The organism is Pseudonocardia autotrophica (genome assembly GCF_003945385.1).
GTDB classification, from domain to species: Bacteria; Actinomycetota; Actinomycetes; order Mycobacteriales; family Pseudonocardiaceae; genus Pseudonocardia; species Pseudonocardia autotrophica.
The window spans coordinates 3,072,654-3,130,324 of sequence record NZ_AP018920.1 but is presented as its reverse complement, the minus strand read 5'-3'; the positions used below and the strand labels follow the sequence as shown (position 1 = coordinate 3,130,324).

52 protein-coding genes (2 of these 52 cut by a window edge) are annotated in these 57,671 nt (G+C 72.5%); 21 read left to right on the top strand and 31 right to left on the bottom strand.

The features are described from left to right. Positions 1-826 carry the 5' portion of a cysteine desulfurase-like protein gene (locus Pdca_RS14815; RefSeq protein ID WP_085912143.1) on the bottom strand. The gene continues 374 nt to the left of window position 1, outside the view, so the window shows 826 of its 1,200 coding nt (coding positions 1-826); its start codon is at positions 824-826; the stop codon falls past the left edge of the window. A gap of 80 nt (positions 827-906) precedes the next feature. Here Pdca_RS14815 and Pdca_RS14810 point away from each other — a divergent pair, with 80 nt between their 5' ends. Further along, on the top strand, positions 907-2,169 hold the full coding sequence (locus Pdca_RS14810; protein ID WP_085912144.1) for a L,D-transpeptidase: 1,263 nt from the start codon (positions 907-909) through the stop codon (positions 2,167-2,169). Between the two features lie 15 nt (positions 2,170-2,184). Here the strand turns inward: Pdca_RS14810 and Pdca_RS14805 are convergent, their stop codons facing one another. The 3 genes from Pdca_RS14805 to Pdca_RS14795 all read right to left on the bottom strand — a co-directional run bounded on the left by Pdca_RS14805 (position 2,185) and on the right by Pdca_RS14795 (position 5,559). Then, a complete protein-coding gene (locus Pdca_RS14805; RefSeq protein ID WP_085912145.1) occupies positions 2,185-3,798 on the bottom strand; it encodes an acyl--CoA ligase family protein in 1,614 nt (537 codons plus the stop codon). Between the two features lie 108 nt (positions 3,799-3,906). Further along, positions 3,907-4,566, bottom strand: a complete 660-nt coding sequence (locus tag Pdca_RS14800) for a hypothetical protein (protein ID WP_085912146.1) — start codon at positions 4,564-4,566, stop codon at positions 3,907-3,909. Between the two features lie 225 nt (positions 4,567-4,791). Then, the gene (locus Pdca_RS14795; protein ID WP_232021579.1) at positions 4,792-5,559 is read right to left on the bottom strand and encodes an enoyl-CoA hydratase-related protein; all 768 of its coding nucleotides are present in this window, start codon (positions 5,557-5,559) and stop codon (positions 4,792-4,794) included. 64 nt (positions 5,560-5,623) lie between these two features. Between Pdca_RS14795 and Pdca_RS14790 the strand changes: the two genes are divergently transcribed. The 3 genes from Pdca_RS14790 to Pdca_RS14780 all read left to right on the top strand — a co-directional run bounded on the left by Pdca_RS14790 (position 5,624) and on the right by Pdca_RS14780 (position 9,004). Continuing rightward, a complete protein-coding gene (locus Pdca_RS14790; protein ID WP_232021578.1) occupies positions 5,624-6,748 on the top strand; it encodes an MBL fold metallo-hydrolase in 1,125 nt (374 codons plus the stop codon). 250 nt (positions 6,749-6,998) lie between these two features. After that, the gene (locus Pdca_RS14785; protein ID WP_085912148.1) at positions 6,999-7,340 is read left to right on the top strand and encodes a histone-like nucleoid-structuring protein Lsr2; all 342 of its coding nucleotides are present in this window, start codon (positions 6,999-7,001) and stop codon (positions 7,338-7,340) included. 128 nt (positions 7,341-7,468) lie between these two features. Next, complete coding sequence (locus Pdca_RS14780) at positions 7,469-9,004, top strand: acyl-CoA synthetase (protein ID WP_085912149.1); 1,536 nt, start codon at positions 7,469-7,471, stop codon at positions 9,002-9,004. Here the strand turns inward: Pdca_RS14780 and Pdca_RS14775 are convergent. Next, positions 8,995-10,227, bottom strand: coding sequence for an MFS transporter (locus tag Pdca_RS14775; protein WP_232021577.1), 1,233 nt, complete (start codon positions 10,225-10,227; stop codon positions 8,995-8,997). The genes Pdca_RS14780 and Pdca_RS14775 overlap by 10 nt on opposite strands. Positions 10,228-10,330: 103 nt before the next feature. Between Pdca_RS14775 and Pdca_RS14770 the strand changes: the two genes are divergently transcribed. Genes Pdca_RS14770 through Pdca_RS14750 form a run of 5 tightly spaced genes read left to right on the top strand, consistent with a single transcriptional unit; the run spans position 10,331 to position 17,619 of the window. Continuing rightward, positions 10,331-11,476, top strand: a complete 1,146-nt coding sequence (locus Pdca_RS14770; RefSeq protein WP_085912151.1) for a GTP-binding protein — start codon at positions 10,331-10,333, stop codon at positions 11,474-11,476. A gap of 20 nt (positions 11,477-11,496) precedes the next feature. Then, a complete protein-coding gene (locus Pdca_RS14765; protein ID WP_197720065.1) occupies positions 11,497-12,915 on the top strand; it encodes a pyridoxal phosphate-dependent decarboxylase family protein in 1,419 nt (472 codons plus the stop codon). 46 nt (positions 12,916-12,961) lie between these two features. After that, positions 12,962-14,806 (top strand): ABC transporter transmembrane domain-containing protein, encoded by a 1,845-nt coding sequence (locus tag Pdca_RS14760; RefSeq protein ID WP_232021576.1) that lies wholly within the window; start codon positions 12,962-12,964, stop codon positions 14,804-14,806. Next, positions 14,803-16,584: an ABC transporter ATP-binding protein gene (locus Pdca_RS14755; protein WP_085912153.1), complete on the top strand. Its 1,782-nt coding sequence runs from the start codon at positions 14,803-14,805 to the stop codon at positions 16,582-16,584. Before Pdca_RS14760 ends, Pdca_RS14755 begins: the two co-directional genes overlap by 4 nt. Positions 16,585-16,635: 51 nt before the next feature. Continuing rightward, a complete protein-coding gene (locus tag Pdca_RS14750; RefSeq protein ID WP_085912154.1) occupies positions 16,636-17,619 on the top strand; it encodes an iron-siderophore ABC transporter substrate-binding protein in 984 nt (327 codons plus the stop codon). Between the two features lie 180 nt (positions 17,620-17,799). Here Pdca_RS14750 and Pdca_RS14745 read toward each other — a convergent pair whose 3' ends face one another. Further along, positions 17,800-19,215, bottom strand: a complete 1,416-nt coding sequence (locus Pdca_RS14745; RefSeq protein ID WP_085912155.1) for a serine hydrolase domain-containing protein — start codon at positions 19,213-19,215, stop codon at positions 17,800-17,802. A gap of 242 nt (positions 19,216-19,457) precedes the next feature. Between Pdca_RS14745 and betT the strand changes: the two genes are divergently transcribed. After that, positions 19,458-21,611 (top strand): choline BCCT transporter BetT, encoded by a 2,154-nt coding sequence (betT, locus tag Pdca_RS14740; RefSeq protein ID WP_085912156.1) that lies wholly within the window; start codon positions 19,458-19,460, stop codon positions 21,609-21,611. A gap of 105 nt (positions 21,612-21,716) precedes the next feature. Here betT and Pdca_RS14735 read toward each other — a convergent pair whose 3' ends face one another. After that, positions 21,717-22,427: a GntR family transcriptional regulator gene (locus Pdca_RS14735; protein ID WP_197719988.1), complete on the bottom strand. Its 711-nt coding sequence runs from the start codon at positions 22,425-22,427 to the stop codon at positions 21,717-21,719. Positions 22,428-22,838: 411 nt separating this feature from the next. On the opposite strand from Pdca_RS14735, the gene Pdca_RS14730 reads away from it, so the two are divergent. The 7 genes from Pdca_RS14730 to Pdca_RS14700 all read left to right on the top strand — a co-directional run bounded on the left by Pdca_RS14730 (position 22,839) and on the right by Pdca_RS14700 (position 30,716). Continuing rightward, on the top strand, positions 22,839-23,825 hold the full coding sequence (locus Pdca_RS14730; RefSeq protein ID WP_085912158.1) for a tripartite tricarboxylate transporter substrate binding protein: 987 nt from the start codon (positions 22,839-22,841) through the stop codon (positions 23,823-23,825). Beyond that, on the top strand, positions 23,818-24,405 hold the full coding sequence (locus Pdca_RS14725; protein WP_085912159.1) for a tripartite tricarboxylate transporter TctB family protein: 588 nt from the start codon (positions 23,818-23,820) through the stop codon (positions 24,403-24,405). The genes Pdca_RS14730 and Pdca_RS14725 overlap by 8 nt, the downstream gene beginning before the upstream one ends. 7 nt (positions 24,406-24,412) lie before the next feature. Beyond that, on the top strand, positions 24,413-25,933 hold the full coding sequence (locus Pdca_RS14720; RefSeq protein WP_085912160.1) for a tripartite tricarboxylate transporter permease: 1,521 nt from the start codon (positions 24,413-24,415) through the stop codon (positions 25,931-25,933). Further along, positions 25,926-27,050, top strand: a complete 1,125-nt coding sequence (locus Pdca_RS14715; RefSeq protein ID WP_085912161.1) for an alcohol dehydrogenase catalytic domain-containing protein — start codon at positions 25,926-25,928, stop codon at positions 27,048-27,050. Before Pdca_RS14720 ends, Pdca_RS14715 begins: the two co-directional genes overlap by 8 nt. Positions 27,051-27,093: 43 nt before the next feature. Next, positions 27,094-28,269, top strand: coding sequence for a CaiB/BaiF CoA transferase family protein (locus Pdca_RS14710; protein ID WP_197719987.1), 1,176 nt, complete (start codon positions 27,094-27,096; stop codon positions 28,267-28,269). After that, complete coding sequence (locus Pdca_RS14705; RefSeq protein WP_085912162.1) at positions 28,266-29,042, top strand: enoyl-CoA hydratase; 777 nt, start codon at positions 28,266-28,268, stop codon at positions 29,040-29,042. Before Pdca_RS14710 ends, Pdca_RS14705 begins: the two co-directional genes overlap by 4 nt. A 315-nt stretch (positions 29,043-29,357) precedes the next feature. Then, positions 29,358-30,716: a GGDEF domain-containing protein gene (locus Pdca_RS14700; RefSeq protein WP_085912163.1), complete on the top strand. Its 1,359-nt coding sequence runs from the start codon at positions 29,358-29,360 to the stop codon at positions 30,714-30,716. 13 nt (positions 30,717-30,729) lie between these two features. Here the strand turns inward: Pdca_RS14700 and Pdca_RS14695 are convergent, their stop codons facing one another. The 4 genes from Pdca_RS14695 to Pdca_RS14680 are packed head-to-tail and all read right to left on the bottom strand — an operon-like array spanning position 30,730 to position 34,477. Next, the gene (locus Pdca_RS14695) at positions 30,730-31,362 is read right to left on the bottom strand and encodes a TetR/AcrR family transcriptional regulator (RefSeq protein ID WP_085912164.1); all 633 of its coding nucleotides are present in this window, start codon (positions 31,360-31,362) and stop codon (positions 30,730-30,732) included. Between the two features lie 8 nt (positions 31,363-31,370). Beyond that, positions 31,371-32,522, bottom strand: coding sequence for an acyl-CoA dehydrogenase family protein (locus Pdca_RS14690; RefSeq protein ID WP_085912165.1), 1,152 nt, complete (start codon positions 32,520-32,522; stop codon positions 31,371-31,373). Positions 32,523-32,532: 10 nt separating this feature from the next. Next, entirely contained in the window at positions 32,533-33,294 is a 762-nt protein-coding gene (locus Pdca_RS14685) for a 3-hydroxyacyl-CoA dehydrogenase (RefSeq protein ID WP_085912166.1), read from the bottom strand. A gap of 34 nt (positions 33,295-33,328) precedes the next feature. Beyond that, positions 33,329-34,477, bottom strand: coding sequence for a thiolase family protein (locus tag Pdca_RS14680; protein ID WP_085912167.1), 1,149 nt, complete (start codon positions 34,475-34,477; stop codon positions 33,329-33,331). Positions 34,478-34,612: 135 nt separating this feature from the next. Between Pdca_RS14680 and Pdca_RS14675 the strand changes: the two genes are divergently transcribed. Beyond that, positions 34,613-35,446, top strand: coding sequence for a (2Fe-2S)-binding protein (locus tag Pdca_RS14675; protein ID WP_085912168.1), 834 nt, complete (start codon positions 34,613-34,615; stop codon positions 35,444-35,446). Positions 35,447-35,453: 7 nt separating this feature from the next. On the opposite strand, the gene Pdca_RS14670 is transcribed toward Pdca_RS14675, so the two are convergent. The 8 genes from Pdca_RS14670 to uvrA all read right to left on the bottom strand — a co-directional run bounded on the left by Pdca_RS14670 (position 35,454) and on the right by uvrA (position 45,763). Next, positions 35,454-36,416: an ABC transporter substrate-binding protein gene (locus tag Pdca_RS14670; protein WP_085912169.1), complete on the bottom strand. Its 963-nt coding sequence runs from the start codon at positions 36,414-36,416 to the stop codon at positions 35,454-35,456. Positions 36,417-36,498: 82 nt separating this feature from the next. Next, positions 36,499-39,030: a phenylalanine--tRNA ligase subunit beta gene (gene pheT, locus Pdca_RS14665; RefSeq protein WP_085912170.1), complete on the bottom strand. Its 2,532-nt coding sequence runs from the start codon at positions 39,028-39,030 to the stop codon at positions 36,499-36,501. Between the two features lie 32 nt (positions 39,031-39,062). Beyond that, positions 39,063-40,121 (bottom strand): phenylalanine--tRNA ligase subunit alpha, encoded by a 1,059-nt coding sequence (gene pheS / locus Pdca_RS14660; RefSeq protein ID WP_085912171.1) that lies wholly within the window; start codon positions 40,119-40,121, stop codon positions 39,063-39,065. 72 nt (positions 40,122-40,193) lie between these two features. Then, positions 40,194-41,060, bottom strand: coding sequence for a TrmH family RNA methyltransferase (locus tag Pdca_RS14655; RefSeq protein WP_085912195.1), 867 nt, complete (start codon positions 41,058-41,060; stop codon positions 40,194-40,196). A gap of 4 nt (positions 41,061-41,064) precedes the next feature. Further along, positions 41,065-41,448: a 50S ribosomal protein L20 gene (rplT, locus tag Pdca_RS14650; RefSeq protein ID WP_085912172.1), complete on the bottom strand. Its 384-nt coding sequence runs from the start codon at positions 41,446-41,448 to the stop codon at positions 41,065-41,067. A 77-nt stretch (positions 41,449-41,525) separates the two neighbouring features. Continuing rightward, positions 41,526-41,720, bottom strand: coding sequence for a 50S ribosomal protein L35 (gene rpmI, locus Pdca_RS14645; protein WP_085912173.1), 195 nt, complete (start codon positions 41,718-41,720; stop codon positions 41,526-41,528). A gap of 90 nt (positions 41,721-41,810) precedes the next feature. Next, positions 41,811-42,383: a translation initiation factor IF-3 gene (gene infC, locus Pdca_RS14640; protein ID WP_085912196.1), complete on the bottom strand. Its 573-nt coding sequence runs from the start codon at positions 42,381-42,383 to the stop codon at positions 41,811-41,813. A gap of 380 nt (positions 42,384-42,763) precedes the next feature. Next, positions 42,764-45,763, bottom strand: a complete 3,000-nt coding sequence (gene uvrA, locus Pdca_RS14635) for an excinuclease ABC subunit UvrA (protein ID WP_085912197.1) — start codon at positions 45,761-45,763, stop codon at positions 42,764-42,766. A 315-nt stretch (positions 45,764-46,078) separates the two neighbouring features. Here uvrA and Pdca_RS14630 point away from each other — a divergent pair, with 315 nt between their 5' ends. The 3 genes from Pdca_RS14630 to Pdca_RS14620 all read left to right on the top strand — a co-directional run bounded on the left by Pdca_RS14630 (position 46,079) and on the right by Pdca_RS14620 (position 47,853). Beyond that, a complete protein-coding gene (locus tag Pdca_RS14630; RefSeq protein ID WP_085912174.1) occupies positions 46,079-46,753 on the top strand; it encodes an MBL fold metallo-hydrolase in 675 nt (224 codons plus the stop codon). A gap of 309 nt (positions 46,754-47,062) precedes the next feature. Next, positions 47,063-47,245: a hypothetical protein gene (locus tag Pdca_RS14625; RefSeq protein ID WP_232021573.1), complete on the top strand. Its 183-nt coding sequence runs from the start codon at positions 47,063-47,065 to the stop codon at positions 47,243-47,245. 26 nt (positions 47,246-47,271) lie between these two features. Then, positions 47,272-47,853 (top strand): hypothetical protein, encoded by a 582-nt coding sequence (locus tag Pdca_RS14620; protein ID WP_085912175.1) that lies wholly within the window; start codon positions 47,272-47,274, stop codon positions 47,851-47,853. A gap of 139 nt (positions 47,854-47,992) precedes the next feature. On the opposite strand, the gene Pdca_RS14615 is transcribed toward Pdca_RS14620, so the two are convergent. From Pdca_RS14615 to Pdca_RS14560, 12 genes are all read right to left on the bottom strand, one after another. Continuing rightward, entirely contained in the window at positions 47,993-48,271 is a 279-nt protein-coding gene (locus Pdca_RS14615) for a hypothetical protein (RefSeq protein WP_085912176.1), read from the bottom strand. A 92-nt stretch (positions 48,272-48,363) separates the two neighbouring features. Continuing rightward, the gene (locus Pdca_RS14610) at positions 48,364-49,212 is read right to left on the bottom strand and encodes a hypothetical protein (RefSeq protein ID WP_085912177.1); all 849 of its coding nucleotides are present in this window, start codon (positions 49,210-49,212) and stop codon (positions 48,364-48,366) included. A gap of 138 nt (positions 49,213-49,350) precedes the next feature. Then, on the bottom strand, positions 49,351-50,361 hold the full coding sequence (locus Pdca_RS14605) for an IS3 family transposase (RefSeq protein ID WP_125911267.1): 1,011 nt from the start codon (positions 50,359-50,361) through the stop codon (positions 49,351-49,353). Next, complete coding sequence (locus Pdca_RS36085) at positions 50,358-50,834, bottom strand: transposase (RefSeq protein WP_179956585.1); 477 nt, start codon at positions 50,832-50,834, stop codon at positions 50,358-50,360. Before Pdca_RS36085 ends, Pdca_RS14605 begins: the two co-directional genes overlap by 4 nt. Positions 50,835-50,855: 21 nt before the next feature. Further along, positions 50,856-51,458, bottom strand: a complete 603-nt coding sequence (locus Pdca_RS14595) for a PIN domain-containing protein (RefSeq protein WP_125911417.1) — start codon at positions 51,456-51,458, stop codon at positions 50,856-50,858. A 12-nt stretch (positions 51,459-51,470) separates the two neighbouring features. Beyond that, positions 51,471-51,932: a helix-turn-helix domain-containing protein gene (locus Pdca_RS14590; protein ID WP_085914426.1), complete on the bottom strand. Its 462-nt coding sequence runs from the start codon at positions 51,930-51,932 to the stop codon at positions 51,471-51,473. 110 nt (positions 51,933-52,042) lie between these two features. Then, the gene (locus Pdca_RS14585; RefSeq protein WP_085914353.1) at positions 52,043-52,375 is read right to left on the bottom strand and encodes a hypothetical protein; all 333 of its coding nucleotides are present in this window, start codon (positions 52,373-52,375) and stop codon (positions 52,043-52,045) included. Positions 52,376-52,627: 252 nt separating this feature from the next. Then, positions 52,628-53,152: a (2Fe-2S)-binding protein gene (locus Pdca_RS14580; RefSeq protein WP_085914354.1), complete on the bottom strand. Its 525-nt coding sequence runs from the start codon at positions 53,150-53,152 to the stop codon at positions 52,628-52,630. Next, the gene (locus Pdca_RS14575) at positions 53,149-53,973 is read right to left on the bottom strand and encodes an FAD binding domain-containing protein (RefSeq protein ID WP_085914355.1); all 825 of its coding nucleotides are present in this window, start codon (positions 53,971-53,973) and stop codon (positions 53,149-53,151) included. The genes Pdca_RS14580 and Pdca_RS14575 overlap by 4 nt, the downstream gene beginning before the upstream one ends. Positions 53,974-53,977: 4 nt before the next feature. Next, a complete protein-coding gene (locus Pdca_RS14570) occupies positions 53,978-54,709 on the bottom strand; it encodes an enoyl-CoA hydratase (protein WP_085914356.1) in 732 nt (243 codons plus the stop codon). Beyond that, the gene (locus tag Pdca_RS14565) at positions 54,706-57,087 is read right to left on the bottom strand and encodes a xanthine dehydrogenase family protein molybdopterin-binding subunit (protein ID WP_085914357.1); all 2,382 of its coding nucleotides are present in this window, start codon (positions 57,085-57,087) and stop codon (positions 54,706-54,708) included. Before Pdca_RS14565 ends, Pdca_RS14570 begins: the two co-directional genes overlap by 4 nt. Positions 57,088-57,123: 36 nt before the next feature. Then, positions 57,124-57,671: the 3' portion of an SDR family NAD(P)-dependent oxidoreductase gene (locus Pdca_RS14560; RefSeq protein WP_085914358.1), read on the bottom strand. It continues 217 nt past the right edge of the window; 548 of the gene's 765 nt are visible here — the last part of the coding sequence; its start codon lies off the right edge, out of view; it ends in the stop codon at positions 57,124-57,126.

The following is a 57,671-nucleotide window of genomic DNA, read 5'->3' as shown; positions in this document are numbered from 1 at the left end:
CGAGACCGGCCAGGAACTCGACGGCGGCGGTCGTGCCGGCCAGCAGCTCGTAGGGCAGTGTGCCGAGCTCGAACCGCTCCGGGACCGCGTCCGAGGACGGCAGCAGCTTCGCCGGGTGCAGCGACTCCAGCAGCGCCGGATCGGCGGCGAGCGCCCCGCAGTGCGGGCCGAGGAACTTGTAGGGCGAGCAGGCGTAGAAGTCGGCGCCGAGCGCACGCACGTCGACCGGCTCGTGCGCGGTCAGGTGCACGCCGTCGACCATCAGCAGTGCCCCGGCGGCGTGCACGGCGGCGGCGATCGCCGGAATGTCCGGACGGGTGCCGACCAGGTTCGACGCCCCGGTCACCGCGACCAGCCGGGTCCGTTCCGACAGCAGCGGTGCGACGTCGTCCAGCTCGGCGGTGTCCGGGTCGAAGTCCAGCCACCGCACGGTCACCCCCGCCGCCTCGGCGGCGATCACCCACGGCCGGATGTTCGCGTCGTGGTCCAGCCGGGTGACGACGATCTCGTCGCCCGGTTCCCAGGTCGCCGCCAGTGTCCGCGCCAGGTCGAAGGTCAGCGCGGTCATGCTGCGCCCGAACACCACACCGCGCGGATCGGCGCCGAGCAGGTCGCCGATCGCCGCCCGGGCACCGTGCACGATCGCGTCCGCCGCGCGCTCGCCGCTGGTGATCGTGCCACGGTTGGCCAGCGGGGAGGTGAGCGCACCGGCGACCGCGCCGGCCACCGCATCCGGCACCTGGGAGCCGCCGGGCCCGTCGAAGTGCGCGATCCCGGCACGCAGCGACGGGAACCGGCTGCGGATGGCGGCGACGTCGTAGCTCATGGCACCAGACTCGCATCCGGTGATCGAATGGTGATGTGTCGGTGACCCCGTGTGGGTGACCTCCGGGGGATCATGACCCCATGTCCAGGTCCTGGGAGCGGTCGCGCGGACGGCACTCGCCGCGTCGGCGGCGTTCGTTGCACCGCCGGAGCCTCGCGACGCTCACCGCGGCGCTGGTGGTACTCGTGGCGTCGGTCGCGGGTGCCACCGCGGCCGTCGCGGGCGGCGGGATCGGGGAGACGATCGCACGCAACCTCGCCGGGGCGGGCGCCGAGCCACCGCAGCCGCAGGTCCCCGCGTTCGTGACGACCGTGCCCCGGCCGGGGCCCCCGGTCGCGCCCCGCGGGCAGGTACGGGCCGCGGCGAGCGCCGGGCATCTGGAGGGCGTCGCGCTGACCGGCGACGACGGCCCCGTCACCGGCGTCCTCGCACCGGACGGCCGCAGCTGGACCGCCACCGACCCGCTGGAGTTCGGCAGCACCTACCGCTGGTCGGGCACCTGGGTGCTCGACGACGGCACCCGCCGTCCGCTCGCCGAGGACGCGTTCAGCACCGTCGACCCGGACACCGAGATCGAGGGCCGGCTCAACATCCGCGACGGCGCCGAGGTCGGCATCGGCGCCCCGGTCGCGCTGAGCTTCCCGGCGGACCTGTCCGACGAGGCGAAGCAGGCCGTCTCGAAGACCCTGTCGGTCGAGACGTCCACGCCGGTCGAGGGCGCCTGGAAGTGGATGCCCGACGACGCCGACGGCTCCCGGGTGCACTATCGGCCCAAGGAGTACTGGCCGGCCGGCACCCAGGTCCGGGTGCGGGCCGCGCTGCGCGGGCTCGACCTGGGCGACGCCGGCTGGGCGACCGCCGACGTCGACCGCTCCTTCACCATCGGCACCAGCCGGATCGTCAAGGCCGACACCCGCAGCCACCAGATCGCCGTGGTCGAGAACGGCCGCGAGGTCGCCCGCTACGACGCGTCCTACGGGCTGGAGTCCGATCCGAACCGGGTCACCCGCTCCGGCGTGCACGTGGTGATGGCGAAGTCGGAGAAGGTCCTGATGACCAACGAGGCCTACGGCTACGTCGACCAGCCGCAGTACTGGGCGGTCCGGATCTCCAACAACGGAGAGTTCATCCACGCCAATCCGGCGTCGACATACGCGCAGGGCAACCGGAACGTCAGCCACGGCTGCATCAACCTGTCCACCGCGGACGCGAAGGAGTTCTTCGCGATGGTGGCCTTCGGCGACCCGGTGGAGGTCACCGGCAGCTCCGAGCCGCTGACCCCGCGGGACGGCCTCTACTACGACTGGACCGTTCCGTGGGAGGAGTGGACCGCCGGGCCGTGAGGCCGGCCGGCCCCCTCAGGAGCCGATCCGGTGCTCCCGCCCGACCCACGCGGCGTCCCGCAGCACGAACTTCTGGATCTTGCCGGTGGAGGTCTTCGGCAGGTCGGTGAAGGTCACCCGCTTGGGCGCCTTGAACCGGGCCAGCCGGCTGCGGACGTGCTCGACGATCTCCTCCTCGGTCGCCGAGGCGCCCTCCTGCAGGGTCACGTAGGCCGCGGGCACCTCGCCCCAGCGCTCGTCCGGGATCGCGATCACCGCGACCTCCAGCACCGCCGGATGATCGGCGATGGCCTGCTCGACCTCGACGCTGGCGATGTTCTCGCCGCCCGAGATGATCACGTCCTTGGAGCGGTCGCGGAGCTCGACGTAGCCGTCCGGGTGCATCACGCCGATGTCGCCGGTGCGGAACCAGCCGTCCGGCGCGGCGTCCCGGGTGGCCTGCTCGTCGTTCAGGTAGCCAAGCATGACGTTGTTGCCGCGCAACGCGATCTGCCCGGTGGTCGTGCCGTCGGACGGTGCGTCGTCGCCGTCGTCGGTGATCACCCGGACGGCCTGGGAGATCAGGTTCCCGACGCCTTGACGGGCCTTGAGCCGGGCCTGCCGGTCGCCGTCGAGATCGTTCCACTCGGGGCGCCAGTCGCAGATCATCGCCGGGCCGAAGGTCTCGGTCAGCCCGTAGAGGTGGGTGACGTCGAAGCCGAGCTCGGCCATCCGGCGCAGGATCGCCGGGCTGGGCGGCGCGCCGCCGGTCGCGACCCGCACCGGTGTCGGCACCGGACCGGCCTCCGGTGCGTAGGCGATCATCGACAGCACCGTCGGGGCGCCGTTGAGATGTGTGACGCCCTGCTCACGGACCAGCTCCCAGATCCGGGCCGGCTCCACCTTCGGCAGGCAGACGTGGGTCGCGGCGGCCGCCGTCACCGCCCAGGGAAAGCACCAGCCGTTGCAGTGGAACATGGGCAGCGTCCACAGGTGAACCGACGACGGCGTCAGCCCGGTGTGCCCGACCATCGCCAGTGCCTGCAGGTAGGCACCCCGGTGGTGGTACATCACGCCCTTGGGATGCCCGGTCGTGCCGGACGTGTAGTTGATCGACAACAGTGACCGCTCGTCGTCCGGGGTGACGGCGGTGGGCTCGCCCCAGCTGATCAGCCGCTCGTAGTCGTCGCCGACCCGCACGACCTGCGGCGGCTCGTCGAGCCCGGCCAGTGCCTGCTCGACGAGCTCGTCGAACACCGGGTCGTACACCAGAACCGAGGCCCGCGAGTGGCGCAGGATGTAGCCGACCTCGCCCGCCGAGAGCCGGGTGTTCACCGCGACCAGCGGCGCGCCCGACCACGGCACGCCAAAGGTCGCCTCCAGCGCGACGTGCGTGTTCGGTGCCAGCACCGCCACCGGGCGTCCGCCATGGATCGCGGCGAGCCCGCCGGCCAGCGCGCGGCACCGCTCGTGCAGCTGGGCGTAGGTCAGCCGCAGGTCCCCGTCGACGACGGCGACCCGGTCACCGTGCGCGGCCGCAGCCCGGTCCAGGAACGACGTCGGGGTGAGGGGTTCGAACGACAGCCCGGTGAGATCGGCGGGGACACCGGCCGGATGGGGGCCGGCGGCACGGACGGCGCTGTCGCTCATGTCAGCACCATCCCCTCCCCGCAACCGGTGCGCAATCGGCCGGTCGACGCGTCTCCGCCGGCACGAGCGGGCCCTCGTGGCGAGTGGCCCGCCCGCACCGGGAAACGGTCAGGGCCGCTTGGTCACCGACGTGAAGTACGGCGTGCCGTCGACGACCTTGTAGGCGGTGAACACCGCCACCGGCGAGAGGTCGGCGGGATCGGTCACCGTGAAGGAGGCGCCCGGCGCGAGCCGCTGTGCGGTGCTGCCCGCCGGACCGGAGATGCGCGCATCGACCGGATGCGCCCCGACGTTCCGCACGGTCGCGGAGTTGATCCGGCCGTCCCGGTCGGTGTCGGTCACCGAGGTCTCCAGCCGCGGGTTCACCACGCAGGACGCCGCCGCGTAGGAGACCGTGGAGGTCGCGTAGTGGCCCTTTCCGTTCTCCCACTTGTAGGCGGCGATGGACACGGTTCCGGCGGGTACCGCACCCTTCCCCGTCTCGAACCGGTGGTAGAAGGCCTTCCCCGGGGCGATCTTGGAGATCTTGTGGTCACCGAACCGGGTCGTCGCCCGGACGTCGATCGGCGCGGTGTCCCGGTTCAGCACGTACACCGGGACCACCGCGGTCTCGGTGGCGGTGTTGCATTCCGACTTCGCGTTCGCCGCGGTGTTCACCGCGGGCGCCGGCTGGGCGAGGGCCGGGGCCGCGAGCGCCACCGAGCTCGCGACCACGAGGGCCGCCCCGATCACGGCACCGACGACCCGCTTGCTCCTGATGCACTTCATGACTACCTCCGAAAGGCGCACCGCGATGGTGCTTTCGGCAGGTGTATCTCCCCGCAGCGCCCGGATGTGAGGGATGCGGAGGGGCAATACCCAGTTCTTGGGATTCGGCGTCGGGGGCCGGCGGGTGTCAGGGGCGCCGGGGGTCATGGCGGTGCGGTGCTCCCGGACCAGTTCGGTCATGGCGCCGACGAACCGCGCCGCGGCGGCGAGCCGAATCGTGCCCGGTCAGCGGCCGGTCCACCGCGGCGGCCGCTTCTCCAGGAACGCGGCCACCCCCTCGACCCGGTCCGCGGACCGCTCGATCGCGGCCGTCGCCACCTCGGTCGCCGCCCAGCCACGATCGTCCGGCTCGGACACCACCCGCTCCAGCGCCCGCAGCGTCACCGAGACCGCGAGCGGCGAGTTCGCACAGACCTGACGGGCCAGCTCCAGCGCCGCGGCCTCCGCCGCGCCGGGCTCGACGAGCTCGTTGACCAGGCCCAGGGAGTACGCGCGCTGCGCGTCGATCGGGCGTCCGGTGATCAGCAGCTGCTTGGCGACGTTCAGCGGCAGCGGGCGCGGCGTCCGGAACAGCGCGCCGCAGTTCGCGACCAGCCCGCGGGCGACCTCGGGCAGCGCGAACCGCGCACCGGTGCCCGCCACGACCATGTCGCAGGCCAGCACGATCTCGAATCCGCCGCCGTAGGCGACGCCCTCGACCGCGGCGATCAGCGGCCGCCGCCGGTCCCGCCGGACGACGCCGTAGTTCCCGCCGCGCGGCGTCGGCCCGCCCGATCCCGCGGCCAGGTCGGTCCCGGCGCTGAACGCCGTCGCGTCCCCGGCGAGCACCCCGCACCAGAGGTCCGGGTCGTCGTCGAGCTCGTTGAGCGCGTCGTCGAGTGCCGTCGTCATCGCCGCGTCCACCGCGTTGCGCTTACCCGTCCGCATCATCCGGATCAGCAGCACGTGCCCGTGCCGCTCCGTCTGCACCCGCGGTTCCGTCACGTCCGTCACGCCCGCAGCGTAGGCATGCGCCGGCTCCGGGCGTTCCCTCCGCGGTGTTCGTACTGTGGTGATCGTGTCCCGCTTCTCCCGCGCCGCAGGCGTCACCGCACTCACCGCGCCACTGCTGGGCCTGACCGGCCTGGCCCTGCACGTGCGCCGGAACATGGGAGCGTCCCGCGCGCAGCTGCGCCGCGTCACCGGCCGCTCCCCGAACGCCGTCGACGGGATCTTCGCCAACACCGAGCCCGGCCTGCCGCGGGCGAAGGCCTCGGCCCGGATGCTGCTCAACATGCTGCGGAGCCGCACCACCGAGGGCGTCCCGGCGGGGCCGGTCCCGCTGGCACCGCTGGATCAGGTCGCCGAGCCGTCCGGGCTCGCGGTGACCTGGCTGGGGCATGCCTGCGTGCTGCTCGAGATCGACGGGATGCGGGTGCTCGTCGATCCGGTGTGGTCGGAGTACGCCACCCCGGTCCCCCGCTTCGGCCCGCGCCGGCTGCACCCGCCGGTCGCCCCGCTGTCCGCGCTCGGCGAGATCGACATGGTGCTGCTCACCCACGACCACTACGACCACCTGGACCGGCCGACGGTGCTCCGGCTCGCCCGCGACACCCGCGCGGTGTTCGTCGGGCCACTCGGTGTCGGGGCGCACCTGCGCGCCTGGGGCATCGCCGGGCACCGGGTCGTCGAGCGGGACTGGGACGACGTGGTGCAGGTGGCCGGGCTGACCCTCACCTGCCTGGAGACCCGGCACTTCTCCGGGCGCGGGATCCGCCGCAACACCACCCTGTGGGCCGCCTGGAAGGTCGCGGGGCCACGGCACTGCGTCTATCTCGGCGGCGACACCGGGCCGAGCCGGGTACATGCCCGGACCGGGGCCGAGCACGGCCCGTTCGATCTCACCGTGCTGCCGATCGGCGCCTACGCCGATCTCTGGCCGGACGTGCACGCCGATCCGGAGCAGGCCGTTGCCGCACATCGCGATCTGCGCGGACAGGTGCTGTTGCCGATCCACTGGGCGACCTTCAACCTCGGCTTCCACCCGTGGGACGAGCCGGCCGAACGGGCCCGCAAGGCCGCAGCCGCACAGGACGTCCTGCTGGCGCTGCCGCAGCCCGGCCGGCGGATCGACCTGGACGTGGCGCCCGGCACACTTCGCGACACCGTCCCGACCGAACCGTGGTGGCCGACACCACGCTGATCGGACACGCCGGACGCCTCCACCTTTCCGCCGATTCCGCCTCCCCCGGACGTCGTATCCACAGTTCGCCCGGTAACAACTCCGGCGCTTTTCCGCGAGGGGTTCGACACGGCACATCGGCATCCCCTACTGTTCTACTCGGAAAACGCTTCACCGCGGTTCCGGGGGTCCCGGGCGGGATACCGACTCGAACCAGCGGTGGCGATTCATCCGCTCGGATGCCCGAGATTCCCCCGGAAGGAATGACGACGTGGCGCAGCAGACGACGATCACGCTGATCGATGACCTCGACGGCTCAGAGGCCGACGAGCAGGTGGAGTTCGCCGTCGACGGCCGCGCCTTCGAGATCGACCTGTCCGCCGCGAATGCCGAGCGACTGCGCGAATCGCTTGCACCCTTCGTCGCCGCCGCCCGCCGCGCGGGCGGTCGCCGGGGGTCGGCACCGGCGGCGGCCTCGTCGAACGGATCCAGCGCATCCGAACGGGCCGCAAACCGGGCCGTCCGTGAATGGGCGATCGCCCAGGGGATGAAGATCTCGGAGCGCGGGCGTATCCCGTCGTCGGTTCTGCAGGCTTATCAGAACGCGCACTGATCGGGCCCGCCGGCCCGGTGGCGCGCTGCGCCACCGAATCGGCGCGTGCCGCCCCGGGGACGGCCGGATGGCAGGATCGGCGCCGGAGAGTCCGTGCGACACCGCACGACCGACGACGAGAGGCCCTGATGTTCCCTGGCACGCACGCCGCGACCACTCCCGACAAGCCGGCTGTGATCATGGGTGGCTCGGGCGAGACGCTGACCTTCCGTGAGCTGGAAGAGGGTTCGGCACGCCTGGCGAACTACTTCCGGGCCGCCGGGCTGCGCGAGGGCGACGTCGTCGCGCTGGTCTCCGACAACACCCCGCGCGTCTACGAGGTCTACTGGGCCGCACAGCGGTCCGGGCTCTACGTGACCGCGGTGAACCATCACCTGTCCGCGCCCGAGACCGCATACATCGTCCGGGACTGCGGGGCGAAGGCGCTGGTCGTCTCGGCCGGGGTGGCCGGGCTGGCCGCCGCGGTCGAGGAGCACGTGGAGGTGCCGGTCCGGCTCGCGTTCGGCGGCGAGATCCCGGGTGCGGCCGGTTACGCCGACTACGACTCCGAGCTGGCCGGTGTGTCGGCGGAGCCGCCGGCCGAGCAGCCGCGCGGCGCCGACATGCTGTATTCCTCCGGCACCACCGGGCGGCCGAAGGGCATCAAGCCCGCGCTGCCCGGGCGCCGGGTCGACGAGCCCGGCGACACCTATCAGGCGCTGTTCGGGCCGATGTACGGGTTCGACACCGACACCGTCTACCTGTCCCCCGCGCCGCTGTATCACGCGGCGCCGCTGCGGTTCTCGGCCACCGTGCAGGCGCTGGGCGGGACCGTCGTGGTGATGGAACGCTTCGATCCCGAGCAGGCGCTCAGGCTGATCGAGCGGCATTCGGTGACCCACTCGCAGTGGGTCCCGACGATGTTCGTGCGGATGCTGAAGCTGTCCGAGAAGGTCCGGTCGGCGCACGATCTGTCCTCGCTGCGGGTGGCCATCCACGCCGCCGCGCCGTGCCCGGTCGAGGTCAAGCAGGCGATGATCGACTGGTGGGGCCCGGTGCTGCACGAGTACTACGCCGCGACCGAGGCGATCGGCATCACGTTCATCGACTCGGCGCAGTGGCTCGATCGGCCGGGGTCGGTCGGCCGGGCCGGTCTGGGCACGATCCGGGTCTGTGACGACGAGGGCACCGAGCTCGGGGCGGGCGAGGTCGGCACGGTCTACTTCGAGCGGGAGACCCGGCCGTTCGAGTACCACAACGACCCGGGCCGGACGCTCGCCGCGCAGCATCCCGACCGCGAGAACTGGACCACGACCGGCGACCTGGGCTTCCTCGACGACGACGGGTTCCTGTTCCTCACCGACCGCAAGGCGTTCACGATCATCTCGGGTGGGGTGAACATCTACCCGCAGGAGGTCGAGGACGCCCTCGCCCTGCACCCGAAGGTGCTCGACGTCGCGGTGATCGGCGTGCCGGACGAGGAGATGGGCGAGCAGGTCAAGGCCGTCGTGCAGGCGATGGACGGGATCGCGACCGGCCCGGAGCTGGAGCGTGAGCTGATCGAGTTCGTGCGCGGGCGGATCGCCCACTACAAGGCACCGGCGTCGGTGGACTTCACCGACTTCCTGCCGCGCACGCCCACCGGCAAGCTGGTCAAGCGGGAGCTGCGCGACCGCTACGTCTGAGTCCCGGGCGGCCGGCGCCGCGCGTAACGGGCGCGGGCCAGCGCCGCCCCGATCCCCAGCGGCACCGACACCACCAGCGCGGCGAGGAACAGCGCGGGGAACCGGCCGGTGTCGGCGAGCGGGGCGCCCAGCGCGGTGCCTGCCGAGCTGCCCAGGAACAGGGCGGTGGCGAACAGCGCGACGGCGGTCGCCCGCGCCTGCGGGACGACATCGGTCGCCCACGTCTGCAGGGTGGAGTGCAGGAACGCCCAGCTGCCACCGAGCAGCAGCCCGGCGAGGGCGATCGTCACCGGGTGCACGACGACGATCGGACCGATCCAGGCCGCCGCCAGGAACACACCGCCGATCCCGGCCAGCCCCGGGGCGGGGACCCGGCCGACCAGCCGGCGCACCACCCGGGAGAAGACCAGCGCACCCACTCCGTAGCCACCGGCCGCGATCCCGGCGAGCGCGGCCGTGCTGCCGCCCGCCTGCAGTGCGGGCGCCAGGTAGGTGAGCACGCCCAGCACGACGGCTCCCTCGACGAACGCGAGCGCCAGCACCACCCGTGCCCATCCGGTGCCGAGCACCGTGCCCACCGGCCGCAGGATCGACCACCAGCGCCGGGGCCCGTCGGGTGCCGTGGCGCCGGCGGCCGGTTCGGCCGGGACCGGCTCGGGCAGCGCACGGAGCGCGACCAGCAGGATGCCGGCGGCCGCCGCGGTCGTCGCGAACACCGCACGCCAGCCGGCCAGGTCGGCGAGCAGGCCGGCGCCTGCGGTGGCCAGCGCCGTCCCGACCGCGGTCGCGGCGAGCAGGTCGGACAGCGGGCGCTGCCGGACGGCGGCCGGCCAGGAGTCGCCGACGTAGACCAGGGTGGCCGGGATCAGCGCTGCGGTGCACGCACCGGTGAGGGTCCGGGCCCCGATCAGCACGGGCAGCGTCGGCGCGAGCACCGAGGCGAGCCCGCCGAGCACCGCGCCGATCAGTGCGATCCGCATCACCCGGACCCGCCCGATCCGGTCGGACAGCACTCCCCACACCACCTGCATCAGGCCGTAGGCGAGGAAGTACCCGCCCGCGGCGCCGGCGGTCGCGGCCAGCGGGACGCCGAACGACATCGCGATCGGCACCAGTAGCGGAGCGATCGCGAACCGGTCGCAGGTGCTGGTCAGGGCCGCGAGCTGCAGCAGCCGCAATCTCCGGGGCCCGTCGGCGACGGCGTCGGCGGATGGGGTGGTCACCACTGCACCCTCCCCCGGGCCCGCGGCGCGCGCTGAACCGGGCCGGGGCGGCCGTGCGCAACGGCCTGCCGCGCAACTAATGAATGTCGTTACCATTAGACTCATGGCCGATCCACGCGTCCCCGTCACGATCCTGTCCGGCTTCCTCGGCGCCGGGAAGACGACTCTGCTCGATCACCTGCTGGCCAACCGGGACGGCAGGCGGATCGCCGTCGTCGTCAACGACATGAGCGAGGTCAACATCGACGCCGCGCTCGTCGCCGGTCAGGGCACCCTGCACCGCACCGAGGAACGCCTCGTCGAGCTCACCAACGGCTGCATCTGCTGCACCCTGCGCGAGGACCTGCTGAGCACGGTCGGCGAACTGGCCGCCGAGAGCCGCTACGACCACATCGTCGTCGAGTCGACCGGGATCTCCGAGCCGATGCCGGTCGCGGCGACCTTCGAGTGGGAGTTCGACGACGGCACCGCGCTGTCCGACGTCGCCCGCCTGGACACGATGATCACAGTGGTCGACGCCGCGACCTTCGAGAGTCACCTCACCAGCGAGGACTCGCTGCTCGACCGCGGTCTGCAGGCTGCTGAGGGCGACGAGCGGACGCTCTCGGACCTGCTCGCCGACCAGGTCGAGTTCGCCGACCTGCTGGTGCTCAACAAGACCGATCTGGCGCCACCGCACCGGATCGGCCGGATCGAGACCCTGCTGCGCCGGATGAACCCGGGCGCCCGGATCGTGCGCGCGGTGCGCGGTGACGTGTCCGTCGCCGCGCTGCTCGACACGCACCGCTACGACCCGGGCGCCGCCGCTCGCACCCCGGGCTGGGCCCAGGAGCTCGCCGGGTCGCACACCCCGGAGACCGAGGAGTACGGCATCGCGTCGGTGACCTGGCGGGCCGGCCGCCCGTTCCACCCGGCCCGGCTGCTGGACGCGCTCGGTGACTGGCCCGGCCTGCTGCGCAGCAAGGGCTTCTGCTGGATCGCGACCCGGCCGGACGTCGCCGGTCTGTGGTCGCAGGCCGGACCCAACATGGCACTCGATCCGTCCGCCCCGTGGTCGTCGTTCGACGGGCCCCGCGGGCAGGAGCTCGTGTTCATCGGCCTGGGCCTGACCCGCGCCGATGTCACCGGTCGGCTCGATCCGGCGCTGCTCACCGACGACGAGCTGCTGGCCGGGCCACCGGCCTGGCGGGAGATGCCCGATCCGTTGCCCGAATGGGACCTCACGGCGCTGCACGCACACCCGGAGTAGCGTCGCGCCCCGTGCCCGACCTGACCCCGGACGAGTTCCGCGCCCTCGGCCATCTGTTCGTCGACGCGGTGGCCGACTCCCGGGCCCGGATCGAGCGGCATCCGGTGCGCGACGTCGTGTCGCCCGGCACCGTCCGGGCCCGGTTCCCGCGCGAGGCGGCCGAGGGCCCCACCCCGCTGGCCGGGTTCCCCTCGCTGGTCGAGTCGATCACCGGGGACGCCGACACCCGCTGGCAGCACCCCGGCTTCCACGCCTACTTCCCGGCCAACGCCTCGCTGACCTCGCTGCTCGGTGAGCTGCTCAGCGGCGCGGCGGGCGTGCAGGGAATGCTCTGGTCGACCTCGCCCGCCTGCACCGAGGTGGAGCAGGCGATCACCGACCAGCTCGCCAGGGCACTCGGGCTGCCCGAGAGCTTCACCCACGACGGCGGGGGCGGCGGCTCGATCCAGGACTCCGCGTCGTCGGCGGCGCTGGTCGCGCTCACCGCCGCCCTGCACCGCGCCGCACCCGATCCGGAGTCGGGCTGGCGGGCCCGCGGGGCGACCGGCCGGGAACGTGTCTACGTCTCCCCCGAGACGCACTCCTCGCTGGCGAAGGCGGTCCGGGTGGCCGGCCTCGGCGCGATCGGGCTGCGCACCGTGCCGTGCACACCCGGCACAGCGTCGATGGATCCGGCCGCGCTGGCCGATGCGGTCCGGGCCGACACCGGCGAGGGCCTGGTGCCGGTGCTGGTGTGCGCGACCGTCGGCACCACCTCGACCGGCGCCACCGATCCGGTCGCCGAGATCGTGACGGTCGCCACCCGGCACGGCGCATGGGTGCACGTGGACGCCGCCTGGGCCGGCGTCGCGGCGTTGTGCCCCGAGCACCGCTGGGTGCTCGACGGCGTCGCCGGGGTCGATTCCTTCTGCACCGACGCGCACAAGTGGCTGCTGACCGCGTTCGACGCGTCGCTGCTCTGGGTGCGCGACGCCGGTGCGCTGCCGGCCGCGCTGTCGATCACCCCCGCCTACCTGCGGGACCCCGCGTCGGACTCCGGTGCGGTGGTCGACTTCCGCGACTGGCAGATCCCGCTGGGACGCCGGTTCCGCGCCCTCAAGCTCTGGGCGGTGCTGCACGGCCAGGGACTGACCGGGCTGCGCGAGCACCTGCGCGGGCACATCGCGCTGGCCGAGGAGCTCGCCCGGCGGATCCGCGGGCACGACGGCCTGGAGCTGGCCGGTGAGCCGGTGCTCTCGCTGGTCTGCCTGCGGGTGACCGGCGACCGGGACGGTTCCGCGACCGCGGCGCTGCTCGGCCGGGTGAACGCCGACGGCCGGGTGTTCCTCTCCGGCACCGAGATCGACGGCCGGCAGGTGATCCGGGTGGCCTTCGGGGCCGTCGGCACCACCCGGGAGCACCTCGACGTGCTCTGGGAGATCCTCGCCGGCGGCAGATGACCTCCCGGTAACCGGGTCGCCGGACAGGTAAGGTTACCCTCTGCGAGTGATCGGGTCCGTGCAACAGTCCGCGCTCGGACAGGTCTCCGGGAACGACGTCATCCGCGGTTCGCTCCGGGCGTACCGCGGCAGGATAAGCGCAGCCGGAGCACTGTTCTGCACCCACCAGATCGGTGAAGCACTGGTCCCGCTGCTGGTCGGGGTGATCATCGACCGGGCGGTCGCGACCGGCGATCCGGTGGCGCTGGCCGGCTGGCTCGCGGTGCTGGCGCTGGACTTCCTGATGCTCTCGTTCTCCTACCGGTTCGGCGCACGGCAGGCCTGGCACGCCGACGCCTGGGCGGACGCCCGGCTGCGCAGGCTGGTCGCCGGCCGGCTGCTGCATCCCCGCGGCGGCGGCGAGACCGGCCGGTTGCCCGGAGAGCTGACCGGGATCGCCGTCTCGGACAGCAAGCGGGTCGCCGAGCTGAACACCGCGCTCCCGTTCGGGCTCGCCGCGATCGCCGCGGTGGCCGTCGCCGCGGTCGCGCTGCTGACCATCGATCTCTCGCTCGGGCTGCTGATCCTGCTCGGCACCCCACCGCTGCTCTGGCTGGTGCAGCTGGTCGTCCGGCCGCTGGAGCGGCGTTCCGGGCCGGAGCAGGAGCGGGCCGCCCGGGCCGCCGGGACCGCCGCCGATCTCGTGTCGGGTCTGCGCGTGCTCACCGGCATCGGGGCCCGCCCGGCCGCCGTGCGGCGCTACCGGGCTTCCAGCCAGGATGCGCTCGCCGCGACCCTGCGGGCGACCCGCGCCGAGGCCGGGTTCCTGGGTGCGGTCCAGCTGACGAACGGCCTGTTCCTCGCGGTGATCGCCCTTGTCGGCGGGCTCGCGGCGCTGAACGGCTCGATCACCGTCGGCCAGCTCGTCTCCGCCGTGGGGCTGGCTCAGTTCCTGGTGGGGCCGCTGCAGATGTTCGGCTTCGTCAGTGCGCGATTGGCCCAGGCACGCGCGTCCGCCGCCCGGATCGCGGCCGTGCTGTCCGCGCCCGCCGTCGTCGGCGAACCCGCCGCGCAGCTGCCGGAACCGGCGCCGGATGCCGGCCCCGGCGTGCTCTCGCTGCGCGGGATCCGGTTCGCGGACAGCGCCGGTCACCACGGCGCCGGCCACAGCGGCACCGGCCACGACGGCAGCACCGACGGCGAGCTCGATACCGGCAGCGGCACTGTGCGCGACACCGGCAGCGGCGCTGTGGGCGACAACGCCGGTGGGATCGACCTGGACGTGCATCCGGGGGCGCCGGCGGCACTGGTCGCGGCCGACCCGGAGGACGCGGCGAAGCTGCTCGGCGCACTCGCCCGCGAGGCCGAACCAGCGGCGGGCCGGATCACCCTGGACGGTGTCCCGCTCGACGCCTGGCCGGCCGAGATCGCCCGTGGTGCGGTGCTGGTCGCCGCGCACGACGCTCATCTGTTCGCCGGGTCGCTGCACGAGAACGTGATCGCCGGCGCGCCGGACGGTATCGATCCGCAGCCGGCGATGACCGCGGCCGCCGCCGACCAGGTCGCCGCCACCCTGCCCGCCGGCGCCGACACCGACGTCAGCGCCCGCGGCCGCTCACTCTCCGGCGGGCAACGACAACGGATCGCACTCGCCCGGGCACTCGCCGCGGACGCGCCGGTGCTGGTCCTGCACGACCCGACGACGGCGGTCGACGCGGTCACCGAGACCCGGGTCGCCGAGGGGCTCGCCGCGCACCGCGCCGGACGCAGCACGCTGCTGGTCACCACCAGCCCGGCGCTGCTGGCCTGCGCCGGCACCGTCACGTTCCTGGTCGACGGCCGGGTTCGGGCACGCGGCACGCACGCCGAGCTGATGGCCGACGCCGACTACCGAGCGGTGGTGACGGCATGAGCCAGGTGCTGCTGCCGATCGCGTCCGGCCCCCGGATCCGCGCGGTCCTCGCCGAACTGGGCCGGCCGCACCGCGGCACCGCGATCGTCGCGCTGGGTGTGCTCGTCGCCGGGGCCGCGGCGAGCCTGCTCGCCGCACCGCTGCTCGGCAACATCGTCGACCGGGTCGCCGGCACGGACGGCGCCGGCGGTACGGCCACGATCCTGCCGCCCGTCCTCGGGCTGGCCGCGATCGCCGTGGTCCAGGGCCTCCTGGCCGCCCTCGGGGTCGCGCTGGCCGCCCGGCTCTGCGAGACGCTGCTCGCCGGACTGCGGGAACGGTTCGTCGACCGTGCCCTGCACCTGCCGCAGGCCCGGGTGGAGTCGGCCGGCGCGGGCGACCTGACCTCCCGGGTGACCGACGACGTGCAGGTGGTCGGCGAGGCCGTCCGCGAGGCGGTCCCGGAGCTGGCCCGCGCCGCACTGCTCGTCGGGCTCACGCTGGTCGCGCTCAGCGTCCTGGACTGGCGGTTCCTGCTGGCGGCGCTGCTCGCGGTGCCCGTGCAGGTGTGGACCGCGCGATCGTTCCTGGGCCGCTCGACGCCGGTCTACACCGCACAGCGGATCGCCGGCGGCGCCCAGCAGCAGATGCTGCTCGACACCGCGGCCGGGCTCCCCACGGTGCGGGCTTTCCGGCTGCACGAGCGGCACGCCGGAGGCATCGCCGAGCGGGCCGCCGAGGTGGCCCGGCTGGTGGTCACCGTCGTCCGGATGCACACGAAGCTGTTCGCCCGCCTCAACCTGGCCGAGTACATCGGGCTCGCCGCGGTGCTCGTCACCGGGTTCTGGCTGGTCTCGACGGGCACCGCGACGATCGGGACGGCCAGCGCCGCGGCGCTGTACTTCGTCAACCTGTTCACCCCGATCAACATCGTGCTGTTCCAGCTGGACGCGGCGCAGACCGCGGTGGCCGGGCTGCGCCGGATCGTCGGCGTCGCCGACCTGGAGCGGCCCGCCGATCCCCCGGCGCCGGCCGTCCCGGACGGCGCCGGGCTGCGGGTCCGCGGCCTGACCCATCACTACGTCGACGGCCATCCGGTGCTCTCCGGCGTCGATCTCGACGTCGCGCCCGGCGAGCGGGTGGCGCTGGTCGGTGCCAGCGGCGCAGGCAAGTCGACACTGGCCGGGATCGTCGCCGGGGTGCACACCCCCGCCGCGGGCACGGTCGAGATCGGCGGGGCCCGGCTCGCCGACATCGCGGCGGACCGGCGGCGGGACGCCGTGGTGCTGGTCACCCAGGAGTCGCACGTCTTCGCCGGAACCCTCGCCGACGACCTGCGGCTCGTCCGGCCGGACGCCGAGGTGGCCGAGCTGCTCGACGCGCTCGACCGGGTCGGTGCCGGCAGCTGGGCGCGTGCGCTGCCCGACGGTATGGACACCGTCGTCGGCGACGGTGGGCACCGGCTCCCGGTGGTCGCCGCGCAGCAGCTGGCGCTGGCCCGTGTCGTGCTCGCCGATCCGCGCCTGCTGGTTCTCGACGAGGCAACCGCCGAGGCGGGCAGCGCGGGTGCACGGGTGCTCGAGGAGTCCGCCGAGGCGGCGCTGGCCGGCCGGACCGGGCTGGTCGTCGCGCACCGGCTGAGCCAGGCCGCGGCGGCGGACCGGGTCGTCGTGCTCGACGACGGCCGGGTCGTCGAGCAGGGCCCGCACGACGAGCTGGTCGCCGCAGGTGGCCGGTACGCCCGGCTGTGGGAGGCCTGGTCCGGCGCCCGCGACCGGGACGACAGCACCGGCGGATGAACCACCCCCAGATCTGATCCGCACCGGGCGGATCTTCCGAAAGGACCCGTAATGCCCCGTTCACTGCTCCGCACGACCGCCGCCTGTGCGGTCCTGCTGCTCACCGTCGCGGGCTGTTCCTCAGGTGCGCAGGAGCAGCCCGCCGAGGGTGACGCCACCGCGTCCGGGCAGTTCCCCGTGACGCTGGAGCACGCCTTCGGCTCCACGACCGTCCCCGAGCAGCCCCAGCGGGTGGTCACCGTCGGCTTCAACGACGCCGACTTCGCACTCGCCGTCGGCGTACAGCCGGTCGGGGTCCGCGAGAACCTCGGCGCCTACGACTACGAGCAGCGCCCGTGGGCCCAGGAGGCGCTGTCCCGCGGGCCGGCCCCGCAGCTGCTCACCGGCACCGAGATCCCGATCGAGCAGGTCGCCGCGCTGCAGCCCGATCTGATCCTCGGCGTCTACTCGTTCATGAACAAGGCCACCTACGACGCCCTCTCACAGATCGCACCGACCGTCGCCCAGGCCACCGAGGACGGCACGAACCCCGCCTCCTGGGACGAGCAGACCCGGATCACCGGGCAGGCCACCGGCCGTACCGCCGAGGCCGAGCAGGTGATCGCCGACACCCAGGCGACGTTCGACGAGGCGCGCCGGACCCATCCCGAGTTCGACGGGAAGACTCTCAAGCTGGGCTTCTACATCCAGGGAACGCCCTACGACATGGGTACCGACGATCTGCGCGCCCAGCTGTTCGGGGGCCTGGGGTTCGAGGTCCGGCCCGACTCGCAGCCGCTGTCCCTCGAGGAGCAGGGCAGGCTCGACGCCGACGTGCTCACCGTGCTGGGCCGCCCGCGCGCCGAGGCCGAGGCCGATCCGGTGTTCCGCGCGGTCCCGGCCGTCGAGCAGGGCCGGGTGGTGTACCTCGGGGCGTTCGAGACCGAGTTCGCCGCGGCGCTGGGCTACTCCAGCCCGCTGTCGCTGCCCTACGCCGTCGACGACGTCGCGCCGAAGCTGGCCGAGGCGATCGCGGGCAACGCGCCCGGCAACTGATCCGCCGTTCCGCTCGCGCCCGGCCGCCCACTCGGCCGGGCGCGGCGGTCCAGCGCGGCGGTCCAGCGCGCGGTGACGGCGGGCCGGGTCTCCGAGGTCGGTTGCCGTGGCCGGTTGCCGTTCGCCGTGGCCGGTGTGGTCAGTGGCCGGTTCGCCGGTCGCCGGTGTCCGACAGCCCCGCTACACCGCCGAAGCGTGGGTGGCTCGGGCCGCCCGGGAGCGTGCCACCAGCGCAGCGGTCCCCCCGAGCACCAGCACCAGCGCCAGCACACCGCTCAGCGGCAGCAGCATGGCCACCAGCGTCCAGGCCGTCGCGCTCGGCGGCCCGGCGAGCAGCGACAGCGCGGGCAGCAGCAGGCGCCCGGCGAGCCGCTCGGCCCGCCGTCGGGCGCGCAGGACCGCCGTGCCCAGCAGCACCGCCGCCAGGACCGTCAGCCCGAGCAGCGCCAGGTTCAGCGTCCGGTACGGGTCGTCCACCGGCACCCCGGGCGCACCGTCGGCGCGCGCCACGAGATCCGCCGCCAGTGCGCCCGGGTTCCCGCCGGACACATCGGTGAGCACGAACGCAGCGGACCCGGCCGAGGACATCTCGATCCCGCTCGCGTACGTCGCGAGCGCGCCGCCGTGCAGTACCCGGGTGCGGCCGTCGTCGGCGGTTCGCACCGACCAGCCCAGTCCGTAGCGGCCGTCCGTTCCCGGTGCGGGGGTCTGCGACTCCCGCAGCGCCGCGGCGGACAACAGCCGGGTGCCGTCCCTGGTCGTACCGTCGCCGAGCTGGAACCGCGTCCAGCGGGTCAGGTCCGCCGCCGTGGTGACGACGCCGCCGTCCCCGGCGCAGAACGACGGGATCTCGGGGACCGCCACCTGCACCCCGAGCGCGCCGATGTGCCCGCGGGCCAGGCCGGGGACCTCGGCGTCGCACCGGTCGGTCGCCACGGTCGAGGTCATCCCGAGCGGTGCCAGCACCGCCTCGCGCAGGTGCTCGCCGAACGGCGCTCCGGTGACGACCTCGACCAGGCGGGCCGCCACCACGTAGTTCGCGTTCAGGTACTGGTGCTCGGTGCCGGGATCGGCGGCCAGCGGAACCTGCGCCAACCGCTCGACCAGCGCGGCCGCCGAGGCGGCCGGCGGCAACGCGAACTCGTCGACGTCCTGGTTGGACAGTCCCGAGGTGTGCGCGAGCAGGTGGCGGACGGTGATGTCCCCCGCCCGCGGGTCCGCGACGGTGAACCCGGGCAGCGCCGCGGCGACCGGCTGGTCCAGGTCGATCCGACCGGCCTCGGCGAGCTGCAGTACCGCCACCGCGGTGAAGGCCTTGCTCATCGACGCGATCCGGAACGAGGTGTCCGCGGTGACCGGTGTGCCGTCCGAGGTCGTCCCGTGCGGCACCGTGGTGACGGCACCGTCGCGGTCGAGCACGACGGCGACCGTCGCGGGCACCGCGAACCGCTGGGCGTAGGCCTGCACCGAGACCCGGGGGTCCGCGTCCGCCGGTGCCGCCGCGGCCACACCCGGCAGGACACCGGGGGCCGCGCACAGGATCAGCAGGACCGCCGCTGCTCGGAGCAGGCGGACGGGGCGGCTCGGGGTCGTCATCGGTCTCCTCGGTGGGGCGGGGCGTGGTCCGGAACCACCCTCGCCGCGGGGGCACCACCCGGGGTATCGGGGTCGTCCCGGAGGAGCCCCTGAGGCGACCCCGGGCGAGCGGACGACCGCACACGGTCATGCGTCCGGCTCTCGCTGCACAATGCGTCCCATTCGTTACCCGAATCGGATGCCAGACACCTTTCGGCATGAATAGGGTCGGTCCGTTTGTCCAACCGAGGAGGTTCGACCCGATGAGCGACAGCCCGTCCGTCGAGACGGAGTCAGGATCCGGTGCCGCACGCCCGGACGAGCCGAGCGTCCGGCTCAACAAGCCGGTCTTCTACGGCTCCGCGATCGGCGTGCTCGTCGTCGCGCTGTGGGCGATCCTGTTGCCGGACAATGCGGACTACGTCATCGGTGCGCTGGTCGGGGTGATCGCGACCAGCTTCGGCTGGTTCTACATCCTGGTCGCCTCCGTCGTGCTCCTGTTCGTGCTGTTCCTCGCGCTGTCCCCGTACGGCTCGATCAGGTTGGGCCCGGACCATTCGAAACCGGACTATTCGAACCTCTCCTGGGCGGCGATGCTGTTCGCCGCCGGGATCGGCACCGACCTGATGTTCTTCTCGGTCGCCGAGCCGATCAGCCAGTTCACCATGCCGCCGGTCGGTGACCCGGAGACGATCGCCGCCGCCCGCGAGGCGACCGTGTGGACGCTGTTCCACTACGGCCTCACCGGCTGGGGCATGTACGCGCTGATGGGCATCGCCCTGGCCTACTTCGCCTACCGGCGCGAGTTGCCGCTGTCGATCCGCTCGGCGCTCTACCCGCTGATCGGCAAGCGCGTCTTCGGCCGGGTCGGGCACGCGGTGGACCTGGCGGCCGTGCTCGGCACGATCTTCGGGATCGCCACGTCGCTGGGCATCGCCGTGGTCCTGCTCAACGTCGGCCTGGACGTCATGTTCGGTGTCCCGCAGGGCCTCGGCGCGCAGGTCGCACTGGTCGCGGTGGCCGTGGTGATCTCGACGATCTCCGCGGTCTCCGGTGTCGACCGGGGCATCAAGCGGCTCTCCGAGCTGAACGTGGCGGCCGCGCTGCTGCTCGCCCTGTTCATCCTGGTCACCGGGAACACGTCGTTCCTGCTCAACGGGCTCGTGACGAACCTGGGCGACTACCTGTCCAGCTTCCCGCGGCTGACCATGGAGACCTTCGCGTTCGAGCAGGCGAACCCGGACGTCGCCGAGTGGCTGAACCTGTGGACGCTGTTCTTCTGGGCGTGGTGGATCGCCTGGGCGTCGTTCGTCGGGCTGTTCCTGGCCCGCATCTCGCGCGGCCGGACGATCCGCCAGTTCGTCGTCGGCACTCTGGTGATCCCGTTCTTCTACATCCTGTTCTGGATCTCGATCTTCGGCAACGCCGCCCTGGAGAGCGTCCGGGGCGGCAACACCGAGCTCGCCGACGCAGCGGTGAACGCCCCCGAGACCGGCTTCTACATGCTGCTCGAGCAGTACCCGTGGTTCCCGTTCCTGGCCGGGCTGGCGACGCTGACCGGGCTGCTGTTCTACGTGACCTCGGCCGACTCCGGTGCGCTGGTCATGGCCAACCTGACCTCGTACCGCAAGACCCCGCGGGACGACGGCACGGCCGGCAACCGGATCTTCTGGGCCGCCGCGACCGGCCTGCTGACGCTGGGCATGCTGTTCGTCGGCGGGATCACCACCCTGCAGAACGCGACGGTGATCATGGGTCTGCCGTTCGCGTTCGTCATGGTGCTGGTGATGTTCGGCCTGTACAAGGCGCTGCGGCTGGAGCGCTACCGGTCGCAGAGCAAGCAGTCCAGCCTGCCGGCACTGCTGTCCGGCCGGAGCAGGCCGGGCGGATCGGCCAACGGTGACGGCGACGCGGCCGGCCGGGACTGGCGGGTCCGGCTGCGCCGGACCATGGGCCACGCCGACAGCCAGGGTGCCGATCTCTTCCTGTCCGGGACCGCCACCTCGGTGCTGGACGACGTCGCCGCGGAGCTGCGCAGCCAGGGCGTGCCCACCACCGTCCAGCGCTGCTCGGACGAGGACGCACCGGAGATCGAGCCGGGCGAGGACCGGCCGGACGACATGCAGCCGCTGGAGCTCGTCGCCGACGTGCACGAGAGCCTGCCGTTCGTCTACCGGCTGGTGCCGCGGGTGACCGGCCTGCCCCGCTACGCCCTCGACACCGGCGGCACGGACGGCGGCGAACCCGCCGAACAGGCGTCCTGGACCGACCACCACCGGGTCGAGGTGCACCTGCACGGGGGCGGTCAGGGCTACAACGTCATGGGCTACAGCTACGGCCAGCTCGTCGACGACCTGCTCGACCAGTACGAGCAGCACCTCGAGCTGCTGCGGCTCGAGCGGGAGTCGGCGCCCTAGCCTCGACGGAGCAACCGCGGTCGCCGCCCCCGTGTCCCACAGACCGGGGGCGGCACTCCGTCCCGATGTCCCACAGACCGGGGCGGCGCTCCGTCCCGGTGCCGCTCAGGCCGGGGGCGGCGAGCCGTCCCGGTACGCGGTGAACGACCGCTCCCCGTGCACCGCCAGCTCGGCGAGCACCGCCGCCGGGTCGCCCGCCTCGATCAGCTCCACCAGGTACCGGTGCCGGGCGGCGTGCTCGACGAGGGTCTCGAAGTAGCGTTCCCGGGTGAGCAGGTTGCGGGACATGCAGAGCAGGATCTGCTCCTGCACCGACCGGTAGATCGTGCTCAGCCGCCGGTGCTCGGCGATGTCGACGATCGAGGCGTGCAACGCGTACGCGTGCTGCACGAGTGAGGCCCGGTCCTCCGTGCGGGCGTCGCGCTCCATGCCCTCCAGCGCCGCGTGCACGGGTTCGAGCAGGCGCGGGTTGCGCACCGGCACCCCCTGCTCGATCGCGATCCGCTCCAGGCCCGAGCGCAGCGTCATGACCTCGTGCACGTCGCGCTCGTCCATCGTGGCGACGACCGCGCCGCGCCGCGGCCGGATCTCGATCAGCCCGTCGCTCTCCAGCAGGCGCAGCGCCTCGCGCAGCGGCGGACGGCTGATCCCGAGCCGTTCGGTCAGCCGCTCCTCGATCAGCCGGGATCCGGGCTCCAGCTCGCCGGCGAGGATGTCGTGCCGGATCGCGTCGCGGGCGAGCGCGACCAGGCTCCGCTGCTCGACCCGCCCGTCCCCCGGATCCCGCACCGCCTCGGCGGAGTCCGAATCCTGCACGACTGCCTCCCCCCGGCGACGCGGTTCCCCGCGCCACCACCATTGCCGTCTCCCTGAAGACTGTAGACAATAGTCGCTGCGGCCGCGCCCGCAGCGGCCGGCCGAGACTTGCCCCACACTACAGAATACTGTAGACAATAGTTCGAATCGGTCGGCACACCGGTAGGGGCCGGCCGCGTCCGGCGGAGCGGCTCCGCCGGGGCACACCGACCCTCGCCGGGTCCGTCGGCTCGTCCGCCCGGCCCGCGAACCGACCGCCCGCGTCAGCACCGCGATACCGACAGCGCGATACCACCAGCGCGATACCGACAGCGCGATACCGACACAGACCGCGCCGGACGGCGCGTCCGTTCCGCCCCATCGGGCCCCTGCGCACATCGCCGACGAACCGTCTCAACGAGGAGAGAGTTCATGAACCGACCGTGGAGAACCACCCGCCGATCCGCACTGCTCACCGCGACCGTCGGAGTCTCGGCCCTGCTCCTGGCCTCCTGCGCGGGCGGCGGTGGCGGGACCGATGAGAACGGCGTCTACTCCCCCGGTGATTCGGTGACGATGCTCGTACCGTTCGCGGCGGGTGGCGGGTCCGACCTCGCCGGCCGGGCGATCGCCGGCGGCCTCGAACCGATCACCGGCGCCACCATCACCGTCGACAACCTGGTCGGCGGCTCGGGCGCCGTCGGATACGCCCAGCTGGTCGGCAACCGGGGCGACGCCACCACGCTGCTCGCCGCCGAGACGTCGCTGGTGACCCTGCCGATCGTGCAGGACGTCCCGTTCACCTACCAGGACTTCACGCCGATCATGAAGGTCGGCGAGGACTACAACGTGATCACCGTGCGCGCGGACTCACCGCACCAGACCTGCACCGACGTCGTCGAGGCCGCCGACGAGACCTCGATCGGCGTCGCCGGCACGTCCGGCCCGGAGTTCATCACCTGGCGCATGGTCGAGATGGAGACCGGGGCGAGCTTCGATCGGGTCAACTTCGAGTCCGGCGGCGAGGTGACCGCCGCGCTGCTCGGCGGACACATCGACGCCGCCGGGATGAACCCCGGCGAGATCCTCGGCCAGCTGGAGTCCGGCGACGCCAGGGCGCTCTGCGTGCTCGCCCCGCAGCGCTACGAGTACGAGGCGCTCGCCGACATCCCGACCGGCGCCGAGCAGGGCATCCCGGTCGAGTTCGCCCAGTGGCGCGGCATCGTCGCCCCGGGCGACATCCCCGCCGAGGCGCGCGACTACTGGATCGAGGCCGGGCAGGAGTTCGCCGGGTCCGAGGCCTACACCACCTACGTCGAGGACAACCTGCTCCAGGCCTCCGCGTCCTACGGTGACGAGTTCAGCGCCTACCTCGACGAGTACCACGCCGACGTCGCGTCGGTCCTGGGCAATGGCTGAGCCGGCGCCCGCACCGGCGCCGCAGCGATCCCGGCCGACCCGCTCCGACCTCGTCGGGACGGCGCTGCTGGCCGCTCTCGGCGCCGCCGCCACCGTGCTCGGATACGGCTACGGCATGTTCGACGACGACGGGCACATCGGCGCGGGATTCCTGCCGACCGTGACCGGCGCGTTCATCCTCGTCGCCGCGCTGGCCGAGATCGCCCGGATGTATCTCGCGGCACCACCCGCGGAAACCGGGTCGCTGCTCGACGGGGTCGACCGGATCGAGCAGCGGGCCGCCCGGGCCACCGCGGCCGCCCACGAGGAACAGCGCGACACCTTCGGCCGGACCGCGCGCCAGCGCGGCCGGGCGATCCTGGCGGTGTTCGGGATCCTGATCGGCGCGCTGCTGCTGGTGCCGGTGATCGGCCTGCTGCTCTCGCTCGGCGCGATGGTCCTCGCGATCACGCTCGGGGTGGAGCGCAAGCCGGTCGTCCCCGCGGTGCTGACCACCGTCGCCGTCGTCGGTGCCGCCTACCTGATCTTCGTCGTGGCGCTCGGCGTCCCCACACCGACCGGCGCACTCGGGCTGGTCTGAGGCCACCATGATCGAGAATCTGCAGCTCGGGCTGGAGACGGCGCTCTCCCCCACCAACCTGCTCTGGTGCTTCGTCGGCGTCTTCCTCGGCACCGTGATCGGCCTGCTGCCCGGCCTGGGATCGGCGACGGGCGTGGCGATCCTGTTGCCGGTGACCCTCGCGATGGAGCCGATCACGGCGCTCACCATGCTCGCCGGGATCTACTACGGCTCGCAGTACGGCGCGTCCACCAGCTCGATCCTGCTGGCCACGCCGGGTGACTCGTCGTCGGTGGTGCTGACCCTCGACGGCTACCAGATGGCCCGCAACGGGCGGGCCGGCGCGGCACTGGCCATCTCCGCGATCTCCTCGTTCGTCGCCTCGATCATCACCCTGGTCGGGCTGCTCCTGCTCGCCCAGCCGATCGCGGCGTTCGCCCTCAACTTCGGGCCACCGGAGAACCTAGCCATCATCGTCCTCGGACTCGCGACGATCGTGACCTTCGCCGGGGACAAGGTGCTGCGCGGCATCATCATGGCCGCGGTCGGCCTGCTGATCTCGATGGTCGGCATCGCCGCCGGGTTCCCGGTCGCCCGGTTCACCTTCGGCAGCGTCAACCTGCTCAGCGGCTTCGAGTTCGTCGCCGTGATGATCGGCCTGTTCGCGATCGGCGAGGTACTGCACCAGATCCACCGCGGCGGGGAGGCGCCCATCCGGGCCCGCTTCCGCGACCTGCTGCTCACCCGCTCCGAGCTGCGCCGCTCGGTCGCCCCGACGCTGCGCGGCAGCGCGACCGGGTTCGGCCTCGGCGTGCTGCCCGGGGCCGGCGCGACGCTGGCCAGCTTCATGGCCTACGGGCTGGAGGGCCGGGTCGGGCCGAACCGCCGCAAGCTGGGCAGCGGCACCGTCGAGGGCGTCGCCGGCCCGGAGGCGTCGAACAACGCCGCCGCCAACGCGAGCTTCATCCCGACCCTGTCGCTGGGCATCCCGGGCTCCGGCACGACCGCGATCCTGCTCGGCGCGTTCGTGATCTTCGGGCTGCAGCCCGGGCCGCTGCTGTTCGAGCAGCACCCGGCGCTGGTGTGGGGCCTGCTGGTGTCGTTCTTCTTCGGCAACCTGCTGCTGCTCGTGCTCAACCTGCCGCTCGCCCCGGTGTTCGCGCAGGTGCTGCGGCTGCCCTACAGCTACCTCTACCCGCTGATCCTGTTCCTCGGGTTCGTCGGCGCGTTCGCGGTCGGCAACAACACCTTCACGCTGTGGGTGGTGCTGGTCGCCGGGATGCTCGGCTACCTGATGAAGCGGTTCGGGTTCCCGGTCGCACCGCTGGTGCTCGGCCTGGTCCTCGGCCCGCTGCTGGAACGCGCACTCGACCAGACCTCGTCGATGAGCGGCGGGAACCTGCTGGTCGTGTTCCAGCGGCCGATCTCGGCCGTGTTCGCGGTCGCGGCGATCCTCGCGTTCGTCGGGCCACCGCTGCTCAAGGAGATCTCCCGCCGCCGGGCCGCGGCGGCCACCCGCACACCGAACAGTGAGGACACGAATGCCTGACACCTCCACCACGACCATCCGCGGTGCGGTGCTCGAACGGATCGGTGATGCCGCCCCCTACGACCGGAGCCGTCCGGTGTCGATCGACGAGCTGGAACTCGCCCCGCCCGGGCCCGGGGAGATCCTGGTGCGGATGGAGGCCGCCGGGCTGTGCCACTCCGATCTCTCCGTCGTCAACGGGAGCCGGGCCCGGCCGGTCCCGATGCTGCTGGGCCACGAGGCCGCGGGCCTGATCGAGGCCGTCGGACCGGGGCCGTGTGATCTCGCGGTGGGCACCCGGGTGGTCATGACCTTCCTCCCGCGCTGCGGGGACTGCTCCGGCTGCCGGACCGACGGCAGGCTGCCGTGCTCGGCGGGGAGCGCCTCCAACACCGAGGGGAGTCTGCTCGGTGGCGGCCTGCGGCTGCACCGCGGCGGTGAACCGGTGCACCACCACATGGGGGTCTCCGGGTTCGCCACGCACGCGGTGGTCGACCGCCGCTCGGTGGTCCCGGTCGACGACGACGTGCCCCCGCAGGTCGCGGCCCTGTTCGGCTGTGCGGTACTGACCGGGGGCGGCGCGGTCGTCAACGCGGCCCGCCCCGGCCCCGGCGACGACGTCGTGGTGGTCGGCCTCGGCGGGGTCGGGCTGGCCGCCGTCCTGACCGCGCTGGCCCTGGAGCACGGCCGGGTGGTCGGGGTCGATCCGGTCCCCGGCAAGCGGGAGCTCGCCCGCTCGCTGGGTGCCGAGGCCCTGTCCCCCGACGAGGCCCTGGAGAACGGCCTGACCGCGCCGGTCGTCATCGAGGCCGCCGGGTCCGCGCCGGCGTTCGAGACCGCGGTCCGGCTGACCGGGCCCGGTGGCAACACCGTGACGGTCGGGCTCCCCGCCCCGGACGCGGTCGCCGGCATCTCCCCGCTCGGTCTCACCGCGCAGGCGCGCAGCATCGTCGGGTCCTACCTGGGGTCCGCCGTCCCCGAACGCGACATCCCCCGGTTCGTCGAGCTGTGGCGCAGCGGACGGCTGCCGGTGGAGCGGCTGGTCTCGGACACGATCGGGCTCGACGACCTGAACCGGGCGATGGACAACCTGGCCGCAGGCACCGCGGTCCGGCAGATGATCGGTTTCGACGGGTGAGCACTCCGGACACCCATCCGCAGACGACAACCCAGGAGGCACCGTGACCACACCGGAAGCAGCCGAGGGCACGCCGCAGGCGCGGGCGCTCGCCGACATGACGATCCTCGACCTCACCCAGGTGATGGCCGGGCCCTACTGCACGATGGTGCTCGCCGACCTGGGCGCGAACGTCGTCAAGGTGGAGAACCCGGACACCGGTGACCAGACCCGCCAGTCGTGGGGCAGGCCGGAGGCCGGCCGGGACAGCCGCGGCTTCATGGCACTCAACCGCAACAAGCGCAGCGTGACCGTCGATCTCAAGAGCCCGGAGGGGCTGGCCCGGCTGCACCGGCTCGTCCGGGAGGCCGACGTCGTCGTGGAGAACTTCCGGCCGGGGGTCACCGCACGGCTCGGCGTGGACTACCCGACGCTGTCCGCCCTGAATCCGCAGCTGATCTACGCCAGCATCTCCGGTTTCGGCCAGGACGGGCCGTACTCGACCCGCCCCGGCTACGACCTCATCGCCCAGGCGATGGGGGGCGTCATGAGCATCACCGGCGAGCCCGACGGCCGCCCGGTGAAGTGCGGTCTCCCGCTGGGCGACCTCGGTGCCGGCCTGTTCACCGCGATCGGCATCCTCTCCGCCTGGAACTGGCGCCGTCGCACCGGCGAGGGCCAGTACCTGGAGACCTCGCTGTTCGAGTCGGTGCTCGCGCTGTCGGTGTGGGAGTCGGTCGAGTACTGGAGCACCGGGAAGGTCCCGGGTCCGCTCGGGTCCGCGCACCGGATGTCGGCGCCCTACCAGGCGCTCGCCACCCGCGACGGGCACATCACGGTCGGCGCCAACAACGATCGGCTGTGGCGGCGGATGTGCAGCGCGCTCGATCTGGAGGCGCTCGCCGACGATCCCCGGTTCGCCTCCAACATGGACCGGCTGGACAACATCCCGGAGCTGGTCGCCGTGCTCGAGGAGCGGCTCGCCGACGCCGACACCGACACCTGGGTCGAGACCCTGCTCGACGCCGGGGTGCCGGCCGGCCCGATCCAGGACTACCGGCAGATCCTGGACGACGACCCGCACGTCCGGGCCCGCGGCATGGTCACCTCCTTCGAGCATCCGCTGGACGGCACGGTGCCGGTGGTCGCCTCCCCGATCCGGCTGACGGCGACCCCGGCCGCGGTGTACCGGCATCCACCGATGCTGGGTGAGCACTCCGAGGAGGTGTTCGGGGCATGAGCGAGGACCGTGTGACGCACCGCCGGGACGGCTCCGTGCTGTGGGTGGAGCTCTCCAACCCCCGCCGGCGCAACGCGCTGACCTGGCGGATGTACGACGAGCTGCAGCGGCTGAGCACCGCCGCGAACGACGATCCCGATCTGCGGGTGGTCGTGGTCCGCGGTGCCGGCGGCTCGTTCGCCGCCGGCACCGACATCGGCCAGTTCGCCGGGTTCCGCGACGGCGACGACGGCATCGCCTACGAGCGCCGCATCGGCGCGGTGGTCGAGGCGCTGCTCGCGGTCCGGGTGCCGGTGGTCGGCGTCGTCGAGGGCCCGGCGATCGGCGGGGGGCTGTCCATCGCCGCCTGCTGCGACGTCCTGGTCGCGACCGAGGACGCCCGCTTCGGCGTCCCGATCGCCCGCACGCTCGGCAATGTGATCACCCCGGCGACGGTGCACCGGCTGCGCGACCGGCTCGGCGCCGGACGGACCATGGCGATGCTGCTGACCGCGACCCTGCTGACCGCCGATGACGCGGCCACCGCCGGGTTCGTGCACGCCGTCGTCCCCGCCGACGAACTGGAGGCCAAGGTCGCCGACGTGGTCGGCCGGATCGCCGCGGGCGCTCCGCTGACCCTGGCCGCACTCAAGGAGCTGGACCGGCGGGTGGGCGGGGCGGCCGGCCTCGATCCCGCCGAGGACCTGCTCTCCCGGGTGTACGGCAGCGAGGACTTCCGGGAGGGGGTCGCCGCGTTCGGCGAGCGGCGCAGCCCGCAGTGGCGCAACCGCTGATCCCGTACACCCGGATCCCGCGGGTCCGGCCACCCGTCCGTGGCCGGACCCGCCGATCCCGTGACACCGACGATCCGGCCGTCGCCCTCCAGCGACGAACGCCCCTCCCGTCGACCTCGTTCGGCGCAGTCGGGCACACCCATCCCGATGAACGCATGACCCAGGGTCACGAATTGACGAACCCCTAAGGCGCCTGCCGACCCGATCGCACCGTTCACCGTGCGGACCGGCCATCGCGACGATGATCGCGGAGCAGCTCCGTACCCGGCGCTAGCCTCTCCCCGATCGGCCACGGACGGACGGGCGGGTGAGCAGGTGAGTTCTCACCAGGCGATGCCACCGCGCGCCGGACGGCGTCGATTCCCGTTCCGGTCGTGGCAGATCGGTGCGCTCCCGCCTGCCGCACTGGTGTTCATCCTCTCCGTCGACGTGCTGGCCGTCGGTCTGCTCGTCGCCTGCGTGCTGCGCGCTCCGGTACCCACCGGCGAGCAGCTGCTGCTCGCCGGCCTGCTGAGCCTGGTCCCCGTCGCACACACCGAGCTGTCGCTGCACTGCGAACGGACCCGGCGCCGGGTCGCCCGCAACCAGCACGTCGACATGACATCGGTCTGGACGTTCTGCGGGGCCCTGCTGCTGCCGCCGGTGCTCGCCGTCGCGGTCGTCGTCGCCGTGCACACCCACCGCTACCTGCGGGTCGCCCGGGCCGCGGGAACGCCCGCGCACCGGCACCTGTTCAGCGCCGCGACCGTGCTGCTGGCGGTGTGCACGGTCGGCGCGATCCGATACGCCGCCGAGATCCTGGCGCCGGCCGGCAGCGACCCGGGCGGCGCGACCGTCGTGCTCGTCGCGCTGCTCGGCTACTCCGTGGTCAGCACGCTGCTCGTGGCCTGCGCGGTCCGGTTGACCCGGCCGGGCACCCGGTTCCTGTCCGTCCTGCTGGGCGCGGAGTTCCTGCTGGAGCTCGCATCGCTCTCGCTCGGCGGGCTGGTCGCGGTGATCATCGACAACACCTCACCGTGGCTGGCGCTGCTGGCCGTCCTCCCACTGCTGGTCCTGGAGCAGACGACCCTGGTCCGCCAGCTCGAGAATCAGGTGGACACCGACACCAAGACCGGTCTGCTCAATCCCTCCGCCTGGCGCTGGCGCGCCCAGCAGATGATCGAGCAGTGCGCACGCACCGAGCGCGCGACCGCGGTCCTGCTGCTCGATCTCGATCACTTCAAGGCGGTCAACGACCGGCACGGCCATCTCGCCGGTGACGACGTGCTGCGGGCCGTCGCCTCCGTGCTCACCGCGGAGGTCCGCGACGACGACCTGGCCGGCCGGTTCGGCGGGGAGGAGTTCGTCGTCGCGCTCGGTGGTCTGCGCCCCGACGACGTCGTGTTCGGCCGGGCCCGCGAGGTCGCCGAACGGATCCGGCGCAGCGTCCGGGCCCTGGAGGTCGACACCGCGACCGCCGGGCGGGTCGGCGGGCTGTCGGTGTCGATCGGGGTGGCCACCTCCTGCGAGCACAGCGGCAAGCTCGACGCGCTGCTCGCCGCCGCCGACGCGGCCCTCTACGAGGCCAAGCGCGGTGGCCGCGACCAGGTCCGCGTCCGGCATCCGGAAGCGGCCCGGCACCCCGGGACCGCCACCCCGCCGTTCGGGCTGCACCTGGGCACCGGCGGGGTCTGAACCCGGCCGTGCCTCATCCGGCCAGGAGCAGCCGGACCAGGTCCTTCCACTGGTCGATCATCGCGTCCTCACGGGGATCGCGCCGGTCGAACGTGTAGGTCATCGACGTCCCGCGCATCGAGGTGAGCAGCAGATCGCGCAGCTGCTTGAACCGCGGATGCGAGGCCAGCTCGTCGCCGAACATCCGGGCCATCGACGCCCGGATCGCGGCGCCGAGCCGCTTCTCCTCCGGCCGCAGCGCATCGGCGATCTCGGAGTTCACCCGGGCCGCCGTCCACAGCTCCACCGCCGCCCAGAAGTGCGGCTCGGAGAAGCTCTCCCAGAGCAGCTCGATCACCCGGTCCGCGCGCTCGAACACGTCGGACGGCGGGCTCTGCTCGACCACCCGGCGGACCCGCTGCTCGGTGTCCGCGACCCGTTTCACCGCGAGGTGCTGCGCCGCGGCGACCAGCAGCCGGTCCCGGGACGGGAAGTGGTGCAGCAGCCTGCCCCGGGACACCGCGGCCTCGGACTGGATGATCAGCGTCGTCGAACCCGAGTAGCCGCCCTCGATCAGGCAGGCCACCGCGGCGTCCAGGATCCGGGCGCGGCTGTCCTGCGACCGCTGCGCCCGGGTCCTGGTCGTGGCACTCCGTTCGGAGGTCATGGTGCAGCCTAGAGTCCCAGACCCCGGCCGATGACCTCCTTCATGATCTCGGTGGTTCCGCCGTAGATCCGGGTGATCCGCGCGTCGGCGTAGGCCTTCGCGATCGGGTACTCGGTCATGTAGCCGTAGCCACCGTGCAGCTGCAGGCACCGGTCCACGACCCTGCCCTGCAGCTCGGTGCACCAGTACTTCGCCTTGGAGGCGTCGACGGCGGTCAGCTCGCCCGCGTTCAGCGCGCGCACGCAGTCGTCGACGTAGTGCTCGGCGATGTCGATCTCGGTGTCCAGCTCCGCGAGCACGAACTTCGAGTTCTGGAACGACCCGATCGGCGAGCCGAACGCCTTGCGCTCCTTGACGTAGTCGAGCGTGTGGCCCAGCGCCGTGCGGGCCGCGGCGACCGCTGCGATCCCGATCGACAGCCGCTCCTGGGGCAGGTTGCTGACCAGCTGGGTGAACCCCTGGCCCTCCTCCGGCCCGAGCAGGTTCGCCACCGGCACCCGCACGTCGGTGAACGACAGCTCGGCGGTGTCCTGCGCGTGCTGGCCCAGCTTGTCCAGGTTCCGGCCGCGCTCGAAGCCGGCCATCCCCCGCTCCACCACGAGCAGGCTCATGCCCTTGTGCTTCTGGGACGGGTCGGTCTTCACCGCGACGATCACCAGGTCGGCGTTGATGCCGTTGGTGATGAACGTCTTCGCCCCGTTGACGACGTAGTGGTCGCCGTCCCGGATCGCGGTCGTCGACATCGACGCCAGGTCCGAGCCGATGCCCGGCTCGGTCATCGCGATGGCCAGGATTAGGGACCCGTCCACGACGCCGGGGAGCCACCGCTGCTTCTGCTCCTCGGAGCAGTAGGCGAGCAGGTAGGGCAGCACGATGTCGTTGTGCAGGGTCAGCCCCAGCCCGGCCGCCGCGGCGCCCGAGCGCATGAGCTCCTCGGCGATGACGGCGTTGAACCGGAAGTCCGGCACCCCACCGCCACCGTAGGTCTCGGGCACGTCGATCCCGAGGAAACCGTTCGCCCCGGCCGTGGTGAACAGCTCACGGGGGACGATCCCGTCGCGCTCCCACTGCGGCTCGTGCGGGACGATCTCCTTCTCGATGAACGACCGGAACGCCTCCCGGAAGTCCTCATGGTCGGACTCGTACAGCGTGCGCCTCATCGCGGGCCTCCTAGCGGGGCTGCATCCGGATCGCGCCGTCGAGGCGGATCGTCTCGCCGTTGAGCATCGGGTTCTCCACGATGTGCGCGGCCAGCTTCGCGTACTCGGCGGGCTGCCCCAACCGCGACGGGTGCGGCGCCTGCCGGCCCAGCGAGGCCTTGACGTCCTCGGGCAGCCCGGCCAGCAGCGGGGTCTCGAACAGCCCCGGGGCGATGGTGCACACCCGGATGCCCAGATCGGCGAGGTCACGCGCGATCGGCAGGGTCATGCCGACGATGCCGCCCTTGGACGCCGAGTAGGCGGCCTGCCCGATCTGGCCCTCGAACGCCGCCACCGAGGCGGTGTTGATCACGACGCCGCGGTCGCCGTCGATCGGCTCCGACTTCGCGATCCGCTCGGCGGCCAGCCGGATCACGTTGAACGTGCCGATCAGGTTGACCGTGACGACCTTGGTGAACCCGGCCAGCGGGAACGCACCCTTCTTGCCGTAGGTCTTGGCCGCGTCGCCGATCCCCGCACAGTTGACGGCGACGCGCAGCGTGCCGAGCTCCTCAGCGGCGTCCAGCGCGGCGCCGACCTGTGCCTCGTCGGTGACGTCCGCGGCGACGAACCGGACGGCGTCGCCCAGCTTGTCGGCGACCGCCTCACCCTGCGACGACGGCAGGTCGATGATCACGACCTTGGCGCCGGCCTCCACGAACCGCTCGGTGGTGGCCAGGCCGAGGCCGGACGCCCCGCCGGTGACGACGGCGACGGCTCCGTTGATGTCCATCTGTGTCCCTTCTGGTGTTCTCTGGGGAAGCGTTCTACAGCAGTTCGAGGATGGTGGCGTTCGCCTGTCCGCCGCCCTCGCACATGGTCTGCAGGCCGTAGCGGATGCCGTTGTCGCGCATGTGGTGGATCAGGGTCGTCATGATCCGGGCACCGGAGCCGCCGAGCGGGTGGCCGAGCGCGATCGCACCGCCCAGCGGGTTCATGCGCTCGGCGATCCCGGCGTCGTCGGCGGCGATGTCGGCCAGCCAGGCGAGCGGGACCGGCGCGAAGGCCTCGTTGACCTCGAACGCGCCGATGTCGGACAGCGACAGCCCGGAGCGCTTGAGCGCCTTCTCGGTCGCCGGGATCGGCGCGGTCAGCATGATCACCGGGTCGGCGCCGGCGAGCACCGCGGTGTGCACCCGGGCGATCGGGGTCAGGCCGAGCTCGCGGGCCTTCTCGCTGGTCGTCATCAGCAGCGCGGCCGAGCCGTCGGAGATCTGCGAGGAGTTGCCCGCGTGGATGACCCCGCCCTGGTCGGCGTCCTTGAACACCGTCTTGAGCTGGCCCAGGCTCTCCAGCGTGCCGCCGCGGCGGATGCCCTCGTCGGCGCCCACCCCGGCGAGCGGGGCGATCTGGCCCTCGAAGCGGCCCGCGTCCTGCGCGGCGGCCGCGCGGTCGTGCGAGAGCAGCGCGAACTCGTCGAGCCGGGTGCGCGAGAAGCCCCACTTCTCGGCGATCATCTCGGCGCCGACGCCCTGGTTCGGGAACGAGCCGTAGCGCTCCATGAACGCCTCGCCGAACGGGTTCTGGTCCATCATCGCCGCACCCATCGGCACCCGGGTCATCGACTCGACACCACCGGCGACGGCGACGTCGTACTGCCCGGCGATCAGCCCGGCGGCGGCGAAGTGCACCGACTGCTGGCTGGATCCACACTGGCGGTCGACGGTCACCCCGGTGACGGTCTCCGGGAACCCGGCCGCCAGCGCGGCACTGCGGCCGATGTCGAAGGTCTGCTCGCCGGCCTGGGACACACAGCCCCAGACGACGTCGTCGATCTGCGCCGGGTCGATCCCGGCCCGCTCGACCAGGCTCCGCAGGACGTGGGCCGAGAGATCGGTCGGGTGCACCCCGGCCAGTCCGCCCTTGCGCCGCCCCACCGGGCTCCGCACGGCCTCGACGATGACTGCATCTCGCACGTCCCACGCTCCCTCGGGTGGTCACCGAGGCGCCGTCGGCGCCTCTGTCCGGGACGCTAGCAGAAAACAGTCAGCGTTGACTGTGACGCTCGGTGCGACCCGCGTCACCCGTGGCCTGGGCTTACGATCATCCTCGTGACCAGCACGTCCTCTCCCCTGTCCACCGCCATCGCGGACACCCCGGGGACCTCCCCGCACTGGCCGGTGCGGGTGGGAAGCCCCGGTGAGCGGCCCGGCCCCAGCCTGGCCGATCTGGCCGGCGCCGACGTGCTCGGCAGCGCGATCGCGGCCATGGACGCCGAGCTCGACGGCGGCTCCGCACTCGCCGCGCAGACCCTGCTGGCCCGGCTGGCCGGGCCGGCCGCGGGCGTCCCCGCGGAGTTGCTGTTCCGGTCCGGGCGGGTCCCGGTGCCCGATCCGGCCCGGATGTGGTTCGTGACCGGCACCGGCGGTGCCCGGACGGCACCGCTGCTGGTCCTCGACCCGGGCACCGTCCTGCTGGTGCTACCCGATGATCCGCTGGCCGGCGCGGCGGGCACCGAGACGGTGCCGGATCGCGAGCAGCTGCGCACCCGGCTGGTGGAGTGGACCTACGAGTCGTTCGCACCGGTCGTCGAGACCGCGGTGGCGCTGTCCCGGCGCGGGCGGCGGCCGCTGTGGCAGGTGATCGCCGACCGGCTGGGCAACGGGTTCGTGATGTCGGGGCGGGCGAGCGGGCAGCTCCCGCCGGCCCGTGCCGAGGTCGAGGCGACCTTGGGCGACACCGGGATCCGGCAGCTGCGGCTGCGGCCGGACTGGCTCGAGATCGAGCACGAGGGCACCGTCGAGCTGTTCCGCAGGCGTGCCGTGTGCTGCCTCTACTACAAGTCCCGGGTGCACGGCGAGGTGTACTGCGCGACCTGCCCGCTGCTGTCCCGGGAGGAGTCGATCGACCGGTTGCGGACCGCCGTCGCGGCCCGCGACCGGTGACCGGCTCTCAGCGCAGTGCCGCGGTCAGCTCACGGAGCAGCAGCTCGGCCCCGAGATAGGTGCCGCCGTTGTAGACGGCGTTGGGCAGGCTGAGCACCCGACCGGCCCGTACCGCGGGCAGCCGCTCCCAGAGCGGGTTCGCCATCAGGTTCTCGACGCTGCTCGGACCGCCTGCCCGGTCGGGCACCACCAGCAGATCACCGTCGGCGACCATCAGCTCCTCGATGCTGAAGCCGATGTAGCCGTGCTCGGACGGCTCGCCGCGCCCGGCGCCGTCGCGCACCGTGAGCCCGGCCTCCGCGGCCACGCTCCCGCCGAACGCGCCGGAGCCGTCGATCCGGAACGCACCGTCGCCCTGCCCGCGCAGGAACGTCACCGACCGCTCACGGGCCGCGTCGGGCACGGCGGCCAGCGCCGCCCGGTACCGCTCCCGGACCTGCTCGGCCTCGGCCTCCCGGTCGGCCGCACCGACGGTCGCATCGAACGCCGCCTTCCAGGCCGCATTCGACGGCCGGTCCACGACGACGGTCGGCGCGATCGCGGACAGCTCGCGGATGTGCTCCCCCGCCGACCGCTCGATCAGGACGAGCTCGGGATCGAGCCCGACGATCGTCTCCAGGTTCGGGGCGTCGGCCAGCCCGACCGTGGCGATCCCGTCGATGTCGGTGCCCTCGGGGAGCTCACCCGCGTAGGCGCCGAGCCACTCCTCGTGCCCCTCCTGCGCGCCCACCGGGACCAGCCCGACCGACGTGAGATGCCCGGCCAGCGCCGCCCCGAGGGTGACCACCCGCTGCGGACGTACCGGCACGGTGACCGGCCCCTCCGCCGTCTCGACGACCCGGTCGGCTCCCGGCCCGCTCCGGGCGGTGCCGGGGCCGCAGGCGGTCAGCAGCCCGGCGCCGGCGAGCACGGCGAGGAACTCCCGGCGAGTGGCTGCACAGACCGGGGTGGAAACAAGCGAACTGATCATCCCCGCAGCACATCAACCACCCCGCCCGGAAGCAAGGTAAGGCTCATCTCTCCACCCGCCGACGCGGCGTAGGCGGGCGCGGTCAGCGCAGGACGGCCCCGTGCCGGGTACCGGCCTCGGCGACCGCGGCGTCCCGGGCGGCGTTGGCCTCCTCGCCGGTCAGCGTCCGGTCGCCGGCGCGCAGCCGCAACGAGAACGCCAGCGACCGCTTTCCGTCGCCGACCTGGTCACCGGTGTAGACGTCGAACAGCCGCACCGACTCCAGCAGCTCCCCGGCGCCCGCGGTGAGCGCCTCGGCGAGATCCGCCGCGGGCACCCCCAGATCCGCGACCAGCGCGACGTCGACCGCGACCGGCGGGAACGCCGACACCCGCGGCACCGGCAGGTTCTCCCGCAGCTCGATCGCGTCCAGGTCGATCTCGGCGGCCGCGGTGCGGGCGGGCAGCCCGAACGCCTCCACGACCTTCGGGTGCAGCTCACCGGCGTGCCCGACGACCGTCCCGGTCGCGGCGACGACCAGCTCGGCACATCGGCCGGGATGCCACGGTGCCCGCTCGGCGCGGCGCGGGCGCAGTTCCACCCCGGCCGCAGCGCCGATCAGCCGGGCGGCCTCGACGGCGTCCTCCCAGGTCGCCGGCCGGCCGGCGCCCCACCAGCCGCGCGGCTCCCGGTTCCCGGCCAGCACCACGCCCACGTGCAGTGGCTGCGCGGGCAGTGCCGCCCGGATCGCCGCGTACTCCTCGTCGGACGGACGGCCGGTGACGGCCGGGTCCGGCATCGCCTGCGGCTTCTCCTGCGGCGCGACGACCTGCGCGATCGTGTACAGCGCCAGATCCTCGCTGCCGCGAGACCGGTTGCGCACCAGCATGTCCAGCAGTCCCGGCAGCAGTGTGGTGGTGAGCCGGGAGCGCTCCGCGTCGAGCGGGTTGGTCACCGCGACGGTGCGCCGCCGGTCGTCGTCGACGGCCAGTCCGAGATCGTTCCACACGGTGTCGGCGACGAACGGGAACGGCAGCACCTCGACGTGGCCCGACTCGGCCAGCGCCCGGGACACCGCGCGGCGCCGCAGCTGGGCCGGGGTCAGACCGCGACCGGCCGGCGCGGTGGGCAGCACCGAGGGGATCGTGTCGTAACCCTCCAGGCGCAGCACCTCCTCCACCAGGTCGGCGGCCATCCGCAGGTCCGGACGCCAGGTCGGCGGGGTCGCCACGACGACGCCCTGGCCATCGGCTCCGGTGTCCAGCTCGACCGTGCAGCCGACCTGGCTCAGCCGCCGGACCGTTGCACCACGCGGGTAGGCCACCCCGGCGACCCGGTCGGGCAGCGACAGCGGCATCCGGACCGGCGCAACCGGCGGGATCCCGCCCTCGTCGGTGCGACCGCCGGCGAGTGTCCCACCGCCCAGCTCGACCAGCAGCTGCGCGGCACGCTCGGCGGCGACCGGCGGCAGCGCCGGATCGACGACCCGCTCGAACCGGCGGGACGCCTCGCTGGGCAACTTGTGCCGCCGGGCCGCCCGGGCGATCACCGGCGACGCGAAGTGCGCGGCCTCGATCAGCACGTCCACCCGGGCGCCGTCGCCCGCCTCCGCGAGGTCGGCGGCATCCGGGATCTCGGTCGAGGCTCCGCCCATCACGCCGGCCAGCCCGATCGGGCCGGAGTCGTCGGTGATCAGCAGGTCGTCGGGATCGAGCACGCGGGTCTGCCCGTCGAGGGTCTCCAGCTTCTCCCCCGCCACCGCCCGGCGGACCTCGATCGTGCCGGACACCCGGGAGGCGTCGTAGCCGTGCAGCGGCTGGCCCAGGTCGAGCATCACGAAGTTGGTGACGTCGACGATCAGCGAGATCGGCCGCATCCCGGCGGAGAGCAGCGCGCGCTGCATCCACCAGGGGCTGGGTGCGGCCGGGTCGACGCCGTCCACCCGGCGGACGACGAACCGCGCGCAGCCCTCGGTGTCGGTGATCCGGACCGGCCAGGCGTCGCCGTCGGCGGCCGGGACACCGACCCGCCCGGCCGGGTCGGTGTAGTCGAGATCGAGCGAGGTCGCGAGCTCGCGGGCCAGGCCGCGGACGGCGAAGCAGTACCCGCGGTCCGGGGTGACGGCCAGCTCGACGACCGGCTCGGCCAGGCCGAGCACGTCGAGCGCGTCGGCACCGGGCTCGGCGGTGCCGGGCGGCAGCACCAGGATCCCGGCGTGGTCGGTACCGAGCCCGAGCTCCTTCGCCGAGGCGATCATCCCGTCGGAGATGCGGCCGTAGGTCTCCCGCCGGGCGATGGCGAAGCCACCCGGCAGCACCGCGCCCGGCTCGGTGACGACGACCAGGTCACCGACCACGAAGTTCTGCGCGCCGCAGATCACGTAGCGGTGCCGGACGCTGCCGTCACCCTGCTCCTCGAAGTCGACCCGGCAGTACCGGATCGGCTTCTTGAAGTCGGTCAGCTCCTCGATCTCGGCCACCCGCGCGACGGTCAGCGGCCCGGTGATCTCGGGGGCCGGGTGGATCTCCTCGACCTCCAGCCCGACCCGGACGAACGCGTCCCCGATGTCCTCGGGACGCGCCGGCAGCGCCGCCGGGTCGATGTGCCGGGCGAGCCAGGACGCGGACACTCGCACTGCTCAGAACTCCTCGGTCGGAAGGTCGTGTCTCAGACGCCGAACGCGGCCGAGAAGCGGATGTCGCCCTCGACCATGTCCCGCATGTCCGGGATGCCGTTGCGGAACATCAGGGTCCGCTCGATGCCCATGCCGAAGGCGAAGCCGGAGTACTCCTCCGGGTCGACGCCGGTCGCGCGCAGGACGTTCGGGTTCACCATCCCGCAGCCGCCCCACTCGACCCAGCCGGGCCCGCCCTTCTTCTGCGGGAACCAGAGGTCCACCTCGGCGGAGGGCTCGGTGAAGGGGAAGTACGACGGGCGCATCCGGGTGCCGGCCTCCGGGCCGAACACGGCGCGGGCGAACGCGTCGAGGGTGCCCCGCAGGTGCGCCATCGTCAGCCCACGGTCCACCGCCAGGCCCTCGACCTGGTGGAAAACCGGGGTGTGGGTGGCGTCGAGCTCGTCGGTTCGGAAGGTACGGCCCGGGCAGACGACGTACACCGGCAGTTCCCGGTCCAGCAGCGAGCGGACCTGCACCGGCGAGGTGTGCGTGCGCAGCACCGTCCCCGAGTCCTGGCCGCGCTCGGGGTCACCGAGGTAGAAGGTGTCCTGCATGGTGCGGGCCGGGTGGTCCTTGCCGAAGTTCAGCGCGTCGAAGTTCAGCCAGGACGCCTCGACCTCGGGCCCCTCGGCGACCTCCCAGCCCATCGCGACGAAGATGTCGGCGATCCGCTCGGAGAGCTGGGTGATCGGGTGCCGGGCACCGCGCGGACGGCGGCCGGTGGGCAGCGAGACGTCGACGGTCTCCTCGCGCAGCACCCGCGCGTCGCGCTCCTCCAGCAGCACCGCGCGCCGTTCGTCGAACGCGGCCTGCGCCTCCTGGCGGGCGGCGTTCACCCGCTTCCCGGCGTCGGCGCGCTCCGGGCCGGGCAGCTGCCCCAGCGACCGGCGCGCCATCGGGATCGGGGCCCGGTCGCCGAGGTGCGCCGGCTTGACGGCGGCCAGGGCGTCCAGGTCGGCGGCGGCGTCGAACGCGGTGCGCGCGGCCTCGACGGCCGACTTCAGCACGTCCGGGTCGAGCGGGCTCTCGTTCACGGCGTCGTCACTCATGGTGTCCTCGATCGTAGAGGGCGGCCACCACCCGGTTTCCCACAGGTCGGCACGTCCCCGGAGGGGGTGCGGTCAGGCTCCGGCGACACCGGTCGGGCGGTTCGGCGCGGGGGCGACACCGGCCCGGGCACCGACCGTCGCGTACAGGCAGATCGCCGCGGCGGTCGCCAGGTTGAGCGACTCCGCCCGGCCGTGGATCGGCACCCGGACGCGGTGGTCGGCGGCGGCCAGCAGCTCCGGCCCGGCACCGTGCGCCTCACTGCCGAGCACCCAGGCGACCGGTCCGGCGAGCAGCGGTGTCGTCGCCGGGTCGTGCAGGTCGAGTTCGCCGCGGCCGTCGGCCACCAGCGTGGTCAGGCCGGCGGCCCGGCAGGTCGCCAGCACACCGGCCGCGTCCCGGTCCCGGGCCAGTGGCAGGTGGAACACACTGCCGGTGGACGCCCGGACGGCCTTGCCGTTGTGTGGGTCGACGGTGTCACCGGCGAGCAGGACGGCGTCGCAGCCGGCCGCGTCGGCGACCCGGATCACGGTGCCGACGTTGCCGGGATCGGAGATCCCCGCGCACACCGTCACGAAGCCGGGGGCACCGGCGAGCGCCTCGGCGACCGGCACGTCGATCAGGTCGCAGACCGCGACCAGGCCCTGCGGGGTGACCGTGCCGGACAACCCGGCCGCGGCCCGCTCGGTGACGAACAGGACGCGGGCGCCGCCCGTCCGGGCTGCGTCGACCAGCTCCGGATGACGCTCGGCGGCCTCGGCGGTGACGAACACCTCGTGCACCGGGCCCGCGGCGAGCGCTTCCCGGACGGCCTGCGCCCCTTCGACGAGGAAACGCCCGGACCGATCGCGCCCGGCGCGACGCAGCAGCTTGCGGGCTGCTGCGACGCGCGGGGTGCGCTCGGTACCGGGCGTCGAGCCCTCACCGGAGCCGCTGTGGATCACCTCAGGCCGCGGAGCCCTGCTCGGTGCCCGACGGCAGGTTCTCCTTGGCGATCTTGACCAGCGCGGCGAACGCGGCCGGGTCGCTCACGGCGATCTCGGCCAGGTTCTTGCGGTCGACCTCCACCCCGGCGGCCTTGAGGCCCTGCACGAAGCGGTTGTAGGTCATGTCGTTGGCGCGGGCCGCGGCGTTGATCCGGGTGATCCACAGCTGCCGGAAGTCGCCCTTGCGCGCGCGACGGTCCCGGTAGGCGTAGTTCATGGAGTGGAGCATCTGCTCCTTGGCCTTGCGGTACAGACGCGACCGCTGCCCGCGGTAGCCGGCGGCCGACTCCAGCGTGGTGCGCCGCTTCTTCTGGGCGTTCACCGCGCGCTTCACGCGTGCCATGGGTATCTCCTGGGGTGGTGCGGCGACGTCCTACGCGGGGCGCGGGTCGCCGGAGTTCAGAAAAAGGGGGCGGAAAGTCAGCGACCGAGAAGCTTCTTGACGCGCTTCACGTCCGGCTTGGCCACCTCGACCACGCCCGACAGGTCACGCTTCTCCTTGCGGGACTTGACCTCCAGGCGGTGCCGCAGGCCGGCCTGCTGACGCAGCAGCTTGCCGGAGCCGGTGGTGCGGATCCGCTTCGCGGTCCCCTTGTGCGTCTTGTTCTTCGGCATGACGAATCCGTTCGGTGTCGGCCCCCGGCGGACCGGGGGTCGTTGCGGGTACTGCGTGTCCTCCCCACCCGCGCACCGGGTGGGGAGACCTCACGCCTCGACCTCGGCCGGGGCGTCGGTGGTGGCGGCGGCCGTGGACTTGCGCTGCACCGGCTTCTTGGTCGGCGCGAGCACCATCGTCATATTGCGACCGTCCTGTTTCGGTGCGGCCTCGACCACCGCGAGGTCACCGATGTCCTCGGCCAGTCGCTGCAGCAGCCGGTAGCCCAGCTCGGGACGGGACTGCTCGCGACCACGGAACATGATCGTGACCTTGACCTTGTTGCCGCCTTCGAGGAAGCGGATGACGTGACCGCGCTTCGTCTCGTAGTCGTGCTTGTCGATCTTCGGCCGGAGCTTCTGCTCCTTGATCACGGTGAGCTGCTGGTTGCGCCGGGACTCCCGGGCCTTCTGCGCGCTCTCGTACTTGAACTTGCCGTAGTCCATGAGCTTGCAGACCGGCGGGCGGGCCTGGCCGGCGACCTCGACGAGGTCGAGATCGGCGTCCTGGGCCAGCCGCAGGGCGTCCTCGATGCGCACGATTCCGACCTGCTCACCGTTCGGGCCGACGAGACGGACCTCGGGCACGCGGATGCGGTCGTTGATGCGGGGCTCTGTGCTGATGGGGTCTCCTGAGTAACTCGCTGTGTCGCTACTACCTGCGTTTGCGCCGGCGACGACAAGCGAAGACCCGTTGATCGGCCAGTGGCACACCAGTGCCACGAAGCCGGACCATGGACCCGGACGCCGCTACGATCACGGCGAGGGTGGGAGCGGGGCTCCACTTGACGCCCGGAATACACGAATCAACGCGATCCCGGGTGGTCGCATTCCCGAGAGTATCAGCCCGGCCCGGAACCGGCCGGGCGGGGCCCCACACCGGACCGGCAGCGACCGCGGACAGCCTACCGCCGACCGCGTCGCGCCCGGACCTGCAGGTCTGCGGCGTGGCCGTCGCATACGGCGCGGCCCCGTGGCCCGCACCGCCGCGTCGTTCCCGCCGCTCAGCTCGCCGCGGAGGCGGCCCGCCGCCGGGAGACGGCCGGGGTGGTGGCCGCCGCGCCCTTCGTGGCCTTCGACGCGGCCGCGGTGCGCCGGCGCGCCGGCTTGGCCGGTGTGGCGTCCGGGGTCACGAGATCACGCAGGAACGTGCCGGTGTGGCTCTCCGGGTGGGCCGCGACCTGCTCGGGGGTGCCCTGGGCGACGACCGTGCCGCCACCGGAACCGCCCTCGGGGCCCATGTCGATGATCCAGTCGGAGGTCTTGATGACATCGAGGTTGTGCTCGATGACGATCACCGTGTTGCCCTTGTCGACCAGGCCCTGGATCACCGCCAGGAGCTTGCGGATGTCCTCGAAGTGCAGTCCGGTGGTCGGCTCGTCGAGGATGTAGACGGTCCGGCCGTTGCTGCGCTTCTGCAGCTCACTGGCCAGCTTCACCCGCTGCGCCTCACCGCCGGACAGGGTCGGGGCCGGCTGCCCGAGCCGGACGTAGCCGAGGCCGACGTCGACCAGGGTCCGCAGGTAGCGGGCGATCGAGGTGATCGGCTCGAAGAACTCGGCGGCCTCCTCGATCGGCATGTCGAGGACGTCGGCGACGGTCTTGCCCTTGTAGTGGACCTCGAGGGTCTCCCGGTTGTACCGGGCGCCCTTGCAGACCTCGCAGGGGACGTAGACGTCGGGCAGGAAGTTCATCTCGATCTTGATGGTGCCGTCGCCGGTGCACGCCTCGCAGCGGCCGCCCTTGACGTTGAAGGAGAACCGGCCCTCGGCATAGCCGCGGACCTTCGCCTCGGTGGTCGCGGCGAACAGCTTCCGCACCTTGTCCCACACGCCGGTGTAGGTGGCCGGGTTGGATCGCGGCGTACGGCCGATCGGCGACTGGTCGACCCGCACGAGCTTGTCGAGCTCGTCGATGCCGTTGATCCGGGTGTGCCTGCCCGGGACCTGGCGGGCACCGTTCAGCCGGTTCGCCAGGACGGTGGCCAGGATGTCGTTGATCAGCGTGGACTTGCCGGACCCGGACACCCCGGTGATCGACACCAGCCCGCCGAGCGGGATGTCGACGTCGATCCCGCGCAGGTTGTGCTCGCGCGCACCGATGATCGACAGCTTGCGGGAGTGGTCGAGCTCGCGGCGCTCCGGCAGCGGGATCGACCGGCGGCCGGACAGGTAGGCGCCGGTCAGCGAGGTGTCGTGCGACTCCAGCTCGGCGACCGGGCCGGAGTGCACGATGTGCCCGCCGTGCTCACCGGCGCCCGGGCCGATGTCGACCGCCCAGTCGCAGGCCCGGATGGTGTCCTCGTCGTGCTCGACGACGATCAGCGTGTTGCCCAGGTCGCGCAGCCGGGTCAGGGTGTCGATCAGCCGGCGGTTGTCCCGCTGGTGCAGTCCGATCGACGGCTCGTCGAGCACGTAGAGCACCCCGACCAGCCCGGACCCGATCTGCGTGGCCAACCGGATCCGCTGCGCCTCGCCACCGGACAGTGTCCCGGCGGCCCGGTCCAGCGACAGGTACTCGAGCCCGACGTCGAGCAGGAACCCCAGGCGGGCCTGGATCTCCTTGAGCACCGCGCCGGCGATCATCGCCTGCCGGTCGTCGAGCACCATGCCGTTGAGGAAGTGCGAGCACTCCGCGACCGACATGTTCGAGACCTGGGCGATGGACCGCTCCCCCAGGTCGCGGTGCGGCATCGTGACCGAGAGGACCTCGGGCCGCAGCCGCGAACCACCGCACGCCGGGCACGGGATGTCGCGCATGTAGCCCTCGTAGCGCTCGCGCTGCGACTCCGACTCGGTCTGCTCGAGGCGCCGCTCCAGGAACGGCATGACGCCCTCGAAGCTGGCGTAGTACGAGCGCTCCCGGCCGTACCGGTTGCGGTACCGGACGTGCACCTGGTCGTCGCTGCCCTGCAGCACCGCCTTCTGCGCGGCGGCCGGCAGCTTGCGCCACGGGGTGTCCATCCGGAACCCGATCGCCTTCGACAATCCGGACAGCAGCCGGCCGAAGTACTCGGCGTTGTGCCCGGCCGACCACGGTGCGATCGCGCCGTCTTCCAGGGAGCGATCCGGGTCGGGGACGACGAGCTCCGGATCGACCTCCTTCTTGATGCCGAGACCGGTGCAGGCCGGGCAGGCGCCGTAGGGCGAGTTGAAGGAGAAGGTGCGCGGCTCGAGATCGTCGACCGCGATCGTGTGCCCGTTCGGGCAGGCCATCCGCTCGGAGAAGCGCCGCTCGCGGCCCGGGTCGTCGGCCGGGAGATCCACGAAGTCGAGCACGACGAGACCGTCGGCGAGGCGCAGCGCGGTCTCGACCGAGTCGGTGAGCCGCTGCTTGGCCGTCGCCTTGACCGAGAGCCGGTCGACGACCACCGAGATGTCGTGCTTCTCCTGCTTCTTCAGCTTCGGCGGATCCGCGAGCTGGTGCACGGTGCCGTCGACCAGCACCCGCGCGTAGCCCTGCGACTGCAGGGTGGAGAACAGGTCGACGAACTCGCCCTTGCGGGTGCGGACGACCGGGGCGAGCACCTGGAACCGGCTGCCCTGCTCCATCTCCAGCACCTGGTCGACGATCTGCTGAGGGGTCTGCTTCTCGATCCGCTCGCCGCACTGCGGGCAGTGCGGGATGCCGGCCCGGGCGTAGAGCAGCCGCAGGTAGTCGTGGATCTCGGTGATCGTGCCGACCGTCGACCGCGGGTTGCGGTTGGTCGACTTCTGGTCGATCGAGACCGCGGGCGAGAGCCCCTCGATGAAGTCGACATCGGGCTTGTCCATCTGCCCGAGGAACTGCCGCGCGTACGCCGAGAGCGACTCGACGTATCGGCGCTGGCCCTCGGCGAAGATCGTGTCGAACGCCAGGCTGGACTTGCCGGAACCGGACAGCCCGGTGAACACGATCATGCTGTCGCGGGGCAGGTCGATGTCGACGCCCTGCAGGTTGTGCTCGCGGGCGCCGCGGACGACCAGCCGTGGACCGCTGGGGACCGGCGACGCACCCGGGGACAGGGTGCCGCCGATGTCCGGGCGGTCGGTGCTGTGGTCGCTCACGATGCGCGCCTCCTGGCTGGCGAGGGTCGTCCCATTCCGGTATCCGATGCTAGGCCGCACCCCCGACAGGAACGCGGCGAGCGGGCGTCGCAGCGGCTGTTCCTCGGTGGATGCACGCCGACACGCGCCGGTCGGTACGCGAGGCACCATACTCGTACGCATGTTCGACCGGACGCTCGGGGGACCGCCCCCGGCGGGCGTCGGGCGGGCCCCACGAGAGACCGGCGGGCTCACCCCACGGCGGCGGCCGGCACCGGCCGCTACCCTCGCGACGTGGACGTCCTGGAGAACTACACCGGTCACACCGATCCCGGCGGCGCCGCCATCCGCCGCGACCTGGACCGGCTTAGCATCAGCAAGATCTCGGTCGGCGAGATGGACAACAACTCCTACCTGCTCGTCTGCAAGGCCTCGGGTGAGGCGCTGCTGATCGACGCCGCCGCCGAGCCCGCCCGGATCGCGGACCTGATCGGTGCCACCGACGAGCGTCCCGACCTGCGGCACCTGGTGACGACGCACCGGCACCACGACCACTGGCAGGCACTCGGCGCGATCGCCGGGATGTTCGAGCCCCGGCTGATCGCCCACCCGGACGACGCCCCCGAGCTCCCCGCGCCGATGGACGAGCTGGTCGGGCACGGCGACCGGATCACCTTCGGCGAGATCGAGCTGGAGGTCATCCACCTGCGCGGGCACACCCCCGGCTCGATCGCGCTGCTCTACCGCGGCGCCGACCGGCCGCACCTGTTCACCGGTGACAGCCTCTTCCCCGGCGGGCCGGGCAAGACCTGGTCCGCCGAGGACAACGTGCAGCTGCTCGGTGATCTGGAGGAGCGGGTCTTCGACACCTTGCCCGACGACACCTGGTTCTACCCCGGCCACGGCGACGACTCGACGATCGGCGAGCAGCGCCCGGGTCTGCCGGAGTGGAAGTCGCGCGGCTGGTAACCGCTCGTCACACCGTCCGCGTTCGGGGCCGCCTACGTCATGTGGGCGGCCCCGACGGCTGTCGGGAGCAGACCGCCGGGGCCGTGACCGGACATCGTGGCCGCCTCACAGGCGATCGTTTTCGGACGGCCGCGTTCAGGTCCAGAGCTGCCGACCAGATTCCGGACCGAGGCCTGCGACGCGATTCCACTTTGCGATCCGGCAACGCCGACGAGTTCCTGTCGGACGGTCATGGCACAGTGAGGAAAACACCGCCACCGAGAGGCAGCCGCCATGCCGAGCCGCCACATCACGTCCCATGACCCTGGAGTGTCCGAGACCGACACCAAGCAGGACGCCGAGGCAGTGTTCGACCGCGTCACGCGGCGGGAACTCGGTATCAGCGGTGCCGACTTCCTCGCCCGTTGGGACGCCGGCGACTACGAGGGTGTCGACGTCGACGACGTCGACGGACTCGCCGAGGTCGTCGGTGCACTGCCCTTCGTTCGCTGAGCACCGGCCCATCGAGCTGAACACCAGTGCCAGGACGGACCGAGCAGCACGCGGTCACCAGCTTCCTCGATCCGCTCCGCAAGGCCGTGTCGGTGCTCGCGGGACACAACCAGATCACCGTCAGCCGCCGCGGCACGTACCGCAAGGGCCTGCTCTACGCCTGGGAGCTGAACAGCGGAGCGGGCACCAGCTGGGCAGATGTGGGGACCTTCACCGCCAGCATGAACTTCGAGATCGTCGACACCGACCCCGCGCGGCACGACACCGGCGAAGGACCGTTCCGAGTTACGACCCGGGGCTATTGGTACACCTTCCGCGACCCCAACGGCACACACCTCTGGCGGATGCACTGGCACCCGGAAGGCAACAGCTCCGTGACGGGCCCGCATCTCCACCGTCCGCCTGATCTGAAACGGCACTGGTCGACACCGCGGCTCTCCTTCGAGACGGCTATCGAGTGGTGCGTCACCTCCGGCGCTCCGACGTCATGTGACTCAGTGGAGATGGCCGACCGTCTGATCGAGACCGAGTCGGCCTACAAGCTGTACGGATCGTGGCAGCAGACGTCGGATCCGGGGTATCCGTACTCGACGAAGCCTTCGCGTTAGTCGGTCACCGGGCCGTCGCGGCGGGCGTCGGTGCTCGCGCTCATGCCGTCAGGGTGGCGGTCCTCGTCGATCTGCGGCCGGAGGCACGGCGAGCCGCGCCGGCGGCCTCGCGCACGGACGCACCGAGCGGCGGCGCCGGCTACCGAGCGGCGGCGCCCGGCTCGGCCGCCCCCGCCACCCGAACGCGCTCCGCGCGGGCCACCCGAACGCGCTCCGAGCGGGCCGCGAGCAACCGCACGTTGCACGGCCGGCGACGCCGGCCGGACTGGGGCCCGGGACAGGACCTGCAGTGGCGGGTGCCGTCGTCGACGTGCTCGGCGAGCACGACGGCGAGCAGCCCGGGCTGGGCGAGCAGGAACTCGACCGCGACATCGTCGGCGACTTCGTGGATCGGTCCGTCTCGCTGTGCTGGAGGCATGGGAGGGGACCCTATGAACCTGCGGCGGGAGGGTGTCCGCATCGTGCGGACCCGTCGGCGGGCGGTGCCGACCAGCGTCGGAGTCCGACCGGCTACGCGGCCATCCCCATCCGGAACGCCAGCCCGCGCAGCTCCCGGCCGCCCGCCTCCCGCCGAGCACGCCGCAACAGATCCGCGGTCACCTCGCGCGCGAACACATCCGATCGGAGCCGCTGCGGCGCGAGCGACTCGGCGCGCATGAACGCCCGCACCGCATCCTCCGACCTGCGCTGCATCGCCAGCGCCCGGCCCACATCGGTCCACCACGACGACTGGCGACTCGGCGACTCCGGCATCGCCGACGGGTCGATCCCACGCGCGATCTCCACCGCCCGCGCGGGCTCGCCCTGCTCCACAGCCAACGTCGTCCGCCAGATGTCCACCTGCGCGGTGCCGAACCACAGCCGACCGTGCCCGGGGCCCACCACACCCGCCCGAGCCGCCACCTCTGCCGCCTCGGCCACGTGATCCTGCGCCGTGTCCGGGCGACCCAGCGCCATCGCGGCCAGCGACGCCGTCAGGTGCAGCGAGCCGTACACCTGCGCGACCGGGCCCTGATCGAGACAGCCACCGATCTCTGTCGCCGTGCGGGTCGCGACCGCGTACGCCCGCGACCGGGACGCCTGCGCGATCGCCTGGACCCGCGACCACGCGGCCAGGCCCTCCCACTCCGGCCCCGACAGCGCCGCGGCGGCGTCACTGATGTGCCGCGACGCCACCTGAGCGAGGTCCGGACCGGCCAGCGCCTTCGCCGCAACCCGGGCAGCGGTGTAGGCATCGACCAGGCCGGACAGCGCCGGAGCACGGTGCGGACCCGGCAGGTGCGCGTGCAGATCCGGGACCAGCGACGGCAGCAGCCGGGCGACCTCCGCGTAGTCGGCACGTGGGCGGGCCGCGTTCACCGCCTGCAGACGGCACGCTGGTCTTCGACCGGGCCGACGAGGGCAACGGTTGGCCGCCTGACGCCGGGGACCGGGCGCGGCCGTAGTCAGCTGCGGCGTACGTTGCGGTAGCTGTCAAGTCAACTGAGACAGTTGATCTTACTGAGTTGGCTGTAGGACGGGTTGATTGATCCACGCCTGCTCGGGCAGGCGCGGCGGGCTGGGCCGGCGACTGAATCGCTCGGGATACTGGGCGTGTGCGCGGTCGAGGACGGTCTGACGCTGAGCCCGGACCTCGGTCGCGGTGTCGAAGTGGATCGACGCCGGGGTGTGCATGCCGATGCCGGAGTGCCGATGCTCGTGGTTGTAGTGCTCGAAGAACCGCTCGCAGAACGCGCGGGCATCAGCGAGCGAGCCGAACCGGTCCGGGAAGTCCGGCACGTACTTCAGCGTCTTGAACTGCGCCTCGGAGAACGGGTTGTCATTCGAGCACTGCGGCCGGGAATGTGACCGGCAGATACCGAGATCGACCATCAGCTCCGATACCGGTTTCGAGGTCATCGACCCGCCCCGGTCGGCATGAATCGTCTGCGGGATGACGTGGTTGCGGGCGACTGCGTCGGCGAGGAAATCCTTCGCCACGACGGCATCCTCAGCGTTCGCGGCGAGCCATCCGACTACGTAGCGGGAGAAGATGTCGAGCACCACATACAGCTTGTACCACTCGCCCTTCCGCGGGCCCTTCAGCGCGGTGATGTCCCACGACCACACCTCGCTCGGGCCATGAGCGACCAGCTCCGGGCGCACCCGCGGCGGATGCGTGGCCTGGGCGCGCCGTTCCCGGTTCTGACCCGCTGCGCGGGCGATCCGGTACATGCTCGACTGCGAGCACCACCACCGGCCCTCGTCGAGCTCCCGGGCCCACACCTGCGGAATGGCCAGATCCCGGTAGTCCTCGGAGTTCAGCAGCGCGAGCACGGCGGCACGCTCGTCGTCGGTGATCGTCGAGGGCGGGAGCCGGCGCGCACGGTGCGGGCCGTGCAGCGGCCCGAGCGTCACCCCCGCCGGGTCGGCGCGGCGGTAGTGCGTGGCCCGCGACCGACCGGTCAACGCGCACGCCGCCTTGATCGACACCTCAGCGGCGCGCAACTCGGTGAACGCGCCGTTCAACGCCGCTTCCGCGGCGCCGGTGGTTCCTGGTCGTCCGCGCTCTCGGACAGCTGCTCCAAGAGCGCGTGCGCTTTTCCCATGATGTCCAACGCGGTCCGCGTCTTCGTCAGGTCGGATTCGAGTTTCGCGTTCCGGGCCCGGAGCCGTTCCAACTCGGCCGCCTCCGCCGACCGCTTCGGACGTTTCGCCGACCGCCTCGAATCGGCTACGCCCTCCAGCGCGCCGACGTCCCGGGCCCGGGTCCACTCGATCACGTGCGACGAATACAGGCCCTCCCGGCGCAGGACCGCGCCCTTCTCACCGTTCGGCGCGTTCTCATACTCCGCGACGATCGCCAGCTTGTATTCCGCGCTGAACGACCTACGCGACGGACGCGGCGACGGACCACCAGCCGACCGCGGACCCGACGACGACGCCGTCGACCCGCTGCTGCCGGCCCCCGCACCGCGACGCTCCTCCGATGACACGAGCACCAGGATCTCCGATCACGCCCTCTACTGTGAACCGCTGACTTCAACCTGTCTCAGGTGATCTTGGCAGAGAGGGTTGCGCCGCACCTCGGCCGCGAACTTCGGCACGCCGGCCCGGTCCAGCGCCGTGCACAGCTCTGACACCGTCGCTGGACCGTGCACCGCGACGTACCTGTCGACCTGTTCCTCCAGGCAGTGCAGGACCGGAGCCGGGTAGAGGTCGAGCTGATCGAGCAGGAAATCGTCCGGGCTGACCACTCTGAGATCGAACGACTTGGTCGAGTGCTCCGGGAAGTCCTTCAGGTTGGCCGTTACCAGCACCTCCGCGTTCGCCCGGACCGCGGCGGCCAGCACGTGCCGGTCTTTCGGATCGCAGGTCAAACCGTCGACCAGGTGCTCGTAGCCGGTGACCTCGGCGTCCGGGAACGCGGTGCGCATGCGATCCAGCCGGTGCTGGATCTGCTCGCTGGTCATGGACGTGTTGTGTTCGAGCGCCAGGCCCAGCTCGTCCAGGATCCCGCGGGACCACAGAGGTCGAAATGTCTTCGCCGACGCCTGCGTGAGCAGGGTGTCGGTGAGGTACTGCGGGAACAGCACACAGGTGTCGAGCAGGGCCGGGAACGCCAACGCGATCGTCGCCTATCGGGTGGGCCGCGGTGTAGCGGTAGAGGTGTACAGGTCGTGCTCTGCAGCCTCGCTGACCAGGTCGTCGAGCTGCTTCTTCTGCTCGACACGCGCCCGCTGCTGGTAGTCGAGAACGTCGGTGAGCAACACGCGCCGATGACGGCCACGCTGCTCGTACGGGATCTCCCCGTCGCCGAGCAGCTTGACCAGGGTCGGGCGGGAGATGCCGAGCATGTCGGCTGCCTCCTGCGTCGTCAGGCGGGTGTGCTGCGGCACGACCGTGATCGCGAGTCCGTCCGCCATCGCCTCCAGCACCTCCCTCAACACTCGATACGCCTCCGCCGGCAGTTCCCACTTCACGTCGTCAGGGCCGAGCAGCGTCGCCGGCCCGTCCGCCGTCCGCATCGCTTCGACCATGCGGTGTAGCGGCTCCGGCTCCTCTGGTGGCAGTACCGTTCTGTCGTACAAAGTTGCCATGGCGCTTCCCCTCTCCGCCAGCATCTATCGTACCGCCAAACGAAAAAAACGAAAGCGCGATGCGTTACTCATCCCATCACGCGAAACGCACCGCGGCAGCATGACCCGGTCTACAAGCAGTGCGAGCCCGAGCTGGGACAGGGGTGGTGGGAGTGAGCCGCTACACGGCGCTCGTCACGCGCGCCGAGGACGCGTGGATGGTGCACGTGCCGGAGGTCGACCGGACCACCCAGGCCCGCACCCTGAGCGAGGTCGAGCCGATGGCGCTCGACCTGATCGACATCATGACCGGCGAGACCGACGTCGAGCTGTCCGTCACCGTCGTGCTGCCGGCCCCGATCCGCGCCCACCTCGACGAGGTCGCTCGGCTCCGCGAGGTCGAGGCCGGCGCCCGCACCGGCGCCGCGGAGGAACTGCGGGCCGCCGCCGTCGCCCTGAAGCACGAGGGCTGTCCATTCGCGACCTGGGTACGGTCCTCGGGGTGTCCCACCAGCGGGCCAGTCAGCTCACCTCCGGCCAGACCTGACCCCTCGACTTGCCCCACCGGAACCGAACGTCGGCGCGCCCGGCGTAGTCACCAGCGGATACACCCCGCCCCGGTGGACCAGGCCGGTGCCGAGGTTCAGGACCGCGCACGGCCTGGAGGGAGACCCTGCCGCCAGGCCGATCTCCGCCCACACCGCCGCACCGATCGGTCACTCCTCGGAGAACGTGACCTCCCACGGATGCACCGGCCCCTCCCCTGGCCCCGCCGGGTCCCGCATGTCGGCGCGGGCACGCTCGACCGCGGCGACGATGCCCTGGTAGCCCGTGCACCGGCAGATGTTGCCCGACATCTCGGCGCGGATGGTCTCCCGATCGGCGTCGGGTCTCGTGTCGAGCAGGTGACAGGCCGACATCAGCATTCCCGGTGTGCAGAACCCGCACTGCAGCCCGTGGCAGGCCACGAACGCCTCCTGCACCGGATGCAGCTCACCGTCGGTGCCCTGCAGGCCCTCGACGGTGCTGACCGAGGCCCCGTCGGCCTGGACGGCGAACATCAGGCACGCCCGCACCGGTTCGCCGTCGACGAGGATCGTGCACGCGCCGCAGACGCCGTGCTCGCAGCCGAGGTGGGTCCCGGTCAGGCCGCAGTCCTCACGCAGCGCGTCGGCGAGGGTGCGGCGGGGTTCGACGTCGAGGTCGGCCCGCTCGCCGTTGACACTGAAGCTGATCTTCATCGGCTCTGCTCCCGGACGGAATCGAACTGCGCGAGCGCGCGGCGGGTCATCTCGGTGGCGATCGCGCGGCGGAACTCGACCGAGCCGTGCAGGTCCGCGGTCGGCTCGATCTCCTCGGCCGCGATGTGCGCGATCTCGGCCGCGGGCCGCCGGTCGGCGAGTGCCTGCTCGGCGGCGGCGGCGCGTTGCGGGACCGACCCGACGCCGCCGAAGGTGATCCGGGGCCGGCCACGCACCTCGGTGACGACGGCGGTCACCAGGGCGAAGTCGCCGTGCCGGCGGGCGAACTCGGCGAAGCCCCACCGGTCCGGTTGTGGGAACCGGATCGCGGTGATCATCTCGTCCTCCTCGATGGAGGTCGTCAAGGCACCCACGAACAGCTCCTCGGCGTCGACGTCGCGGGACCCCCGCGGCCCGGTCACGGTCACCGTCGCACCGGTGGCGACAGCGACGACCGGTAACTCGGCCGAGGGGTCGGCGTGGGCGATGCTGCCGCCGGCCGTCCCGCGGGACCGGATCGCGGTGTGCCCAATCCAGCGGGCGGCCTCGGCGAGGAGCGGGTGCTCGGTCTGCTCGGCGAGCCGGCTGTGCCGCACGGTGGCGCCGACCTCGACGGTGTCGTCGATCCGGCGGATCGACGACAGACCCGGGATCCGGTTGACGTCGACCAGCACCGCGGGACGGGCCATCCGGAGCGCGAGCACCGGGACCAGGCTCTGCCCGCCGGCGAGGATCTTGCCGTCGCCATCGGCCTCGCCGAGGACCTTCACGGTCTCCTCGACGCTGGCCGCGCGGACGTAGTCGAACGGGGCGCACTTCATGTGCTCATCTCCCTCGGAACACCGGCGGGCGCTTCTCCGCGCGGGAGAGGCGCCCCTCGGCGAAGTCGCCGCTGGCCCAGCAGGCCTCGAAGGCGGCGTCGAGCTCGGTGGCGACATCACCGGCGAGGCCGGGCTCGAACACCTCGCCGAGTACTCGCTTCGTGTAGCCGACGGTCAGCGGTGCCAGGTCGGCCATGCCGGCCGCCCAGTCCAGGGCGTCGTCGAGGTCGCCCGGCCGGTCGGCGAGTCCGCAGGCCAGCGCGGCGTCGGCGTCGATCGGGTCGCAGGCCAGCAGCATCCGGCGTGCGGCGCCGTGACCGGCCAGCAGCGCGAGCCGCCTGATCGTCCAGGGATCGACGGCCAGTCCGATCCGGGCCGTGGGCACGGCGAAGCGTGCCGCGGGGCTCACCACGCGCAGGTCGGCCGCGATCGCCAGCTGGGTACCGGCCCCGATCGCGGCACCGTGCACGGCGGCGACGACCGGAACCGGCGCGGCGGTGACGGCGTGCAACATCCGGTAGAGCTCGTCGCGGAACCCGGCGGTGTGCACCTCGTCGAGGTCGGCGCCCGAACAGAAGCTCCGGCCGTTGCCGGTGAGCACGAGAGCGCGGGCCTGCGCCGCCGACGCCACGGCGGTCCGGATCCGCTCGCACAGCTCGGCGGTGAGGGCGTTGTGCTTGTCCGGCCGGTCGAGGGTCAGCACCGCGACGCGGCCGCGCCAGGAGAGTTCGATCATCGCTGGAGCTCCTTCCAGACCCGCGCCGGGCTGACCGGCAGCTCGTCGACCTCGATCCCCAGCGCATCGCGCAGCGCCCCGGCGAGTACCGCGTTCGGGCCGAGTGTTCCGCCCTCACCCACTCCCCGGACCCCGAGCGGGTTCGCGGCCGGCCGCGAGACGTGGCCGATGACCATGTCGGGGACCTCGGCGCTGGTGGGCATGAGGTAGTCCAGCAGCGTCCCGGTCGAGAGGTTCCCGTCGTCGTCGTAGACGAGATGCTCGTAGAGCGCACCCCCGATGCCCTGGGCGATCGAGCCGGCGATCTGCCCGTCGACGATCTGCGGGTGCAGGGCGCGGCCGGCGTCCTCGACGCAGACGTAGGACAGGATCCGCAGCTCGCCGGTGGCCCGGTCGACCTCGATCGCGGCGACCTGCGCCCCCGCCGCGAACGCGCCGCGGATCGGGTCGTAGAAGGTCGTCGCATCGAGGCCGGGCTCGATCCCGTCCGGAAGGCGGTTCGACTCCAGGTAGGCGACCCGCGCGACCTCGGCGACGGTGATCTGCGGCTTCGTGTCCCCGACGACATAGATCTCGCCGTCGGCGATCCGCAGGTCCGCCTCGGCCGCCTCGATCAGTCCGGCGGCGAGCGTGATGATCTTCTTCCGCACCGCGGTGCCGGTGTTGTGCGCGGCTCCCCCGCCGATCACCGCCTGGCGGGAGGAGAACGCGCCGAAACCCCACAGGGACTCGTCGGTGTCGCCGATGCGGACCTCGACGTCCTCGTACCGGACGCCGACGGCGTCGGCGACGATCTGGGCGACCGTGGTCTCGAGCCCCTGACCCTGTGAGGTCACCCCGGACAGGACGGTGACCCCGCCGTCCGGGTTGACCCGCACGGTGCAGGCGTCGTGGCCGGTCCGGAACGGCATCCGGGGTCCGGCGCTGGCGGCCCGGCCCAGCCCGGTGAGCTCGTTGTAGACGGCGACCCCGATCCCGATCGGGGACCCGCCGCTCTCCCGGCGGCGGCGTTGCTCGGCACGGACGGCGTCGTAGTCCAGGGCCTCGAGGGCCTTGTCGAGGCACTCGCCGTAGTGGCCGGAGTCGTCGATGAGCCGGGACGGCATCCGGTAGGGGACGTCGTCCGGAGTGATCAGGTTGCGGCGGCGGATCTCGATCGCGTCGATGCCCAGCTGCGCCGCCGCCGCGTCGAACATCGTCTCCATCGCGAACACGCTCGCCGGGCGCGCGACACCCCGGTAGGGCCCCGACGGCGCCGTGTTCGTCGCGACACCACGGACGGTGCACCGGTAGTGATCCAGCCGGTACGGCCCGGAGAGCAGCCCACCGGCCATCAGCGGCTCGATGCCGGCCGTCCACGGGTACACCGAGTAGGCACCGACGTTGCAGGTCACGTCCGCGTCGACGGCCAGGAGCGTCCCGCCGGCGTCGAATGCGGCCGTCATCAGGTACCGGTGGTCGCGGGCGTGGGTCGCGGCGAGCAGGTGCTCGGCCCGGTCCTCGACCCACTTCAGCGGGATGCCCGGCATCTCCCGGGCCATCAGGCACAGCGCGAGGTCCTCCGGGTAGAGCACCGCCTTCACGCCGAACCCGCCGCCGACGTCGGGGGCGATCACCCGGACCTTGCTCTCGGGCAGACCCATCAGCTCCGCGATCATGTTGCGGGCGATGTGCGGGACCTGGGTGCCGTTCCAGAACGTCAGCTTGCCGTCCGCGGCGTCCCACACGGCGACCCCGGCACGGCACTCCATCGGGTTGCCCGCGTGCCGGTTGGTGGTCAGCTCCCGCTCGACGACGACCGCGGCGGAGGCCAGGACGTCGTCGACGCCGCCGGTGTCGAAGGTCCGCTCGAGCAGGACGTTGTCCGGTGCCTCGGCGTGCACGGGTGCCGACGGCGTCTCCCAGGCACAGACCGTCGGAGCCAGCGGCTCGTAGTCGACCGTGACGAGTTCCAGGCCGTCCTCGGCCCGGTACCGGTCCCCGGCGACGACGGCCGCCACCGCCTCGCCGGCGAACCGGACCTTCTCGTGGGCCAGTACCGGCTGAGCGGTCTCGACGTAGGAGGGCAGCGCGGACTGCGCGCGCAGCTCGACGTGGGCGAAGTCGGCGCCGGTGAAGACCCCGAACCCGGCCTCGCGGGCGGCCGCGGTGTCGGTACCGGTGATCCGGGCGTGGCCGTAGGGGCTGCGCAGGAACGCCACGTGCCGCATCCGCGGCAGCTCGACGTCGGTCACGAACCGGCCGTGCCCGGTGATCAGCCGGTGGTCCTCCTTGCGCCGCACGTTGCGGCCCAGGGAGCCGGCCCGGGTGGTGTTCTCGTCGACGGCGCTGTCCTCGACGACCACGCTGTCCTCGTCGACCACGGTGTCCTCACTCATCGGTCCTCCTCGCTGCAGCGTGCCGGATCCGTCCGGTCAGGGCATCGCATAGCCGCCGTTGACCGACACGACCTGCCCGGTCGTCCAGGACGACAGCGGTGAGGCGAGCAGCAGCACCATGGGGGTGATGTCGTCGGGGTGGCCGAACCGGCGCAGCGGGTAGGCGGAGAGGATCTTCTTCATCGTGTCCGCCTCCGGGGTGCCGGCGTGGGCGTCGAAGTTGTCGGTGCGCACCAGGGCCAGCGACACCGCGTTCGCGCGGATCTTGTGCCGGGCCAGCTCCTTGGCCAGCGACCGGGTCAGGCCGACGGTCGTGGAGCGCGCGGTCGCGGTCACCAGCAGTCCCGACTCGCCCACCCGCCCGGAGTCGCCCATCAGGTTCACGATCGACCCGGCCTCGCGCTCGGCCATCCGGGTGGCCACCGCGTGGGTGAGCTGCAGGGTGCCGGTGACCGTCACGTCGACCTGCGGCGCCCAGTCCTGCGGCGTCGACTCCAGGAAACGCTGCTTCTTCGTCACGGCGGAGTTGTTGACCAGCACGCAGATCGGGCCGAGCTCGTCCTCGGTGCGCGCCACGATGGCGG

What these genes read in the sequence shown, in the direction of transcription:
- Pdca_RS14810 (WP_085912144.1), top strand. Translation starts at nt 907, where the DNA reads ATGTCCAGGTCCTGGGAGCGGTCGCGCGGACGGCACTCGCCGCGTCGG.
- Pdca_RS14805 (WP_085912145.1), bottom strand. Translation starts at nt 3,798, where the DNA reads ATGAGCGACAGCGCCGTCCGTGCCGCCGGCCCCCATCCGGCCGGTGTC.
- Pdca_RS14800 (WP_085912146.1), bottom strand. Translation starts at nt 4,566, where the DNA reads ATGAAGTGCATCAGGAGCAAGCGGGTCGTCGGTGCCGTGATCGGGGCG.
- Pdca_RS14780 (WP_085912149.1), top strand. Translation starts at nt 7,469, where the DNA reads ATGTTCCCTGGCACGCACGCCGCGACCACTCCCGACAAGCCGGCTGTG.
- Pdca_RS14770 (WP_085912151.1), top strand. Translation starts at nt 10,331, where the DNA reads ATGGCCGATCCACGCGTCCCCGTCACGATCCTGTCCGGCTTCCTCGGC.
- Pdca_RS14755 (WP_085912153.1), top strand. Translation starts at nt 14,803, where the DNA reads ATGAGCCAGGTGCTGCTGCCGATCGCGTCCGGCCCCCGGATCCGCGCG.
- Pdca_RS14750 (WP_085912154.1), top strand. Translation starts at nt 16,636, where the DNA reads ATGCCCCGTTCACTGCTCCGCACGACCGCCGCCTGTGCGGTCCTGCTG.
- Pdca_RS14745 (WP_085912155.1), bottom strand. Translation starts at nt 19,215, where the DNA reads ATGACGACCCCGAGCCGCCCCGTCCGCCTGCTCCGAGCAGCGGCGGTC.
- betT (WP_085912156.1), top strand. Translation starts at nt 19,458, where the DNA reads ATGAGCGACAGCCCGTCCGTCGAGACGGAGTCAGGATCCGGTGCCGCA.
- Pdca_RS14730 (WP_085912158.1), top strand. Translation starts at nt 22,839, where the DNA reads ATGAACCGACCGTGGAGAACCACCCGCCGATCCGCACTGCTCACCGCG.
- Pdca_RS14725 (WP_085912159.1), top strand. Translation starts at nt 23,818, where the DNA reads ATGGCTGAGCCGGCGCCCGCACCGGCGCCGCAGCGATCCCGGCCGACC.
- Pdca_RS14720 (WP_085912160.1), top strand. Translation starts at nt 24,413, where the DNA reads ATGATCGAGAATCTGCAGCTCGGGCTGGAGACGGCGCTCTCCCCCACC.
- Pdca_RS14715 (WP_085912161.1), top strand. Translation starts at nt 25,926, where the DNA reads ATGCCTGACACCTCCACCACGACCATCCGCGGTGCGGTGCTCGAACGG.
- Pdca_RS14705 (WP_085912162.1), top strand. Translation starts at nt 28,266, where the DNA reads ATGAGCGAGGACCGTGTGACGCACCGCCGGGACGGCTCCGTGCTGTGG.
- Pdca_RS14695 (WP_085912164.1), bottom strand. Translation starts at nt 31,362, where the DNA reads ATGACCTCCGAACGGAGTGCCACGACCAGGACCCGGGCGCAGCGGTCG.
- Pdca_RS14690 (WP_085912165.1), bottom strand. Translation starts at nt 32,522, where the DNA reads ATGAGGCGCACGCTGTACGAGTCCGACCATGAGGACTTCCGGGAGGCG.
- Pdca_RS14685 (WP_085912166.1), bottom strand. Translation starts at nt 33,294, where the DNA reads ATGGACATCAACGGAGCCGTCGCCGTCGTCACCGGCGGGGCGTCCGGC.
- Pdca_RS14670 (WP_085912169.1), bottom strand. Translation starts at nt 36,416, where the DNA reads ATGATCAGTTCGCTTGTTTCCACCCCGGTCTGTGCAGCCACTCGCCGG.
- pheS (WP_085912171.1), bottom strand. Translation starts at nt 40,121, where the DNA reads ATGAGTGACGACGCCGTGAACGAGAGCCCGCTCGACCCGGACGTGCTG.
- rplT (WP_085912172.1), bottom strand. Translation starts at nt 41,448, where the DNA reads ATGGCACGCGTGAAGCGCGCGGTGAACGCCCAGAAGAAGCGGCGCACC.
- rpmI (WP_085912173.1), bottom strand. Translation starts at nt 41,720, where the DNA reads ATGCCGAAGAACAAGACGCACAAGGGGACCGCGAAGCGGATCCGCACC.
- Pdca_RS14615 (WP_085912176.1), bottom strand. Translation starts at nt 48,271, where the DNA reads ATGCCTCCAGCACAGCGAGACGGACCGATCCACGAAGTCGCCGACGAT.
- Pdca_RS14590 (WP_085914426.1), bottom strand. Translation starts at nt 51,932, where the DNA reads ATGGCAACTTTGTACGACAGAACGGTACTGCCACCAGAGGAGCCGGAG.
- Pdca_RS14580 (WP_085914354.1), bottom strand. Translation starts at nt 53,152, where the DNA reads ATGAAGATCAGCTTCAGTGTCAACGGCGAGCGGGCCGACCTCGACGTC.
- Pdca_RS14575 (WP_085914355.1), bottom strand. Translation starts at nt 53,973, where the DNA reads ATGAAGTGCGCCCCGTTCGACTACGTCCGCGCGGCCAGCGTCGAGGAG.
- Pdca_RS14570 (WP_085914356.1), bottom strand. Translation starts at nt 54,709, where the DNA reads ATGATCGAACTCTCCTGGCGCGGCCGCGTCGCGGTGCTGACCCTCGAC.
- Pdca_RS14565 (WP_085914357.1), bottom strand. Translation starts at nt 57,087, where the DNA reads ATGAGTGAGGACACCGTGGTCGACGAGGACAGCGTGGTCGTCGAGGAC.